The sequence below is a fragment of the Pelomonas caseinilytica genome (assembly GCF_021353235.1).
Lineage (GTDB): Bacteria > Pseudomonadota > Gammaproteobacteria > Burkholderiales > Burkholderiaceae_C > Pelomonas > Pelomonas caseinilytica.
The window spans coordinates 55,301-112,971 of sequence record NZ_JAJTWT010000013.1 but is presented as its reverse complement, the minus strand read 5'-3'; the positions used below and the strand labels follow the sequence as shown (position 1 = coordinate 112,971).

General features: G+C 71.4%; 19 protein-coding genes and 1 pseudogene (1 of these 20 cut by a window edge). 9 read left to right on the top strand and 11 right to left on the bottom strand.

Annotated features, from left to right (window positions below):
- Positions 1-157 precede the first annotated feature (157 nt).
- The 3 genes from LXT12_RS23120 to LXT12_RS23110 all read left to right on the top strand — a co-directional run bounded on the left by LXT12_RS23120 (position 158) and on the right by LXT12_RS23110 (position 3,691).
- The gene (locus LXT12_RS23120; RefSeq protein WP_233394663.1) at positions 158-1,417 is read left to right on the top strand and encodes an MFS transporter; all 1,260 of its coding nucleotides are present in this window, start codon (positions 158-160) and stop codon (positions 1,415-1,417) included.
- Entirely contained in the window at positions 1,410-2,918 is a 1,509-nt protein-coding gene (treF, locus tag LXT12_RS23115) for an alpha,alpha-trehalase TreF (protein ID WP_233394662.1), read from the top strand. The genes LXT12_RS23120 and treF overlap by 8 nt, the downstream gene beginning before the upstream one ends.
- 77 nt (positions 2,919-2,995) lie before the next feature.
- Positions 2,996-3,691, top strand: coding sequence for a CAAX prenyl protease-related protein (locus LXT12_RS23110; protein WP_233394661.1), 696 nt, complete (start codon positions 2,996-2,998; stop codon positions 3,689-3,691).
- Here LXT12_RS23110 and LXT12_RS23105 read toward each other — a convergent pair.
- Positions 3,660-4,436: a helix-turn-helix domain-containing protein gene (locus tag LXT12_RS23105; protein WP_233394660.1), complete on the bottom strand. Its 777-nt coding sequence runs from the start codon at positions 4,434-4,436 to the stop codon at positions 3,660-3,662. The two genes, LXT12_RS23110 and LXT12_RS23105, sit on opposite strands and share 32 nt — an antisense overlap.
- A 204-nt stretch (positions 4,437-4,640) precedes the next feature.
- Here LXT12_RS23105 and LXT12_RS23100 point away from each other — a divergent pair, with 204 nt between their 5' ends.
- From LXT12_RS23100 to LXT12_RS23075, 6 genes are read left to right on the top strand one after another with little or no spacing between them, the layout of a single operon-like run.
- Positions 4,641-5,081, top strand: coding sequence for a hypothetical protein (locus LXT12_RS23100; protein WP_233394659.1), 441 nt, complete (start codon positions 4,641-4,643; stop codon positions 5,079-5,081).
- Positions 5,078-5,857 (top strand): DUF2145 domain-containing protein, encoded by a 780-nt coding sequence (locus LXT12_RS23095; protein ID WP_233394658.1) that lies wholly within the window; start codon positions 5,078-5,080, stop codon positions 5,855-5,857. Before LXT12_RS23100 ends, LXT12_RS23095 begins: the two co-directional genes overlap by 4 nt.
- Positions 5,854-7,755, top strand: a complete 1,902-nt coding sequence (locus LXT12_RS23090) for an MFS transporter (protein WP_233394657.1) — start codon at positions 5,854-5,856, stop codon at positions 7,753-7,755. Before LXT12_RS23095 ends, LXT12_RS23090 begins: the two co-directional genes overlap by 4 nt.
- A complete protein-coding gene (locus LXT12_RS23085) occupies positions 7,752-8,006 on the top strand; it encodes a hypothetical protein (RefSeq protein WP_233394656.1) in 255 nt (84 codons plus the stop codon). Before LXT12_RS23090 ends, LXT12_RS23085 begins: the two co-directional genes overlap by 4 nt.
- Positions 8,003-8,743: a prolipoprotein diacylglyceryl transferase gene (locus LXT12_RS23080; RefSeq protein ID WP_233394655.1), complete on the top strand. Its 741-nt coding sequence runs from the start codon at positions 8,003-8,005 to the stop codon at positions 8,741-8,743. The genes LXT12_RS23085 and LXT12_RS23080 overlap by 4 nt, the downstream gene beginning before the upstream one ends.
- Entirely contained in the window at positions 8,740-10,203 is a 1,464-nt protein-coding gene (locus tag LXT12_RS23075) for a radical SAM protein (protein WP_233394654.1), read from the top strand. The genes LXT12_RS23080 and LXT12_RS23075 overlap by 4 nt, the downstream gene beginning before the upstream one ends.
- On the opposite strand, the gene LXT12_RS23070 is transcribed toward LXT12_RS23075, so the two are convergent.
- The 10 genes and pseudogenes from LXT12_RS23070 to LXT12_RS23030 all read right to left on the bottom strand — a co-directional run.
- Positions 10,172-10,678: a hypothetical protein gene (locus LXT12_RS23070; RefSeq protein ID WP_233394653.1), complete on the bottom strand. Its 507-nt coding sequence runs from the start codon at positions 10,676-10,678 to the stop codon at positions 10,172-10,174. The genes LXT12_RS23075 and LXT12_RS23070 overlap by 32 nt on opposite strands.
- A 7-nt stretch (positions 10,679-10,685) precedes the next feature.
- Complete coding sequence (locus tag LXT12_RS23065) at positions 10,686-12,269, bottom strand: hypothetical protein (RefSeq protein WP_233394652.1); 1,584 nt, start codon at positions 12,267-12,269, stop codon at positions 10,686-10,688.
- Positions 12,270-12,390: 121 nt separating this feature from the next.
- Complete coding sequence (locus LXT12_RS23060) at positions 12,391-13,182, bottom strand: efflux RND transporter periplasmic adaptor subunit (protein WP_233394651.1); 792 nt, start codon at positions 13,180-13,182, stop codon at positions 12,391-12,393.
- Positions 13,179-13,850, bottom strand: coding sequence for a preprotein translocase subunit SecA (locus LXT12_RS27215; protein WP_474100267.1), 672 nt, complete (start codon positions 13,848-13,850; stop codon positions 13,179-13,181). The genes LXT12_RS23060 and LXT12_RS27215 overlap by 4 nt, the downstream gene beginning before the upstream one ends.
- Before the next feature lie 54 nt (positions 13,851-13,904).
- Positions 13,905-14,930: pseudogene (locus LXT12_RS27210) on the bottom strand (preprotein translocase subunit SecA); the annotation flags it as partial.
- A gap of 372 nt (positions 14,931-15,302) precedes the next feature.
- A complete protein-coding gene (locus tag LXT12_RS23050) occupies positions 15,303-17,453 on the bottom strand; it encodes a hypothetical protein (RefSeq protein ID WP_233394649.1) in 2,151 nt (716 codons plus the stop codon).
- Between the two features lie 303 nt (positions 17,454-17,756).
- Positions 17,757-19,478 carry an efflux RND transporter periplasmic adaptor subunit gene (locus LXT12_RS23045; RefSeq protein ID WP_233394648.1) on the bottom strand — a complete coding sequence of 574 codons (1,722 nt, stop codon included), beginning with the start codon at positions 19,476-19,478 and terminating at the stop codon, positions 17,757-17,759.
- Positions 19,475-20,824, bottom strand: a complete 1,350-nt coding sequence (locus LXT12_RS23040) for a TolC family protein (protein WP_233394647.1) — start codon at positions 20,822-20,824, stop codon at positions 19,475-19,477. The genes LXT12_RS23045 and LXT12_RS23040 overlap by 4 nt, the downstream gene beginning before the upstream one ends.
- 58 nt (positions 20,825-20,882) lie before the next feature.
- Positions 20,883-21,485 carry a hypothetical protein gene (locus LXT12_RS23035; RefSeq protein ID WP_233394646.1) on the bottom strand — a complete coding sequence of 201 codons (603 nt, stop codon included), beginning with the start codon at positions 21,483-21,485 and terminating at the stop codon, positions 20,883-20,885.
- 110 nt (positions 21,486-21,595) lie between these two features.
- Positions 21,596-57,671, bottom strand: the 3' portion of a protein-coding gene (locus LXT12_RS23030; protein WP_233394645.1) for a calcium-binding protein. 50 nt of this gene lie beyond the right edge of the window; 36,076 of the gene's 36,126 nt are visible here — the last part of the coding sequence; the start codon falls outside the window, past its right edge; its stop codon occupies positions 21,596-21,598.

Here is a 57,671-nt window from a genome sequence, read left to right as displayed (position 1 = left end):
GAGTCGAAAGGCTCGATGCAAAGGCAACCCACACAAGACCGCACCGTGTCGAAATGCTCGATGCAAAAGCAGCCAACACAAAGCCGTGGCGAGTCCAAAGTCTCCTGGCAAGAACGACCCGACCCGCCAAACGCACCGCTCTAAAAGGGCATCCTTCATGACCCCTCCGACTCTGGCCCCGCCCGCCATGCCCACCACCACCGGCACCCTCCGCATCAAGCTCGCCATCATCCTCACCTACATGCTGTTCGGCGCCCTGCTCAACAGCGTCGGCGCGGTGAACCTGCTGGTCGTGCAGACACTCGGCGTGCCCCGCACGGAGGCCGCCCTGCTCGATGCGTGGAAGGACCTGCCCATCGCCGTCACGTCCTTCCTGGTGGCCTCGCTGCTGCCAAGACTCGGCCTGAAGAAATCCATGCTGCTGGCCCTCGCCGCCGTCGGTGCCGCCTGCCTGGCCATGCCGGTGCTGTCGGCCTTCTGGGCCATCAAGCTGCTCTTCTTCACCCTCGGCGCCGGCTTCGCCCTGGTCAAGGTCTCGGCCTACTCCATGATCGGCCTGGTCACCGACGGCCGCGCCGGCCACGCCCGCTTCACCAACCTGCTCGAAGGCCTCTTCATGGTCGGCGTGCTGGGCGGCTTCCTGCTGTTCAGCCGCGCCGCGCAGACCGAGGGCACGCACTGGCTCGGCGCCTACCCCGTGCTTGCCGGCACCGCCGCCGCGGCCTTCCTGCTGCTGCTGGCCAGCCCGCTGGACGAGGCGCCCATCCAGTCGCCGGGCACCACCCTGCGCCAGGATCTGCTCGCCATGGCGCCGCTGCTGCGCATGGGCCTGGTCGTCGTCTTCCTGCTGTCGGCCTTCCTCTACGTGCTCATCGAGCAGGGCATCTCCACCTGGCTGCCCAGCTTCAACAAGGAAGTGCTGCACCTGCCCACCGCCATGAGCGTGGGCCTGGCCGTCATCATGCCGGCCAGTACGGCGCTGGGCCGGCTGACGAGCGCGGCCGTCATCGGGCGGCTGGGCTGGTATGCCGTCGTCATGGCCTGCCTCGTGGGCATCACGGCCCTCATCCTCGTGGCCCTGCCGCTGGCCGGCCACGCGCCGGCGCTGGGCGAGGACGCCGGCTGGCTCCACGCGCCGGCGGCGGCCTATCTGCTGCCGGCTACCGGACTGCTGCTGGCGCCCATCTACCCGGCCATCAACTCGGCCATGCTCAGCGCCCTGCCGCAGCGCCAGCACGCCGCCATGACGGGCCTGATCGTCGTCTTCTCCGCGCTGGGCGGCACGCTCGGCAGCTTCATCACCGGCCGCCTCTTCGTCGCCTTCGACGGCACCACCGCCTTCGGCCTCCTCCTCGTTCCCACCGCTGCCCTCGCCTTCGCGCTGACCCGCCTGCGCCGCGACCTGAGCCATGCCTGATCCCACTCCCTACGAGCTCTACGGCGAGCTCTTCGTCGCCGTGCAGATGGGCCGCGTCTGCGGTGACGGCAAGAGCTTCGTCGACGCGCGCCCGCGCAGCGCCCCGGCCGCCATCCGCGAACGCTTCGAGGCCGAGCGCCACCAGCCCGGCTTCTCGCTGGCGGACTTCGTCCACGCCCATTTCGTGCTGCCGGAGCACAGCGCCCCGGCCGGCCCGCGCCTGGGCATCCGCGAGCACATCCGCGCCCTGTGGCCGCTGCTCGTGCGCCAGCCCGGCCCCGCCCGCGAGGGCGACAGCCTGCTGCCCCTGCCGCGGCCCTTCCTCGTGCCCGGCGGGCGCTTCCGCGAGCTGTACTACTGGGACAGCTACTTCACCATGCACGGCCTGCTCGCCGATGGCCGGCGCGACATCGCCGAGGACCTGCTCGCCAACCTGTCCCACCTGCTGCGCACCTATGGCTTCATCCCCAACGCGACGCGCAGCTACATGCTCAGCCGCTCGCAGCCGCCGCTGTTCTTCAGGATGGTCGAGCTCATGCATGCCAGCGACCCGGCCGGCGGCTTCGCCCTGCACCTGGACGAGCTGCGCGCCGAACACGCCTTCTGGATGGACGGCGAGGCCGCCGTCGCGCCCGGCCAGGCCCACCGGCGCGTGCTGCGCACCGGGAGCGGCGCGCTGCTCAACCGCTACTGGGACGACCGCTGCACGCCGCGCGAGGAGAGCTGGCGCGAGGACGTGCTGACCGCCGAGGCCGCAAGGACGGCGGCGAGCCGCGCGCCGGCCGAGGTCTGGCGCGACCTGCGCGCCGGCGCCGAGAGCGGCTGGGACTTCTCCGGCCGCTGGTGCGCCGACCCCGCCGACATGGCCACCATCGAGACCACCGCTCTCGCGCCCGTCGACCTCAACGCCCTTATCGCCGGCCTGGAGGAGGCCATCGCCCAGGGCGCCGCCCGCCGCGGCGACACCGCGGCGGCGCAGGCCTTCGAGGCACGCGCCGCCACGCGCCGCCAGGCCCTGCAGACCCTGTTCTGGCGTGCCGATGCGGGCCACTTCGCCGACCTGGACTGGCGCAACCCAGGCGACCCGCGTCCGCTGACCGCGGCCGGCCTCGTGCCCCTCTACCTCGGCCTGGCCACGCCGGCCCAGGCCCAGGCCATGGCCGGCCAGGTGCAGCGCCACCTGCTCGGCGCCAACGGCCTGCTGTCCACGACGCTGGCGACCGGCCAGCAGTGGGACGCCCCCAACGGCTGGGCGCCGCTGCAATGGATGGCCGCCCAGGGCCTGGCCCGTTATGGCCACGCAGCCCTGGCCCGCGACATCGCCGAGCGATGGTGCGCCAGCGTGCACCGCGTCTACCTCGAGACCGGCCGGCTGCTGGAGAAGTACGACGTCACCTGCGACCGCCCCGGCGGCGGCGGCGAGTACGAGACCCAGGACGGCTTCGGCTGGACCAACGGCGTCTACGTGGCCTTCAAGGAAAGCCTGCTCCAGGCCCCCTGAGGCTTGGGGGAGACCCCGGAGCTAGGGGCCTCGCAGCCCCCGGGCAGTCATCCCGCGCGGCTAAGCTGGCGGCCGACATGCCCGCCCTTCCGCCCGCCTCCCCGCTCGCGCTCAGCCCCGCCGCCCTCGCCCGCTGCATTCCCTTCGTGGTCTTCATGGCGCTGCTCGCGCTGCGGGGCTATCTGCCGGCGGGCCTGGGCATCGACACGCGCTGGATCTACGGGGCCCAGACCCTCATCGTCGCCGGGCTGCTGGCGTGGTACTGGCGCGGCTACGGCGAGCTGGCGCGCCAGAACCTCCCGGAGGCGCGCGAGGTGGGCCGGGCCGTCGTCGTCGGCATTGCCGTCTTCGCGGTGTGGGTGAGGCTGGACGCACCCTGGATGCAGCTCGGCAGCGCCACGGCCAGCTTCGTGCCGCTGGACGATGCCGGCCAGCCCATCTGGACGCTGATCGCCCTGCGCCTGGCCGGCGCGGCCCTGGTCGTGCCCGTCATGGAGGAGCTGTTCTGGCGCTCCTTCCTGATGCGCTGGGTCGAGCATCCCGGCTTCGAACGCGTCGACCCGCAGACGGTGGGTCTGCGTGCCGTGCTGCTGTCGACCTTCGTCTTCACGCTCGCCCACACCCTGTGGCTGGCCGCCGTCGTCGCCGGCCTGGCCTATGCCTGGCTCTACCGCCGCAGCGGCAAGCTGTGGACCGCCGTCATCGCCCACGCCGTGACCAACGCCCTGCTGGGCGTGTGGGTCATCTGGACCGGCCGTTGGGAGTTCTGGTGAGGCCGAGCCCCGGCCGCTCCAGGTCCCTGAACGCCTCGAACACCCACGACCTCAGCCCGATGACCACGCTGTAGGGCCGCTTCTCGGCGGACGGCAGCCTCTGGTCCAGCAGGTGCTGGCGGGCGAAGTCGTCGGCGGCGCGCTGCAGCCGCTCGGCCAGCTCGCGCGCATGGCCGGCGCCGAACTCGCCATGCACCAGCGTCAGCAGCTCGCCCTCGCCATCGAAGCCGCCGGCGAAGAAGTCGGCCATCACACGCTCGCGGAAGAACTGCATCACCGGCCCCTGTGGCCGCCAGCGCAGGGTCTTGGCCACCTTGAGCCGGTAGCGGTTGTGGGGCCGCAGCTCGATGACGCCCAGGCGGTCCAGCTGCACCAGCGCCGCGACGGCCTCCGCCTCGCCGACGCGGTAGCGCGCCAGCACGTCCTCCAGCGCCCAGTGGCTGAGGCAGCAGATGGCGACGAGCAGCAGCACCGGCGAGGCCACCACGGCCCGCTCCTGCTCCAGGCTCAGCTCGCGCAGCTCGGGCGCCTGGGCCGCCAGCCGGCCGGCCAGCTCGGCGAACTCCAGCTTGAGCACGCGGCAGATCTCGTCCACCCGTGACAGCGGCATCTCGCCACCCGGCGCCAGCATGCGCTTGACGCTGGACTCCGACAGGCTGAGCTCGCGGGCCAGGCCGGCATAGCTCAGGCCCTGGCTCTTGAGCTCCGCCTTGATCAGGGCGACGAGGGATTGGGTGCTCGACATGGACGCGAACGGTAGCGCATGACGGCACCATCCGGCGGACAAGAGCGGTGCGGCCCGGGTGGCCGGTGTCGTATCACGCTACCGGCCGGCGCTCGGCATGCGCCTCGGAACTATTCCCGAGGCCGCCGCCTGCCGCATCGCGCAAGATCGCGGCCGACGCCATCGCCCACCCCATCCGGCGGGCGGCCGTCCCAGGAGCCCACGATGAAACGACTGCTCGCCCTGACCGCCCTGTCCCTGGCACTGGCCGTGCCGGCCGACGCCCACGACGGCCCCTCCGAAGCCAGCGCGGCCCTGTCGCTGGCGCCCGTCGTGCTCTCGGTCGGCGCCGTCAGCGCCACCGGCGCGGCCGTCAGCGCCGTGCCGGTGGGCATCTTCTCCGCCGGCGTGACGCTGGTCGTCGTCGGTGTCGAGGTCGTCGGCGGCGTGACGGTCTGGGTGCTGGAGCGCGCCTCGGACGGCGTCCGCATCAGCCTGCGGACGGCGGGCAAGCTGGCCGAGGGCGTGGTCGTGTCCACGGGTACCGCCGTCACGGTCTCGGTCATCGGCGCCGGCACCTTGCTGTCCGCGGCCGGCCAGGCCATCGCCTTCATCCCCAACGAGGTCGGCAAGGCCCTGCTCTACAACGAGCAGGTGAGCCGTTGAAGCGGCGCCTCGTGCTGGCGGCGCTGGCCGCGGCGACCGCCGCCCACGCCGGCCGGCCCTGCGACGACAAGCCGCCCACGCCGCGCCAGGTCGAGCAGGGGCTGGCGCTGGCCGAAGCCACCGCCCGCGAGCTCGACGCCAGCGGTGCGCAGGTCGCCGTCCTGGCCCGCGCGGGACAGGACCTCTCCAAGTACGGCCTGCAGTGGTCCCACCTGGGCTTCGTCTACAAGGACGCCGCCGCAGGCGCCTGGCGCGTCATGCACAAGCTCAACGACTGCGGCAGCGACCACGCCGGCCTGTACCGCCAGGGCCTCGGGGAGTTCTTCCTCGACCGGCCCTACCGCTACGACGCCGCCTACGTGGTGCTCAAGCCCGAGCTGCAGCAGGCCCTGCTGCCCGTGCTGGCCGACAACGCCCGCGTCGCGCGCTTCCACGAACGGCGCTACAGCATGGTGGCCTATGCCTTCGGCACCACCTACCAGCAGAGCAACCAATGGGTGCTCGAGACCCTGGCCGGCGCCGCCGCGCCCGGCATCGCCAGCCGCCGCGCCGCCCAGGACTGGCTGCGCAGCCAGGGCTACCAGCCCACCGACCTGCACCTGTCGGCCTTGACCCGCCTGGGCGGGCGGCTCACGCGCGCCAACATCGCCTTCGACGATCATCCCAGCGCCCGGCGCTTCAGCGACCACATCGACACGGTCACCGTGGACTCGATGTTCGCGTGGCTGCCGCGCGCCCAACTCTCCGAACCTCCGCAACGGGTCCCACAGCCATGAGCCACGAAGGTCATCCCAACCAGTTCGCCCTGCTGGGCCAACGCCGCTTCGCGCCCTTCTTCTGGACTCAGTTCCTCGGCGCGGCGAACGACAACGTCTTCAAGTTCGCCTTCACGCTGATGATCACCTACCAGCTGCAGCTGGAATGGCTGCCGGCCAAGATGGCCGGCCTGGTCATCGGCGCCCTCTTCATCCTGCCCTACGTGCTGTTCTCGGCCACCAGCGGCCAGCTCGCCGACAAGCACGACAAGGCCCGGCTGATGCAGCTCGTGAAGAGCCTGGAGATCGCCATCATGGCCATCGCCGCCTGGGGCTTCCACACGGCGAACGTGCCGGCGCTGCTGGCCTGCGTCTTCCTGATGGGCCTGCACTCCACCCTCTTCGGCCCCGTCAAGTACGCCTACCTGCCGCAGCAACTAAGCGAACGCGAGCTGACCGGCGGCAACGGCATGGTCGAGATGGGCACCTTCGTCGCCATCCTGCTGGGCCAGCTGCTCGGCGGCATCCTCGTGGACACGCCCGTCGTCGGCCCGCAGCACGTGGCCTGGGCCTGCCTGGCCCTGGCCGTGCTCGGCCGCGTGACGGCCCAGGCGATCCCCGCCAGCCCCTCGACCGACCCGAACCTCGTCATCAACTGGAACCCCGTCACCGAGACCTGGCGCAACCTCAAGCTCGCCCACGAGGGCGTGGCCGTGTTCCGCTCCCTGCTGGGCATCTCGTGGATGTGGTTCTTCGGCGCCGTCTTCCTCAGCAACTTCCCGGCCTTCGCCAAGGAGGTGCTGCACGGCAGCCCGCAGGTGGCCTCGCTGCTGCTGGCCGTCTTCTCGGTGGGCATCGGCATCGGCTCGCTGCTGTGCGAGATGCTGTCCAAGCGCCACGTCGAGATCGGCCTCGTGCCCCTGGGCGCCATCGGCATGAGCGTGTTCGCCATCGACCTCTACTTCGCCGCCACTGGCCTGCCCGCCGCCGAGCCCTACACGGTCGGCGCCTTCCTGGCCGTGCCGGCCCACTGGCGCGTGCTGGCCGACCTGACCCTGCTGGCCCTGTTCGCCGGCGTCTACAGCGTGCCCATGTACGCCCTCATCCAGCTGCGCGCCCAGCCCACGCACCGCGCGCGCATCATCGCGGCCAACAACATCCTCAACGCCCTGTTCATGATCGCCAGCTCCGTCATCGCCGGCGCCATGCTGGGCGCGGGCCTCAGCATCCCGCAGATCTTCCTGGCCGTGGGCATCGCCAACGCGGTGGTGGCCGCCTACATCTTCCTCATCGTGCCGGAGTACCTGCTGCGCTTCGTCGCCTTCATCCTCACGCGGCTGGTCTATCGCTTTCGCATCGTCAACGACGAGCGCATCCCCACCACCGGCCCGGCCGTACTGGTGTGCAACCACGTCAGCTTCGTCGACGCCGTGCTGCTGATGGCCGCCAGCCCCCGGCCCATCCGCTTCCTGATGGACCACCAGATCTTCAAGCTGCCGGTGCTGGGCTGGATGTTCAAGCTGGCCAAGGCCATCCCCATCGCGCCGGCCAAGGCCGACCCCGCCACCTACGAGGCCGCCTTCACGGCCGCCCGCGCCGTGCTGGCCGACGGCGAGATGGTCTGCATCTTCCCCGAGGGCGGCATCACCCGCGACGGCACGCTGCAGCCCTTCAAGGGCGGCGTCATGAAGCTGGTCGAGGGCCTGCCCGACGTGCCCGTCATCCCGATGGCCCTGGGCAACCTGTGGGGCAGTTATTTCTCGCGCGTCGAAGGAGGGCATGCCATGGTGAAGCCGATGAGGCGCGGCGTCTGGAGCCGCGTGGACCTGACGGTCGGGCCGCCGGCGCCGGCCGCTGCCGTGTCGCCCGAGGCCTTGCGCACCAGCGTCCAGGGCCTGCTGGCAGGGAGCGCGGCATGAGCGACGCCGAAGCCCCCACCTCCATCGGCCGCGTGCTGCTCATCGCCGTCCTCGTCATCGCGACGCTGGGCTTCGGCGCGGCAGGCCTGTGCGGCGCGGCCTTCACCGTCATGTCGGTTCCCGCGATGTTCGCGGGCGGGCCCGAGAACTTCGCCGGCGCCGCCCTCGTCATCGCCGTGCCCAGCCTACTGTTGGGCCTGGCCTTCGTGTGCGGACGGGCGCTGAGCCGGCTGTTCCGCCGCAAGCCTTGATCGCCAACGCGGACGCCGCCGCCTGGCTGCACACCGCCTTCGCCTGGGCCGGCATGAGCCTGGGCGCGGCGATGTGGCGCGCCACGCAGAGGCGGCAGCCCACCGGCGGCGGCGTGCTTGCGCCCGGCAACTTCGCCGTGGTTGTCGGCCTGCTGCTCGGCGCGGCCCTGGGCAACAAGCTCGTCTTCCTCATCGAGCGTCCCGACGTGGCCCTGGCGATGTGGCAGGGCCGGCCGGCCTGGCCCGGCCAGAGCATCGTCGGCGGCCTGCTGGGCGGGTTGATCGGCGTCGAACTGGCCAAACGGCTGACCGGCCAGACGCGCAGCACCGGCGATGCGATGGTGCTGCCCATCGCCGTGGGCCTGGCCATCGGCCGCGTCGGCTGCTTCCTCGCCGGCCTGCATGACGACACCTACGGCCTGCCGACGTCGCTGCCCTGGGGCGTGGACTTCGGCGACGGCATCCGCCGCCACCCCACCCAGCTCTACGAGATCGCCGTCGTGCTGCCCCTCGGCTGGGCCCTGCATCGCGCCCGCTTCGCCACGCCGGGCCTGGCCTTCAAGCTCTTCCTGAGCGCCTACCTGCTGTGGCGTTTCGGCGTGGAGTTCCTCAAGCCGGTGCCGGTGGCCTGGCCGCTCGGCCTGTCGGGCATCCGGTGGACCTGCCTCGCCGCCCTGGCCGTCTACGCGCCCCTCGTCGTGCGCGCCGCGCGGTCGCCCACCCTCGCCACGCCATGACCCGCAAAGTCCGCCCCTACCTCTTCTACGACACGACGCAGTCCGTCTGCACCCGCTGCCTGCGCCCGGCCGAGGCCAAGATCCTCGTCAAGGACGGCCAGGTCTTCATGGACAAGTGGTGCCCCGCCCACGGCACCGAGCGCGTGCTCGTCAGCGACGACGCCGACTACTACCGCCTGTGCCGCGAGGTCTACGTCAAGCCGCCGGAGATGCCGCAGCGCTTCGCCACGCCCATGGCCTACGGCTGCCCCTACGACTGCGGCCTGTGCCCCGACCACATGCAGCACAGCTGCCTGTCCATCGTCGAGATCAGCGACCACTGCAACCTGCGCTGCCCCACCTGCTACGCCGCCTCCGGCCCCGAGCGCCTGACGCACCGGTCGATGGACGAGGTCGTCGCCATGCTCGACGCCATCGTCGCCAGCGAGGGCGAGGCCGACGTCGTGCAGATCTCCGGCGGCGAGCCCACCCTGCATCCGCGGTTCTTCGACATCCTCGATGCGGCACGAGCCCGTCCCATCAAGCACCTGATGGTCAACACCAACGGGTTGCGCATCGCCCAGGACGCGGCCTTCGCCGAGCGGCTGGCGGGCTATGCCCCGGGGCTGGAGGTCTACCTGCAGTTCGACTCGCTGCGGCGCGAGGCGCTGATGGACCTGCGCGGCGCCGACCTGCGCCGGCCGCACGGCGAAGCCCTCGCGCGGCTGGACGCCCTGGGCATCTCCACCACGCTGGTGATGACGGTCAAGCGCGGCGTCAACGACGACGAGATCGGCGACGTCATCCGCCACGGCCAGGCCTTCGGGTGCGTGCGCGGCGTGACGCTGCAGCCCGTCCAGAACGCCGGCCGGGTCGAGGCCTATGAAGCGGCGAAGCACCGGCTCACGGTGAGCGAGCTGCGCCGCCGCATCGCCGAGCAGAGCGGCGTCTTCACGCTGGCCGACGTGCTGCCCGTGCCCTGCAACCCCGACACCCTGGCCATGGCCTACGCGCTGCGCGGGCCCGGCGGCAGCCTCACGCCGCTGACCCGCTATCTCGACGCCACCACGCTGCTCTCCGGCGACCGCAGCACCATCGTCTTCGAGGGCGACCCGGCCTTGAAGGCGTCGGTCTTCAAGCTCTTCTCCACCAACCATTCGCCCGAGAGCCAGAGCAACTGCCTGTCCGAGCTGCTGTGCTGCCTGCCCAGGGTGGACGCGCCGCGGCTGAGCTACCGCGACGTCTTCCGCGTGCTCATCGTGCAGTTCATGGACGCGCAGTCGCTGGACATCCGGGCGCTGAAGAAGAGCTGCATCCACATCGCGCGGCCCGACGGCCGGCTCATCCCCTTCGAGTCCTACAACCTCTTCTACCGCGACGAGCGCCAGGCCGAGCTCGCGCAGATCCGCGCCGAAATCGACGCCCAGCGCGAGCAGCGGCGGCAGGCCGTCATGCCGACGGTGTCGATCGCCCGCGCCTGAACAGGCGCTTCACGCGCAGCTTGATGGCGCGCGCCGTGCGCCAGACCGCGCTGGCGCGCACCCAGGCCAGCAGCTCGGCCTTCCAGGCCGTCCAGCGCGCGTAGATGCGGGCGAACCAGGGCAGCTGCATCAGGGCCGGCTGGATGAGCTGGAACAGCCAGGCCAGCAGGGCCGTGCCACCCACCTTGGCCGCGACGATGACGCCCACGCCCAGCACGACCCGGCCCTGGGCCACCAGCCACACGGCCAGCAGCTTGATGGGCAGGATGAGCAGGCTGGGCAGCACCAGCACCAGGAAGGCCCAGCGCGGCGGCAGCCGGCGCAGCAGCGTCTCCAGGTGGCGGATGACGGGCAGCCGCGCCAGCAGCGCGAAGGCCCGCCGCAGCGGCTCCCAGCCCCATTCCTCGAAGAGGATGAGCAGCGCGAGGACGACGCGCAAGAGCCAGCGCAGCGGGGCGAGGAGGAGCTTGAGCATGGGCGTCTCAGTGTGCCGCAGAAGCGGCGCAGGCCGCCGGCTGCGGCTCGGCCGGGGCCGGCTCGCAGCAGCGGCGCACGGGCGCACAGCGGACCGGCGCCCCGGCCGCCCTGGTGTGGGCCTTGCTGCTGGCCGCGGCGCCGGACGTCGACGAGGCCGACTGCGACAGCGCATTGGACAGCGTCAGGTTCAAGACCGTCTGGTGCGAGGCGCTGCCTTTGGCGTCGATCTGGATGAGGGTCGGGCCTGAGGCCGCCGCCGACGGGCCGGAGGCGGCCTTGTCGGGCGCCGCGGCCGGCGCAGACGGGTGGCCACAGATGGCGGCCAGCGCGTCCGCCTGTGCCTTGGGCTGTGCTGCTCCGCCCATCGAGGGCGGCAACCAACTGGCCAAGGCTTCCGACGCGGGAGCCGACGTGGCGGACGAGACCTGCTGAGGCAGGCTGGACCAGGTCAACAACTGCTCCTTGGGTAGAACGACGCGGCGGAATAGCGGTTCATTCTCGGGCGCCACGATCTGTCCGGCCGGTGTCGACCAGACCAGGTGAGCGGGGTTGCCGGACGGGCCCTTGAGCTTGAGGGCCAGCCCGGCGAAATCAAGCACCACCTGCGACCCGATCCGCGAGCGAAGCAAAACCGGGCAGATTGCCGTCGGCGCATCGTCCTCGGTCGCGGCGTTGCACACCGCCTGCCCCACGGCCTGGTTGACCTGCTTGCAGGTCTTGCCGGACACGATGGCGCGCACGAAGGCATATTCGCCGAGGCCGAACCGGTTTACCGCGATCACCGAAATCGCCGAGAAGCTGCCCAGCAAGACGCTGACCCAGAACAGCAGCACCGGCGCAATGACCAGGGCCGCGCGCCAGCGCCAACGTTCCTCGATGGAGCCCAGCAGACCTGCAGCGGCCGCGATGGCGACCACCGTCATGCCGAGCGACAGCATGGTCTTGGTGTTGTCGGCGCGCGCGATGTCGCCATTCAGGCCCAGGATGGAGAGCAAGGCCAGCGGCAGCAGCATCAGGGCACCGCAGCCCAGGCTGGCAGCCAGCATCCAACGCCAAGGCGCCCGCGCCACCCCGAACAGCCCCGGCGGCGCTTCGGCCGGCCGCTCCGCCTTGCGCGCCTCCCTGGCGAGCAGGAGCGCGTAGATGACCGTGGCGCTGGCGGTCAGGAACCAGAACCATCCGTTCCAGTCATACAGGATCCCCACCATGAGAAGGCCCCAGGCTGCGGCAACGGCTCCGGCGACCAGCCAGACGTGGTGGTCCTCGATCGCTGCGTTCCCATCTCTGGACAAGCCCAGGAACATGCCCGGCATCACCAGCGTCGTCGCGGTGTAGCCGGCCAGCAGCAGGCCCAGCAGAGCCACCGCGTACAACACCGAAGCCAGTGCCTCGAGATTCACGTCGGGCAGGAAGCCGATGCGCGCGAAGTACAAGAGCAGCAGCACGCCGCCGTAGCTCAATACCGTCAGCGACAAGGTCTTGGCCGGGTTGTCCGCGGCATAGGACAGCAGCTTGCGCGCGATCGTGGCGATCAACCTCTTGTCTTCAACGGCCGCGTCGCGCGGCAGACGGCCTTTGGACGAAGCCATGCGCCCACCCTTGCGCAGGCGACCCGTCCTCACTCTTGCTTGCATCGCGCCTCCTCCCTGAATCTCGCGCCTGCCGGCGGGGTCTTGGCCCCGCCGTGCAGCGGTCGATTATTGAGGGCAATTACAGCTTCACCCGGCAGCGCAGCCCCGCCGGCAGCTCGCCGCGCGCGTTGTCGATCTCGGCCACGATGCCGAAGGTGCCGGCCGCCGCGTCGACGACGCGGTCGACGGTGCGCACGCGGGCCTTGATGACGCGGTCGGCGAAGGGTGCCTCGGGCGTCACGCTCACCACCTGCCCGGGCCTGACCTGGGTGAAGGCCTTGACCGGCAGCAGGGCCTGCACCTTCAGCGGATTCGTCTGCGCGATCTTGAGCACCGGCTTCTTGGTGTCGCTGCTGTCCATCAGCGCACCGGGGTAGAGGTACTGGTCGACGACCACGCCGCTGAAGGGCGCCAGGATCTGGCGGCGGCGCAGCTGGTCCACGGCCTGGCGGTGGTCCAGGCGGGCGATCTGGTGGTTCTCGGTGGCCGTCTGCAGCTCGGCCTCGGCCAGCTTGAGTTCGGCCTGCGCGTCCTCCACCGCCTGGGCCGAGACGAAGTCCTCGGCCAGCAGGTCCTGCAGCCGGCGCGCCTTCTCGCGCAGGGCCGCCACCTTGGCACGCGACAGTTCGGCCTGGCCCTGGGCCTCGGCGCGCGCCTTGGCCGACTCCGCCGCGCTGGCCTCCACGCTGCTCTCGATGCTCACCAGCACCTGGCCCTGGCGGATGGCCTCGCCGCGGCTGGCGTGCACGCGCTCCAGGATGCCCACGACGGGGCTGCGGATCTCCACCGTCTGGTTGGGTTCGATCATGCAGTCGTAGTCCTGCGCCAGCGCGGGCAGGGTCAGCAGGGCAAGAAGGAAGGTCGGTTTCATGTCGTGCTACCGGCGATGCCGATGATGCGGTGGAGTTCGCGGTCCTGCCTCAGGGTCTGCCTGCGAGCGGCCCAGGCGCGGCGTTCGGCGTCGCGCTGGGCCAGGCGCACGGCCAGGCCGAGGGCACGGCCCTGGGCCAGCAGGGCGCGCAGCGGAGCCGGCAGGGTCTTGAAGAGCGGGTCGTCGGCGGCCACCATCGCCCGCACCGTGCCGGGCTGGCCCTGGCGGCCCGCGCGGCCGAAGAGCTGGCGGTCCACGCGCGGCGACTCGTGGTATTCGCTCAGGATGACGTGCAGGCCGCCCGCGGCCAGGGCCTCGGCATCGGGCTTGATGTCGGTGCCGCGGCCGGCCATGTTGGTGGCGATGGTGATGCGGCCCGAGGCGCCCGCCGCCGCGACGATGGCGGCCTCCTCGGCGTCCTGGCGCGCGTTCAGCACGGTGGCCTCGACGCCGCGCGCGGCGAACACCGCCGCCACCGCTTCGCTGGCCTCGACGCTGCGCGTGCCCACCAGCACCGCCTGGCCGCGCGCGGCGGCGGCGATGGCCTCGTCGGCCACGGCCTGCCACTTGGCCGCAGCGTTCGCGAAGCAGCGCGCCGGCAGCTCGCGCCGCTGGATGGGGCGGTTGGGCGGCAGGCGCCGCACGCGCAGCCGGTAGGTGGCCCACATCTCGGTCGCGGCCTCCGCCGCGGTGCCGGTCAGCCCGGCCAGCAGGTAGTAGCGGCGGAAGAAGCGCTGGAAGGTCATGCGCGCCAGGGTGTCGCGGCCGGCCGTGAGCTTGACGCCCTCCTTGGCCTCGATGAGCTGGTGCAGGCCCTGCTCCCAGCTGCGGTCGGCCATCACACGGCCGGTGCTCTCGTCGACGATCTGCACCTTCAGCCCGTCCTCGGCCTCATCGCCCGGCGCGAGGATGTAGTGCTGGTCGCGCTCGTAGAGGTGCAGGGCCGTCAGCGCCTGGCGCAGCAGCTGCTCGCGCCAGGCCCGCGCCCGCCAGACCGGCCGCACGCCCTCGGGCAGCGGCGGGCAGGCGTCGACGGCCGCCGCGGTCAGCTCGACCTCGCGGTTCGCGAGCCGCACCGCGAAATGCGTGCCCTCGCGCAGGCCGCGCGCGGCGGCGATGGCCCAGGCCAGCAGCGCCGGCTCGTGCAGGCCCTCGGACTCCTGCGAGATGATCATCGGCGTGCGGGCCTCGTCGATGAGCACGCTGTCCGCCTCGTCGACGATGGCGAAGTGCAGGGCCGGGATGAGCGGCTCGGCCCCGGGCCCGCCCGTGCCGACGAAGCCGCGCAGCGACGCCACGCGGGCGGGCAGCAGGCCGTGGCCGGCGAGGCGGTCCTTGAGGTAGTCGAACACCAGTTCCTTGCCGCTGACGTAGCAGACGGCGTGGCGATAGGCCGTGCGGCGCTCGTCGGGCTCCATGCCGCCCTTGACGAAGCTGCCGCCGAGGCCGAAGAACTCGAACAGCGGGCGCATCTCCTCGCAGTCGCGTTCGGCCAGGTAGTCGTTGGTGCTGACGACGTGGACGCGCGCACCGCTGGCCGCCATCACCGTGGCGGCCAGGGCCGCGACCAGGGTCTTGCCCTCGCCGGTGCGCATCTCGGCCAGGCGTCCGGTGATGAGGGTGCGCGCGCCAGCGAACTGCACCGGATGCGGCCACAGGCCCAGGCGCCGCCGCGCGGCCTCGCCGACACTGCCCAGCGCCTGCGCGAGGGCGCCAGCGTCGTTGGCGTCGGCACGCAAGGTGGCCATGGCCGCGTGCAGCCGCTGGGCGATCTCTTCGTCGTCGGCCTCGCGCAGCGGCAGTGCGGCGATGGCGCCGTTCAGCGCCGCGATGCCGGCTGGCGACTCGCTGCGCACCGGCAGCCGGCCGGGCAGGTCGCGCAACCAGCGCTCGACCGGCGCGTCCGCCTCGCCGCCGCGCTCGTCGCGCAAGGTGTCGGCGCGGCGGAATTCGGGGCCGGCCAGGGCCCTGAGCCAGCGCAGGTCGGCGGCTGCCGTCATGGCGCCACCACCAAAACACAACCACAGAGACACGGAGACACAGAGAGGCCACCAGCTCGCGCAGGCTGCGCACCTTCTCTGTGCCTCCGTGTCTCTGTGGCTGCATTCATGGGCCGCGCCTCAGACACTCAATCGAGCCAGGAAGGCCTGGCGGAGCCTCAAGAACCACTGCGCCGCCAGCGGCGTGGCGCCGAGGTCGAAGCGCACCCACACCCGGTCGCCGAAGACGGCGCTGGGCGAGGGCCGGTCCAGCTGCAGCTCGAGGTCGAAGACGCGGCGCAGGCTGTGCTTGCCGCCCTCCTTGGCCGGGTCCACGCCGATCTCGCCGCCGGCCGTCGAGCCCAGGGCCGGCGACACCAGCTCGAAGCCCCCGCCGGGCACCTCGCGGCGCACGCGCGCATCGAGCATCGCGTGCGGCCATTGCGCCAGGCGGACCTGCACCGCCCGCGTCCGGTGCTTGACGAGGTCGGCGTCTTCCTGGGTGATGGCCACGCGCACGCGGTCCGCCGGCCCGGCGACCAGGTAGCCCAGCAGCTCGCCCCGCTTGACGGCGCGGCCGGTCAGCTCGGTCGGAGCGTCAGGCACCCAGCGACCCGCCGTGCCGGCGCTGACCTCCAGCGCGGCGACGCGCCCGCGCGCCTCCTCGTAGCGCGCCTGGCGCGCCTCCAGTTCGGTGCGCAGGGCGACGGCCTTGGCCGGCTCGGCCACCTCGGCGCGCCGCAGCGTCGCCCGCGTCTGCTCCAGCGCCGCCGCGGCCTGGGTCAGCTCGGCGCGCAGCGGCAGGTTGTCGATGGCCAGCAGCGGCGCCCCGTGCGCGACGACGCTGCCCGGCGCGGCCGAAACGGCGCCGATCTGGCCGGCGGCCTCGGCCCGCACCAGGGCTTCGTCGGGCAGCCAGACCACGCCCTGATGCACCGAGTGGAAGGGCATGGGCACCAGGCAGACGAGGGCCAGCGCCGCGACGACGAGCAGGGCCGCCCGCCGCTTGGCCGGGCGACGGCGGCGCGCCAGCGAGCCGCCCTGTTCGAGGTGGCGCCAGGCCTTCCAGACGGGCACGGCCAGGGCCTGCCAGGCCGCCACGACGGCCATGATGGCGCCCACCAGCAGGTATTCGCCGGCCACGAACCAGATCAGGCCGACGGTGACGAAGAAGCGGTAGACCGGCGCCGCGGCGCCGTAGAGCGTGAGGATCCAGCGCTCGCCGCGCGAGGCCAGCGGCGGCTCGGCGTCACGCGCGCCGAAGAGCCAGCGGTCGCTCAGGTAGACCCACCAGGCCTGGGCGCGCTGCGCCAGGTTGGGCAGTTCGAGCAGGTCGGTGGCGATGAAGTAGCCGTCGTAGCGCATCAGCGGGTTGCCGTTGACGAGCAGGGTCGAGACACCGGCGATGAGGATGACGTTGTAGGCCACCGCCGTCACGAGGCCGGGCTCGGCGGCCAGCCACACGAACAGCGCGACAGCGCCCAGGGCCAGCTCGGCCATGATGCCGGCCGCCGCCACCTGGGCGCGCGCCCATTTGGACGCGAAGGCGTAGGACGAGGTCGCGTCCACGTAGGGCACCGGCGTGAAGACGACGAAGAGCAGCCCGATCTCGCGCACCGTGCCGCCGCGCGCCTTGACGGCCAGGCCGTGCGCCCATTCGTGCACCGCCTTGACGACGGGGTAGACGAACCACAGCAGCACGAGGTTGCTCGCCGACAGCACGCGGTCTGACAGGTTCTCGGTCAGCGACTGCCAGTGCTGGGCGCCGAGCACGGCGGCCGGCAGCACCAAGGCCAGCCACAGCAGCGCGACCGGCGCGCTGAACATGGCCCGCGCCAGGCCGGCCTGCCGCTCGAACCAGGCGTCAGGGTGGAAAAGCGGCAGGCGCAGGCTCATCAGGTTGAGCCAGTTCTGCTTGAACCGGGCCTTGCGCTGGCGCTCGAAGCGCTCGAAGACTTCGCCGGCGTCGGGCGAGACCTGGGTCTGCAGCAGGTCGTTGGAGTGCAGGGCCGACACCAGCTGCACCAGCTCGTGCTGCGAGATGCTGGCACCATGGTCGCCGGCCTCGGCGCAGGCGGCGTCCCAGACTTCGTCGAGCGTGCGCCGGCCGTCGCACAGCGACAGCACGCGCCAGACCTCGGGCGTCATGCGGTGAAAGCGCTGGCTCACCGGGTCGGACAACAGCACCCACGGCCTGCCGCGCAGCCGACGGTGCAGGGGCTGCACGCCGTCGCGCAGGCGCGGGCGCAGATGCCTGAGGGCGTGCCAGTGTTCCGAGAGCAGGGCTTGCATGCAGCGCCCTCAAACACAGCCACAGAGACACAGAGGCACAGAGAGGCCAACGGACTGCCGCCTCTGTGCCTCTGTGCCTCTGTGGCTTTGTTTTGACTTCACTTCAGTTGTCCCATGGTGCTGCGCACCACCCGCAGCCGATGAAACGGGGTATTTGCGGGCCGAGCGCTGGGCCGCTCCCGAGCCGGCCCGCTCTGGCGATGTGCTTGCGGCTCGAAGCCGCGAGCATCGCCGCCCCCGCGGGGGGCGGACCAGACACGCGCCGCGTTCAGCGCGCGGGGTTGGGCCGGGGGCTGTTTCATCTCAAATCCAGTACTGCCACAGCTTGAGCCGCAGCCAGTCGATGGATTCGCGCGTCCAGATCGTCAGCAGGTTGGCGCTGCCCACGACGACCTTGGCCACGCCCTGCATGCCGGGGCTCAGCGGCGGCACCTCGCCCAGCCAGGCGGCCTCGGCGCGGAAGCCGTTGATGCCGTCCTGCACGCTGGCCGTCGCCGTCACCCGGCTGAGCTCGAAGTCGTGCCCCGCCTGGGGCTGGCCCGACAGGCGCAGCACGCCGCGCTGGCCGGTGCGCACCCGGGCGATGTCACGCTCGGGCACGTGCAGCACCACGCGATAGCCCTCCGAGGCGATCTCGAACATCTCCTTGCCCAGCTCGACCGGCGCGCCCAGCTGCTGCACCCAGTCGCCCGTGACGATGAGGCCGTCCATGGGCGCCACCAGCCGGGTCCGCGCGAGCTTGGCATCCACCAGCGCGAGCTGCCCTTCCACGCCCTGCAACTCGGCGCTGGCCAGGGCCACACCGGCGGCCTCGCGGTCGGCCATGGCCTGGCGCAGGCGGCCGGCGGCCTGGTCGCGCTCGCCGCGCAGCTTGGCCTGCTCGAGCTTCAGGTCGCGGTCGTCCAGGCGCAGCAGCAGCTGGCCGCGCTGCACGCGGTCGCCGGGCCGCACCGGCACCTCGGCGATGAAGCCCTCGAAGGGCGCGGTGACCAGCTGGCGGGCGCGGCCCTCGATGACGGTGTGGGCCGTGACACGGTCATCCACCGGCACCAGCAGCAGCACCGCCAGCGTGAGGACGGCCGCCACGGCGCCGCCCTTCCAGGCCCAGTGGCCGGGGCCGCGCAGCCGGCCGGCCACGCGGCGCAGCGCCCGCCAGGCCAGCACCGGCAGCGGCAGCTCGGCCGTGCGCCAGTGGCGCAGCAGGGGCTCGGCCAGCGTGGCGCTGGTGCGCAGCACCTGCTGTGCGGCGGCGTTAGCGTCGCCCTGGGCGATGAGGACGGCGACGACCTCGCCCTGGTCCAGCAGCGGCAGGGCCCAGGCGCCGCGTTCCGCCAGCTCGCGGCCTTCGACGAAGGCGCGCTGCGCGATCTCGCCCGCCGCCTGCACGCCGGCGCTCGCAGCCTCGGCATGGGCCACGTCGGCGGCCACCCACCAGTGGACGCGGTCCTGCCGCGCCTCGAAGAGGGCCAGCCGCAGCTCGGCCTCGGCCGGCAGCTCGCGCCGCGCCCAGGCGGCCGTGCGGTTGATCCAGTCCTGCGCAGCCGCCCGCGCCTCCTTCTGCGAGGCCACGTGGCCCATGAGTTCGAGCAGCTCGGCCGCGCGCTGGTTGTGGGCGAGGCTCGCGGCGCTCAGCGTCAGCTGCAGCCAGCCCAGAGACAGCAGCAGCAGTTGCAGGCTGCGGTCGTTGTGCGGCGGGCTGAGCAGGGCGCCGACGATGCCCGGCTGGCCGCTGGGCAGGGCCAGGTGGGTCGCCACCAGCAGCTCGCCGCTGGGCACGCGGCCCAGCGCGACCGGGCTGTCGCGCGTCACGCGGGCGCGCGCCTCCGCCCAGGCGTCGGCCACGTCGGCCCGCTCGAAGGGTGCCCGCCAGGCGGCGTCGGCCGCATGCAGGGCCACGCCCTGGCAGCCCAGTCCGGCGGCATGCAGACGCTGCAGCCACAGCGCCAGGGCCGGCGCCAGCTCGGCCGCCTGCGGCGTCGCCGAAGGCGGCGGCAGCACGGCCTCGTGGTCGCCGGCGCTGCTCACGAGGCGCTCCGGGCCCGCGCGCGGCCGATCTCGTCGGGCCGGTGCTCCACGAGCTGGGCGTCCAGGGCCTGCCAGTCGGCTTCGTTCAATTGGCCGGCCAGGGCGCGCAGCTTGAAGTAACTCGCCCAGGCATCGTGGCGGGCGCGGGAGAGGTCGCGGCGGGCCTCGAAGAGCTTGCCCTGGGCCTCCAGCACGTCGGCATTGGTCTTGATGCCGACCTCGTAGCCGCGCTGGTTGGCGCGCACCGACAGCGCCTGCGAGCGCTCGGCCGTGGCCAGCGCCCGGGCCTGCGACAGCGCCGACAGCGTCGCGACGAAGGCCTGGCGCACGCCGATGACCAGGGTGCGGCGGGCGAGGTCCAGCTCGCCGGCCGCCTTGTCGCGCAGGGCCATGGTCTCGACCACCTTGGACTGGGTCGCGCCGCTGGCGAAGAGCGGGATGGTGAGCGTCGCGCCGACGGCGGTGGTGTTGCCGCGCCGCGGGAAGATGCTGGTCACCGTACCGGTGTCGTTGGAGCGGGTGTAGCTGGCGTTGAGGTCCACCGTGGGCGCGTGGGCGAGCGAGGCCTTGCGGATCTCGGCCTCGGCGGCTTCGAGCGCGAGCCGGGCCTGGCGCAGCTGCGGGCTGTCGACCTCGGCGCGGGCGAGCCAGTCCAGCACGCCGTCGGCCTGCAGCGGCGGCAGGGCCTCGGGCGCGACGGCCCGCGTGAGCAGGGTGGGCGTGGGGCCGGCGGCCACCTCGGCCAGCACCTGGCGGCGCATGTCGAGGTCGGCCTCGGCGGCCAGCACCTGGGCCAGGCCGCTGTCCACGCGCGCCTCGGCCTCGCGCACCTCGGGCGCGGCGGCGCGGCCGACCTGGAAGCTGCGCCGCGCCGCCGCGAGCTGCTCGGCATAGGCCTCGCGCAGGGCCGTGGCGTGGGCCAGCACGTCGCGCGCCTTGAAGACCTCGAGCACCGCCTCGGCCAGGCGCTGCTGGGCCTCCAGGCGGGCCTGCTGCAAGGCGCTCTCGGCCTGCTCGAGCTGGCTGTTCGCCGCCTGCAGGGCCGGGTAGAGCGCACCCCGCCACAGCGGCTGGTTGACCTGCACCACGTACTGCTCGGACTTGAAGGGCCGCGGCTCGTAGGCCGGCGCCTCGCGGTAGTGGTTGTTGCTGGCCGTGGCGGTGAAGTTGGCCGTGGGGCCGTAGGCCGCGCGGGCCTGGAACAGGCGCTGCTCGGCCGCGCGCAGCGAGGCGTCACTGGCCCGCACGGCGGGGTCGGCATCGAGGGCGCGGGCGGCCAGTTCAGGCAGGGTCTGGGCCGCGGCCGGCAGGGCGAACAGCAGCAGCGGGAGGAGTCGGATGAGCACCGGAGGCAGCCATGGAAAAGCGCCGGCCGAAGGGCCGGCGCGCCGCAATTGTGCGGGGTTAGGCCTGGCGGCGGCGCCGGCTGGCCAGCCAGGCCGACACGATGGCCACGGCGGCCAGGGCCGCGCCGTCGGGCTCGGGCACGGTGTTGCCGCCGGCGTCCTGGGTCTGCAGCGTGAGCTTGAAGAAGCCGAGGCTGCCGCCGTCGTCAGGGTTCACGGCGCGGATCTCGACGGTGTTGTCGATGCCGATGAGGCCGAGGAAGGCGCCGAGGTCGAAGCTGTCGAGATAGGCGCGGCTGAGGGGGTCGCTGCCACTGTCGCCGTTGGTCAGCTCGCCGATGAACTGGTTGTTGAGGTAGACGCCGGCATTGCCGTCCAGGCCCCAACCGCCCGCGAAGACCTGCAGCGTCGCGCCGGTCAGCGGGCCGCTCCAGCTTGCGGGCAGCTGGGCGCTGAAGCCGCCGAACACCCAGTCGTCGGTGCCGTCGGCCTGCGGGTTGACGAGGTCGCCGTACTCGAAGCTGTCGCCGCTGGCCAGGCCGATGCCCAGGCCGTCCAGCGCGCCGAAACGGGCTTCGACGGTGGCGGCGGAGGCCGGCGCAGCGGCGAGGGCCAGAGCCAGCCCGAGGGCGGACAAGCAGGAGCGGGTGAGGTGCAGCATGAAGGTGCCTGTGAACTTTGACGCAATTCCTGCCATCGTAGGCAGAGGCCGGGAGCCCGCCCATCCCCGGAGCGTGGGGCGGGCGGGACGTGGGCTGGCGAGCGCGGGCCTCATTTGCCGCCCACCAGCTGCTGCCACTGCTGCTTGGCCCGCTCCTCGAGCTCCTTGAGCCAGGCGTCGCCGAGGGCGCGGGCGCGGTCGGCCTCGGCCTGGGCGATCTCGGCCGCCGTCTTGGGCAGGGGCATGGGCTCGGCGATGCTGCCGAGCTGGCCGCGGTCGCCCGCCAGCAGGGCCAGGGCGGCGGCCGAGGCCGGCGCCACGGCCTGGCTGCCGGCCAGGAACTGCGAGGTCTGCACCGCCGCCGTGGTGACGACGAAGGGGTTGAGGCCAGGCGGCGTCGCCACCGGCTTGCCGGGCAGAACCCGAACGACAAAGCCCTGGCTTACGCTCGCGCGGGCGCCGTTGCTGGTCTCGGTGCTGGCCGCCGTCACCGTGAGGGCGAGGTCGCCCGTGAAGCCGGCCGGCGGCGTGGCGCTCAGGTGGGCGAGGTCCCAGCCGGCGAGGTCGATGGCCCCGCCGCCTGCGGCGCTGCGCACGCCGTCGCTCAGCACGGCACCGGCCGGCAGGCCGGTGAGGCTCAGCGTCAACGTCTCACCGCCGAAACCATCGGTCAGCGCAGCAGCGACGGCCGGCAGGGCGACGGCCGTGTCCACCAGGCCATAGACGAGCCCGGCGCTGACGGGCAGGGTCTCGACGATGCGGATGTCGTCGATGTTGGCGCTGCGCTGGGGCACGGCGCCCCCGGCCACGGCATCGCCGCCTTCCAGCACGATGGCGACGCGGCGCGCCTGGCCGTTGCCGGCGAACTGGAAGCTCAGCGACGACCAGTTCAGCGCCGTCGTCGAGCTGGTGCCGGCATAGCCGCCCACCTTGACGCCGTCGACATAGATGCCGATGGCGGTGTTGGCCGCCGCGAAGCCCAGCCCGCCGGCGTAGTCCAGGCTGAGGGTGTAGACCGCGCCGTCGACGGTGTCGAGGCTGCGCTCAATGCCCAGGGTCTGGTAGGCCAGCGTCGCGCGGCCGTTGCGCAGCGTCAGCCACTGGCTGCCGTTGCCCGCCATGGCCTGCACCGTCGCCAGGTTGCCGCCGATGTTGGTGACGCGGTCACCCGCCGCCTGGATCTCGAAGGCCGCCGTCTTGCCCGAGGTGGTCGGGCGCACCGTCCAACCCTCCAGCACCGGCCCGGCCACCACGGTCACCGCGGTGTTCGGGTTGGCCGGTGTCTCCCAGCTCGTCGCCAGCACCTCGCGGCTGACGGCGACGTCGCGCGGGCTCAGCACCAGCGTCGGCGCGTCGGCGACGGCCACGAACTGGGCCGTCAGCAGCTGCGTGGTCGTGGCGTAGCTGCCGGTCGCGCCTTCGATGGCGGTGGCCTGCAGCTGCAGCGCCACCGTGCCGTTGAAGTCGCGCGGCGGCGTCAGCGTCAGGGCGTCGAGCTGCCAGCCGCCGAGGTTGGCCACGCGCTGCGCGGCCGTGGGCGTGAAGACGTGCGTGCCGTCGGACAGCGTGAAGCCGTCCGGCAGGCCCGTCAGCGTCAGCACCAGGGTCTCGGAACCGTCGTCGTCGACCAGGCCGGCGACGATGGCGTGCAGGGCCAGGGCCACGTCCTCCAGGCCGGTGACGGTGCCGCCGCCGGTGATGGTGAGCGCCGGCGCGTCGGCCACGGCGGCGATGTCGACGACCAGGCTGGCGGCCGGGCTGTAGAGCTCGCCGTCGAAGGCCCGGAAGCCGATGCGGGCGTAGTGCTCGTGGCGGTTGCCCTCGCCCGCGGCGAAGTCGCCGGCACCGCCGGAGGCGTTGGCGGCCGGCACGAAGCGCAGGCCACGCACGGCGAGGTCAGCCTGGCTGAAGCGTTCGCCCACCGCGACCGCCGCCCAGCTGCCGTCGGCCTGCTGGCGCTGCAGCGTGCCGTCGGCCGGCAGGGCCGTGATCTCGACCTGGAGCAGGTCGGGCCGGCTGTCGGGGTCGGCGACGGCGAAGCGATCCCAGCCCAGCGCCAGGGCGGTGTCCTCGACGCCCGCGGCCAGGCCGTCGGCCGCCGTCGGCGCCTGGTTGGGCGTGTCGTCGGCGGTGACGGTGATGGCCACGGTGACGACGGCGGAGTTCGCCTGCCCGTCGCTGACGAGGTAGCTGAAGCTGTCGGCGCCAGCGAAGCCGCTGGCGGCCTTGTAGCTGAAGCTGCCGTCGGCCAGCACGCTGAGCACGCCGTGGGCCGGCGCGTCGACGATGGCCGCGGTGAGGGTGTCGCCGTCCACGTCGAAGGCGGTGGCCAGCGGGTCGATGGCGAGGGTCTGGCCGGCACGGGCCGAGAGGCTGCGGCCGGCGAGCGTCGGCGCGTCGTTGACGGGCCTGACCGTGAGGCTCACGGTGGCGGTGTTGCTGGCCTGGCCGTCGATGACGAAGCGGTAGCTGAAGCTGTCGCCGCCGTGGAAGTCGGCCGCCGGCTGGTAGCTGAACTGGCCGTTCGCAAGCAGCACCAGAGTGCCGTGGGCCGGGCCGTCGACCTGCTCGATGGTGACGCTGGTGGCGCCGAGCAGCAGGTCGTTGGCCAGCACGTCGATGGCCGCCGTGCCGTCCTCGTCGAGCGTGACGGCGTCGCCCACGGCCAGGGCCTGGCCGACGAGCTTCACGTCGCGCACGGCCATGGTGCTGGCCTGGGCGGCGAAGCCCAGCAGGTCGAAGCTGAGCAGCAGCGCCTTGCCCGCCAGCTCCGGCGCCAGGGCGACGAAGTAGGTGGCGCTGCCGTCGGCATTGAGCTGCTTGCGCACCGAGGCGGCCAGGCGCTCGCGGCCGTTGGTCTGCAGGTTGAGCAGGGCATCGGAGCCGGCGAGGGCCACGGTGCCGGCCACGGGCAGGCCGGTCACGACGTCGAGCAGGGCCACCTCGAAGGCGTCGGCCGGGCCGGCGGCGTTGGCCAGCAGGTGCGGCGACTCGATCGTGAAGGCGAGCAGCTGGTCGCCCGCGCCGACGGTGAAGACCTGCGACAGCTGCGCCTGGCGGGTGGCCGACTCACCCAGCACGGCGTGCCCGTCCTGGATGACGACGTTGCCGCGCGTGCTCCAGCCGCTGGCGTCGAGCATGTCGCCGCCGGCGAGGGTGGCGTGCACGGGCAGGCCGGAGGCGAAGGCCAGCGTGGGCGCGGGCGTTGCGGCGGCGGCCGGCGCGGCGGCGGACGAGCCGCCGAGGGCGAAGGCGTCGCCCGCGGTATCGCTGCCGTCCACCGGCGGCGCGCCGGAGAAGACCTTGTCGGCCGACAGGTCGCGCATGTAGCGGATGAGCTTGTCCAACCGCTCCGCGTCCAGGCGCACGTCGCCACTGCGCAGGGCGAGCAGCAGCGCGTTGGTTTCCTGCAGGCTGCGGGCCTGGCTGCCGGGCACGCCCATGAAGGTCGCGTCGGCGGTCAGCGGCACGCGGTTGCCGAGGGCATCGAGCTTGTACTCGTCGGGCAGGCCGAGGTTGTGGGCCAGTTCGTGGCCGACCAGCCAGCCGAGATAGCGGCCGATCATGGTCATGCGGGCGGCCCGGTCGGCGATGGTGCCGGCCCAGGCGACGGCCTGGCGCAGCGCCGCCGGCACCGAGACCGCCGCCGCCGACCCGAAGGCCGAGCCCGTCATGTCGGTGTTGATCAGGCGCGAGAAGGCGTACTCCTTGGCGCGACTGCCGATGTCGGTGCGCACGCTGCCATCGGCCTGGGTCAGCAGTTGCAGCAGCTTGTCGGCATTGAAGTCGACACCGGCGCGCCCGGCCTCAGTGCCGTTGCCGAAGATCTCCAGTCCGAAGTCGATGCTGGTCGTGCGTTCCGCCGTCTTGTCGTCCAGGCCTGCGGCGCTGCCATAGCGGATGTCGACGAAGCCCGGTGTCTTGAAGGCGTCGAAGAGTCCGGTGCCGTCACCGCCGCCGAGGGCCGACTTGAGGCCGGCGGTGATCGACGCGAGGTCGCCACCGTCCAGGTCGGCAGGCAGGGCCGCCTGCACGCCGCCGCCGACGAGCAGCGCATACAGGGCGGCCTGCTCGGCGCTGAACCCGGCACGGGTGTCGTCGTCGGCATGGGCGATGGCTGCGGCCTGGGCGATCAGCGAGGCGAGCTGGTCGGTATCGACGTTGAGCTGCTGGGTCGCCAGGACGGTGCACTGGACGGCGGCGCGGGCGTAGACCTGGCCGTTGAGCTTGAAGACCAGGTCGCCGCGGAACGCGCCCCGGTCCTGGGCCGTGGTGAGCAGGGTCAGCGTCGTCGTCGCGCCGACGGTGCTGACCGTCCAGCGGCTGTCGCCGTCGATCTCCACGGTGACGCCATCGGGGTTGTAGATCTTGACGTTGCGCCAGCCGCCTGCCTGCAGGGCTTCGGCGTTGAGCACGCCGTCGACCGCGTTGAGGTCTCCGAGTTCGGCGAAGAAGACCGTCTTGACGGTCGTCGACCCGGCATCCACGGCGCCGGCGGCGGTCACCTGCTTGGCGTCGAATCGCAGACCACCGGTGAGGATGGCCGCGTCATAGGCGTCGGCGTATTTCTTGCGCGCCGCCTCCGTCAGCTTGGCGCCGATCTCGAGCTTGGTGCTGCCGCCCCTGGCGAGCGTCTGGTCGCTGAGCAGCAGCTTCTCGCCGCTGGCCACGTCGGCGGGCGTGCCGCTGCCATTCGAGCCCAGGTACAGGAACTCGTTGGCCATGGCGAACACGTCGTAGCGGATGTCCCCGTCGCTGGAGTTCGTCAGCGTCAGCTCGTGCTCGTTGGCATGGTAGAAGGCCTGCGGGCCCACCCAGGACAGGGCCTCGTCGTTGCTGCTGGGCATCAGGGCCGGGTTGTCGCGGAAGAAGACGGTCTGGTCGTCGCCCGCACCGCTGCTGTCGCCCAAGGTGAGCGTGCCGCCGACCTTGATGTTGTCGACGGTCACCACGTCCTTGGCGTCGAGCGCGCCGTTGCGGTTGTAGAGCTCGATGCGGATCTCCACCGACTGCGCCGCCAGCGCGTGGGCACCGGCGGGAATGCCGAAGGTCTGCATCGAGGCCGCCGGCAGGTCGCGCAGCCGGAGTTCCCGGCTGGCCGCGAATTCGCTGGTCGAGCCGTCCGCGTTCTGCACGATGAACTTGACGCGCAGGTAGGGGTCGCTGCCATCGGCGAACCCAGCATTGCTGACGTTCATGCTCAGCTGCTGGGCCGACTGCGCCAGCGCCATGCGGTTGTGCGTCAGCTGCGGCAGGTCCTTGTCGAGGCGCAGCCCCCAGTCGGCCACCTTTTCGAGGTCGGTACCGAAGGCGCCGACGTCCTCCTTGAAGCCGAGGATCTGGTCGTAGACGATGGCGTCGAACAGCTTGCCGAGGTAGGTCTCCACCGTCTTGGCGACGAAGGGCACCTTGAGCGCGACCAGCGGCGGGTAGTTGGAGATCATCTTCACGGCGTACTTGATCAGCAGGTCGCGGAGGTAGTCCGCCATGTTGCTGATCCAGACGGACTGCGACAGATCCGCCAAGGTCATGTTGGGCCCGTAGAAGCCCTCATAGTTGGCAAACGTCGACTTGAACTTGGCCACGTCCACGCCGCGCGCGGCCATCTCCGCATCGCTGACCGTGCCCAGCAGCATCAGGTGGGTGGCCTGCGATGCATCCGCGCCGGTCAGGGCGCCCCCGTTGTGCAGGGACCAGCCGGGCAGCTGGTAGGTCGTCAGGAAGCGGCCGAAGTAGGGCCGGATGCTGGCCTGGAAGTCGCCGTTGAACACCGTGGGCACCGCGGTGGTCGATGCGCCCCATTCGGTGTTGTCCTGCTCGATGCTGACGCGCGCCGAACTGCCGGCGACGATGCGGTCCGTGGCGCCGCCGCCGAGCTTGGTGAAGAAGAAGCCGGCGCCCACGCCTTCCCAGGTATCCGCCGGAGTCTCGCCCGAACGCGACGCGACGAGGGGGTCCAGCGCCGACTGGCCCGCAGCCACCGAGCCTTGCGCGACCCGGCCGAGCAGTTTGTCGATGCGCTCGAGGTACCAGGGCGCCTGGTTGCTGCCGTAGGGCGCCGGCTTGGCGATGGCACTGCTGGCCTTCTCGAACGCCCCGTCGGCCCGGCGCCGGATGATCCAGTCGCGGTCCTTGACGGGATCATCCTTCGTGGTCATCGCCGCGCTGAAATAGCTCAGGCTGCTGTCCAGCGTGCCGGCATACCAGGTGTGCGGACGCGAGTGCGTCTGCGCCGTGGAGCCCACGCGGATGAGGTAGTCGTCCTTGGTGAAGCCCTTGAGGCCGGTGAGGTTGAAGTCGAAGTCGAAGCCGGCATCCGCGTAGATGCCCGCGCCCGCCAGGCTGCGGCCGTTGGGCGTCACCGTCGTGTTCGGCGCGGCGTTCTCGTCGGCCACCACCTGGTAGTAGTTGTCGGCGTAGCTGATGCCCTTCCATGCGGCCACGTTGGGGTCGTAGAAGTCGGCGAAGTTGATCTGCTTGAGGCCCAGCTTCTTGGGGTTGATCTCGAAGATCTCGGCGCCCTTGAGCAGGCCCTTGAGCGCATCGGCGGCGCCGTTGGTGATCACGCCCTTGAGGATCTTGGTCAGGTCGGCGGTGAAGTCGATGCCGACGTTGGACGCGCCGAGCATTCCCATCAGGTCGTCGATGTTGAGGGCCTGCACCAGGCCGTCGAGCGGCAGCTGCAGCAGGCCCGTCGTCAGCAGGGAACCGATCGCCCCCTGGTCGAGGTTCACGAGCAGCTTCGAGATGGTCTCGTCCTGCATCAGCGACGGCTGGTTGAAGTCGTGCGGGTCCAGCGTCGTCATCTGCAGATCGGACGGCGGCGCGAGCTTGTACTTGTCGACTCCCCAGAGGATGCGCTGGGCGAGCTCCGAGTTCACGACCGTGCCGCGGCTGTGGCCGATCAGGTGGATGTTGCCGGACAGGATCTTGCCGCCCGCGCTCTGGTCGGCCTGCAGCAGCGACGCGTAGATGGCGTCCGCCGTGGCTTCGGCAAAGCCCGAGTCGCTGAAGCCCGACTCGATGACCCAGTCGGGCACGAGCACGACCGGCTTGCCCTGGGCCACCGCATCCTTGAGCGACGGTTGGGCGCTGCCGTAGTCCAGCGGCAGCCACTGGCCGGTGTCGCGCGAATACCTGTAGGCATACCCGCCCTGGGTCTTGACGATGTCGCGTGCAAGTTCTGCCGCGGCGGTGGACGAGGCGTCGGTCTTGCCGGCGAAGGCGTTGACGTAGATGGAACTGAGTCCATCGGTGCCCGAGGCGATGGGCGGCTGGTAGCCGTGGGTCAGGATGGTGACCGAGGCCCCACCGAAGCCGGCCTGTTCGTAGGCCTTCTGCACGGTGAAGGGCTGCGAGGCGGTCAGCACCGTGCCGTCGGCCAGCTTGGCTTCGGCAGCCCACCAGTAGCGCTGCCCCGCGGTGAGCTTGAAGTTGGCGAACTTGGGATCGTTGGCGAAATCCTCGAAGCGGATGAGCTCGCCAGCCTTGTAGGCAACCCCGTTGCCCACGTCCAGCGCGGTCAGGATGCGCTCGTTGTGCACGGGGCCGCTGGCGCTGGTGTCGCCGGCATGCCAGGTCGGCAGGCTGGGCATGTCGTTCGGGTACAGGCCCTCGCCCGGTCCGAAGGTGCTGACGTAGATGTTCAGCTCGACGATGGTGTGGTTGGCCTTGAGCTCGAACACCGGGCGCTGCTCGGCGTCGACCTTGGGGCTGATCAATTCCAGATCGCCATTGGCGGCGAGGGTGGTGACGACCCAGGACTTGGGCAGGTCGTCATAGCGGCGCGGCAGCAGGTTGGCGTTGCCGAGGTCGATCGGCTTGCGCAGGTCGCCGCCCTTCTCTGCCGCCTGGATGAGCCCCGCGGGGTTGAATTGGAAGACGGTCGAGAAGAAGCGGCTGTAGAAGGCGTCCCCCGGGCCGCCGTACTCCTCGACCATGGCGGTCGCCAGCAGCGTGCTGCCGTCGGCCGACAAGGACAGGGAGTCCAGGCTCGCGCCCTCGATCGGCGTGGTGGCGCCAAGGAAGACGGGATTGGTGAACGGGTCCTTGATGATGCCGATCTTGCCGCCGACCTGCTTGGTCGCCAGCGCCCCGTCCATGAAGCCCGGCTCGTCGAAGATGAGTTCGTAGTCGGCCACGAAGGCGTACTTGCCGTCGGCCGAGACCGCCACGCCCGAAGCGTGCTCGATGTTCTGGCGGAACTTGGTGCCGTTCCACCAGTCCCCGGGATTGGGCCGGAGCCAGGGCGCGTTCACCTTGGCGTCGGTCCAGTTGCCGCTCTCGGCGTCGCGCTTGGCCGTGAAGGCCGCGAAACCCTGGTTGTAGGCGCCGGAGGTGCTGACCACGAACTGGCCCGCCTCCGGGCCGGCGCTGACGTAGTAAGGCACCTGGCCCGTGCGCGGCATGCCGGAGGTGGCGAAGTCGATCAGCTTGACGTCGGCATCCTGGACCCGGAGCGTCCGGTCGGCGCCCTGGCTGTCCTTGACCTGCTTCTCCCAGGCCTTGTCCATGGCTTCGAGGTCGATGACGAAGACGTCGCCCTTCTCGGTGGCACGGAAGCCGATGCGGGTGGCGCGTTCCTTGGGCGCGGTCACGGCGAGATAGCGGCCGGCGCTGACGGCGAGGTCGACGAAGCCGCTCGGGCCGGCCACGATGCTGCCCGGCAGGTTGAGCTGCTGCACCTCCGTGAGGAATTGCGGATCCTTGCTGTTGATGTTGACGCGCATCAGCCGCGCGCCGGAGCCATCGCCATAGCTGGCGCCTTCGGCCACGTACATCCAGTCGCCCGCCACGGCGAGGGCGGAGATGTTGGCGGTCGAGCCCGGCAGCTGCAGCGTGTAGACCAGCTTGTGGCTGAGCATGTCGATCATGTAGATCTTGCCCGCGCCGGCCACGAACACCACGCGGTCGTTGGTGCCGTAGGCCAGGGCGTCCGTCTTCAGACCGGTCAGGTAGCCCGGCAGGTCGACGACGTCCTGCAGCACGCGCAGCAGCCCGTCGCCGCCCGCCCCCTGGGCGTTGACGCCGTCGGTGAATTGCACATGCAGGCGGTCGAGCACGACGCCCGTGCCGTTCTGGGGCTTGAGCTCGATCGGATAGCTGGGGTTGCCCGACATGAAGCCGTAGCCGTCGCCCGCGCTGCCATCCGGATTGACCGCATCGATCACCCGCTCCACCCAGATTTCGTGCAACCCCAGAGCCACGCCTGCAGGCACCTTGACGGTGGCGGAGGTGGCGGTCACGTCGCTGACGTCCAGCGTCGTCCACAGCAGGCCGCGGTCGGGCGTCGAATTGCGGTCGGTCAACCCGCTGCCCACCGGCTTGATCCACACGCGCAGCCGCGTCGCGCCGCTGTCCAGCTTGAAGTGCGTGCCGGTCAGCTTGAAGGTCGTGGCATCCACCTGCGTGATGCCGGTCAGCGTCGGGTCGCCCAGTGCCACCGGGGTCGGAGGCGTCACGCTGATGTCCAGGTCCTCGCCCTTCACCGTGGCGGTGCCGGTCTGGCTGTACTGGGCCGTGGTCGTGAAGGTGTAGAGGCCGAAGACGGCCGTCGGCAGCATCGCCATCAGGGCGATGGCGGTCCCGGAGGCCACGAGGTTGCCGCCGGCAGCCACCATCATCGCCGTGTTGATGGCGTTGAAGTAGATGTACTGGTAGTTGGCGTCGAGCGAGACGAACTTGGTGGTGGACGCACCGGTCTTGGGGTCCTTGCTCGTGCGGCGTGCGGACACCAGATAGTCGCCTGACGACGTGACGCCCGGGTAGGGCGGGCTGGCCGTCCTGGCCTTGCCGTCTGCGCCCACGTGGCCGTTGTCGACCACCCACCAGGTGTCCTTGACGGTGCCGTCGTCCAGGGTGATGGTGCCCCGCCTGAGGATCAGCACTTCGTATTCGTCGGGGTTCAGGCCCATGGCCGAAGTGGCCAGCTGGATCGGGTAGGCGCTCTTCGCGCCGCCCATGTCGAGGTGGAAGCCGGACAGCACCTGGAAGCCATCGAAGCTCGGCGCTGCGAGCGGCAGGTTCGCCAGATCGAGGTCCGTCAGCGTGACCTGGCGCGGCCCGTCGAAAGCGCCGGCCGCGATGGCGACCTGCACGCCGTTCTGGGTCTGCAGCACGGCGCCGGCCGCGTCCACCTGGATGCTGGGCGCCTGCGGCGTGACGATGGCCGGCGCGACCACATGCACGGTCAGCTCGACTTGCCCCGACTTGTAGATCGCGTAGACCTTGGTTGTGCCGACCGCCTTGGCCTTGATGACGCCGTTCGCATCCACCTCGGCGATGCGCGCATCACCCACGAAGTAGCTGGTGTAGTACGAGTCCGCGACATCGGCGCCGAACAGGACGTCGGTCAGCTTGATCTGGCGCTGGCCCGCGCCGGTGCCATCGGCCTGGGGAGTCACGAGCGACACCGAGCCCGGGTAGACGTCAAGCCCGCCCAGGGCCAGGCTGAGCGTCTCGTCGCTCGGGCCGTCGACCTCGAAGCTGCGAACACCCTGCAAGGCGCCGCGGCGCGCCTGCACATAGCCCCAGCCGGAGACCTGGCCCTTCAGCAGGGTGTCGCCCGGCGTCGTGACGACCGCGGCGACGCCGTCCTGCCAGTTCTCCACCGACCACTGCAGATAGCTCCCCGTCAGCGCCACGCCCTGCTCGTCCGCGAAGTCGCCGTAGGCCTGCAGCACGCGGCTCTCGCCCGAGCGCAGCGGGCCCACGTCCTGCACATTGATGGCCAGCAGCGCGGCCGAGCTGACGTTGAACTGCAGCACGATGGGGCCGCTGCTGCCCCAGCCGTCGTCGGCTTCCACCGTGACCGACGCCGCGCCGGCGTAGCCGGGCTCGGGCTGGAAGAGCAGGGTCAGGCCGTCGGCGGCCAGCTTGGCCGTGCCGTGCGTGGAACCGGTGACGCGCCAGAAGACGCTGTCGCCCTCGCGGTCGAGGGCCACGTGGTCCAGGGCCAGCCACTTGTTCAGGTCGGTGTGGGCCAGCACCGGCGTTTCCTTGGCCACGCTGACCGGCGCGAGGTTGGCGCGCCAGCCGTAGTTGGCGTAGAGGATCTGGCGGTCGGTGTCGTTGGCCGTGCCGTCACCGTTCAGGTCCACGCCGGCGGCGGCGAAGGCCGCGGCGTCGGCGCCGTCGATGCGGCCGTCGCGGTCGAGGTCACCCGCGATGCTGACCTTGAGGCTGGCCGCGCCGCTGCCCGTCAGGGTCAGCAGCTTGAGGCCGGACTCGGTCACGCGGATCAGCGTGACGGTCTTGCCGCCGTTGTTCACCTGGCCGAGCACGACCGCGCCTTCGACGGCCAGGCCGGTGCCGGCCGTCGTCTCGACGGCGTAGACGATGGCGCCGGCGGCACCCGGCGTCTTCACCGTGCTGGCCAGCTCGCTGTCGCGCACGACGAAGCTGAAGCGCGCCGGCGTGGCGGCGTCGAGGTTGCCGCTCCAGCTGTTGGCGGGGTTGGCGACGCCGGCCAGCCAGCCGGCGGCCGTGCCGAACTGCGCCGTGACCGGCTCGCTGATGAGGCTGCCGTCGGCGTGGTAGCCGATGCTCTCGTTGAGCTGGCCGTCGCCGTAGAGGCTGCGCGCCAGGGCGAGGCGGCCGGTGGCGTCATAACGGTAGACGATGGCGGCGTCGGCGCTGGCCGTCTGGCGGCCGACAACGCGCTCGATGCGGCCCTGGGTGTCACGCTCGAAGGCGACGCGGGCGTTCGGGTCGCTGCTGCCGACGAGGGACACGCCCGCGTCGGACACCAGCCACTGCTGGCCGTCGGCAAAGCGCACCGATTGCACCTGGCCGCGCGCGTCGAGGCGGTAGCGCGTGCCGTCGGGGCCGGTCAGCTCGTAGCCCGTGGGCTGCCACGGCAGGCCGGTGACGCGGTCGAGCAGGCGCTGGCCCTGGGGCAGCAGGGCGACCGGCATGCCGGGGTCGGCGTCGACGGCGGCCAGCGTCCAGCCCGGCACGCTGCCGGTGAAGACGGGGCGCTGCACCAGCGGCGAGGTCGGGTCGCTGGACAGCGGCGTGCCCTGGGTGGCCAGGGTGAAGCTCAGGTACTGCGTCGAGGCGTTGGCCGCCGAGAGGCTGGCCGGCACCTGCAGCCAGACGCGCGCACCCAGCAGCCAGGCCGCGGAGGCCCCGAGGGCGTCGCGGCCGGCCTGGTCGTGGGTCAGGCGCGTGTCCAGCAGCGGCAGGGTCCAGTTGCCGAAGTCGCCCGAGCCGTGGACGTCGAGGCTGCGGGTCAGGGCCAGGTCGTGGTCGCCGAGGCGGAAGACGGCATCGGTGGTCTGCGCCTGGACGAGCTGCTTGCTCGCCGAGTCGACGAGGACGCGGGTCGTGACCTCGGTGGTGCGGCCGGCGAGGTCCCAGCCGCGCAGGCGCAGCACGTAGACGCCGTTGGCCCAGCGCGAGGGGTCGAAGCTGGCCAGGGCCAGCTCGCCGTTGACCGCTTCGGCCGCATAGCTGGCCTGGCCCAGCGTGCGCCAGGCGGACTCGTCCACCCGGTCACCGTTGGAGGGCGCCGCTTCGAGCACATAACCCATCAGCTGAAGGTCGGCGACGCGGGCCGTCAGCGGCGTGGCGGCCGACAGCAGGGCCGGTGCCAGGCTGCCGGTGTCGAGGGCGCCGCTGAAGGCGAGCTGGGGCGCCGTGTTGTCGAGCGGGTCGCGGACGCGGACGGTCTGGGTGGTCGTGGCCGAGAAGCCGTCGGCGTCGACGGCCGTCACGCGCAACTCGACGAGGCCGGGTTGGCTGGGCGTGATGCGCACGCGGCCCAGGCCGTCCAGCGTCACGGGCACCCAGTCGGCCTGGCCGATGCCGGCGCCGCGCGCCTGCACCGTGATGCCGGCGATGGGGCTGAAGGACTCGGCCCGCACCGTGGCGAGCACCACCTGCCCCGGCAGCACCGGCGTGCTGGGCGTGAGGTTGACGAGCAGCTTGGGCGCGTTGGCCTCGGCCGCTGCGACGACGCGCAGCACGAAGCTGTTGGTCGTGGTGTTGCGGCCGTCGCTGACGGTGGCCAGCACCGTGAAGTCGCCGACCTGGCCGGGGCCGGGCGTCCAGTTCAGCCGGCCTTGTGCCGCGTCGTAGACGGCGCCTTCGGGCAGGCCCTGGAAGCTGACGGCCAGCGCGGCCGTCTGGGCCGCGCCGTCGGCGTCGGAGACGCGCAGGGCGCCGACCGGCGCCGTCGCGCCCTTGACGACGGGCAGCGAGAAGCTCTGGCCCACCAGCAGCGCGTGGCTGGCGGTGGCGATCTCGGGCGCCTGGTTCACGTCGAAGACGCGCACCTGCACCGTCCGCGTGACCGTGGCCTGGCCGTCGGTCGCGCTGAAGTTGAAGGTGAAGGCGCGCGTGTCGCCCTGGGCGTTGTCGACCACGTCGGCGCCCGGCGTCCACTCGAAATAGCCGGTGGCCGCGTCGAAGACGACGCCGCTGGGCGTGTCGGCGTCGTGGATGAGGGCGAGCTGCACGGCGTCGTTGTCGCCGTCGGTGGTGCGCATCGTGAAGCCCAGGGTCTGGCCCTCGGGCACGAGCTGCAGCGGCATGGGCAGCAGCACCGGTGCCTGGTTGACGTTGGCGACGACGATCTCCAGCTCGCGGGTGAAGCTGGCGCTGCCATCGCTGGCCGTCAGCTTGAGCAGGTAGTGGCCCGGGGCCGTGCCGTTGAGGTTGTCGCCCTGGGCGGCGAAGAGGCCCGGCGTCCAGCGCAGCTGCAGCCGGGTCTGGCCGCCGCTGCCGGCGCTGGGGGTGAGCTGCATGCCGGTGGGCAGGCCTTCGACGGTCCAGTTCAGCAGGTCGAGGTCGTTGTCCAGGCCGGAGAGGTCGATGGCCAGGGGCGAGCCCTCGTCGACCTTGACGACGGTGCGCGCGCCGGCCAGCGGGTCGCCCTGCACCGCGCCGCCGGTGGCGGCGATGGCGAAGAGCGTGGGCGCGGCATTGCTGGCGCGCACGACGATGCGCAGGTCCTTGACCGAGACGTTGGGCACCGGCGGGTGCAGCGGGTCGACGACGTAGCCCGAGTCGGCCGGCGGCAGGCCGGAGTCGGTGACGGCCAGGCTGATGTCGAAGTTGCCGCTGCTGCCGGCCGGCGGCGTCCACACCAGGGTGGCGTGGCCGTAGCGCGGGTCGGTCTCGATGCGGGCGCCGGCCGGCAGGTTGGTGGCGGCGTAGCTCAGCGCGTCCTGGTCGAGGTCGGAGACGAGGATGGGCACGCGCAGCTCGGTGCCGGCCACGGCGACGACCTGGCTGGGCATGCTGATGACGGGCGCCTCGCTCGGGCTGCGCACGCTGACGACGAAGCTCTTGGCCGTGGCCTGCGCCTGGTTGACGTCGCCGTCGCCGTCGTCCTGGGCGACGACGGTGAGGGTGTAGTCGCCGCGCTGGTTGGCGCCGGGCGCGAAGCGGATGACGCCGGTCAGCTTGCCGGCCTGGTTCAACGTCTGCGTGTAGGTCGCGAAGGGCGGCAGGCCCTGCACGGTCAGGGTCAGCGGGTTGCCGTCGGCGTCGGTCGCCTCGACGGGGATCTCCAGCACCGCGCCGCGGTCGACGAAGGCGTTGGTCAGGTCCTTGACCTCGGGCGCGCGGTTGGCGTTGGCGACGACGATGGGCAGGGTGATCTGGCTGGACAGGCGCGTGCCGGTGCCGTTGCCGTCGTCGGTGGCCGTGACGGTGACGTGGTAGGTGCCGGCCTGGGCATAGCCCGGCGTCCAGACCAGCTCCAGCGTCTCGGCGTCGAAGCTGGCGCCCGGCGGCAGGCCGGTGACCTCGTAGCTCACGCTGGCCGGCGTGCCGCTCGGGCCGCTGGCTTCGCCGCCCGGGGTGAGGCGGACCTTGGGCTCGAAGCCGGGGTTGTCGGGGTCGAAGGCGAAGACGCTGATGCGCAGCGGCTGGCCTTCCAGCACGCTCCAGGTCTGCACCGGGTCGAAGACGGGCGCGCCGTTGGCGTTCCTGACGTCGAACTTGAGCTCGCGCTTCACGGCCGTGACGGCGGTGCTGCCGTCGGGCATGGTGAAGGTGGCGATCAGCGTGACCGGCAGGCTCAGCTGGCCGGCCTGGGCATAACCCGGCGTCCAGGCGAACCAGCCGCTGTCGGCGTCGAGGGTGGCGCCCGAGGGCAGCCACTCGGCGCTCCACTTCAGCGTGACGCGGCTGCCATCGGCCTGGACGAGGCCGCCCGGCACGGCGCCGGGCAGCTGCAGGCCGAAGCGGTCGCCCTCGCGCAGCACCTGGGTGTCCAGCGCCGGGAAGACGGGCGAGGGCCAGCCCTGTTTGACGGTCAGGTTGAAGCGGCGCTGCACCTCCTGCTTGCCGTCGCTGGCGACGATGGTGATGTCCTTGTACGTGCCGGCCTGGTCGTAGCCGGGCGTCCAGCTGAGGATGCCGGTGGCGGCGTCGAAATAGGCGCCCGCCGGCAGGTTGCGCACCAGCAGCGTGAGGGTGTCGCCGTCGGCGTCGCTGGCCAGCAGGGGTAGCTGCAGGCTGTCGCCTTCGTCGAGCGTCAGGTCCTGCACGGCGTCGATGACGGGCACGTGGTTGGCCCCGGCCACGTCCAGCGTGAAGCGGCGCAGGGCCACGCCGCCGCGGCTGTCGATGACGCGCAGCAGGACCTGGTTGTCCGTGCGGTCGGTGGGTTTGGGCAGCCAGTGCAGCGTGGCATGGTTGCCGTAGCCGCTGGCGCTGCTTTCCACGCGCGGGTCCTGGGTGAGGGTCATGCCGGCGGGCGCGCCGACCAGCTCCCAGTAGAAGAGCCGGCCGTCGCTGTCCTGGGCGCCGAGGTCCGCGCTCCAGGCCTGGCCGGCGGTGGCGGCGGGCAGGGCCGCCGTCGTCAGGTCGAGGCTGCCGTCGGCCTTGAGCTGGCCGAGCACCGGCGGCGTGTTGTCGTAGGGCACGGCGTAGATGCCGTGGCCAAGGTCGGCCTTGACGATCTGGCCCGAGCCCGGCGTGGTGCCGAAGCTGGAGGCCGGGCGCACGCTGACCGTGCGGTTGGAGAGGGTCTCGCCGGTCTTGAGCGGATGGCCCTGCAGCGCGGCCGTCAGGTCCAGCACCCACAGGTCGGCCTGGGCGCCGTCGCCGCGCGAGGCGCCGACGATGGCGTCGCCGAAGTAGCGGCCGGGGTCGAGCAGCAGCATCAGCGGGCCGCGGAGGTCGTCCACGCCGATGTTGGTGATGTTGACGTCGTAGCTGATGGCGCCGGTGAGACGGTCCGCGCGCGTGTCGGCGAAGTCCAGCCGCACGAGGTTGGAGATGTCCGTCACGGCCGTGAAGATCAGGCCCCAGGCCTCGCCCAGCGTGACCTGGGCCGAGCTGCGCACGGTGTTGACGATCTCCACCCGCCAGCCGCCCGCCGGCAGGTTGGGCAGGGTCAGGATGACGCTCTTGCTCGCCGCATCCCAGCGCACGCTTTCGGGCGTGAGGATGAGATGGCTGTTGGCGCCGGTGGCGATGAGGCTGTAGTTCTTCGGGTTGAGCACGGACGAGGCGCTGGTGGTGTCGGCGCCGTCGGCCCCGGTCCACATGGCCTGGTCGAAGCTGATGGCCAGCTGGGTCAGCGGCAGCGGCACGAGGGCGCCGTCGGCCACGCTGGCGGAGACGACCTTGGGCGCCTTGACGGGCGCCAGCTCGTCGATGCGATGGGTCTGGGCCACGAGGACGCGGCCGTCGCGCGTCGCGACCAGGCTTTCGCCGCGGGTGCCGCCCTCGGCCAGCTTGAGGCTGCGCCGGCTCTTGAGCTCGATGGCCCAGACGGTGGCGGTGTGCACGTCGGGTGCGCTGCCGTCGGCGGCGACGGGGCGCTGCGCCGTGTTGCTGCTGGCCAGCAGCAGGCCGGCCAGAGCGGTGCCGGCCTGGCCGAAGGCGATGCTGTCGACGAGACCCGCGACACGGTACTCCAGCTCGGCGCGGCCCTGGGTGGCGCCACTCATCGGGAAACTGATGATGTCGGTGGTCGCCTCGGGCAGGGCGCCCCGCACGTCGCTGCCCGTCCAGCGCACGGCCCACAGGCGGCCGTCCGGCCCGAAGGCCAGGTCGCCGACGCGGGTGTTGCTGAAGTGGCGCCAGGCGCGCGCGGCCTCGGCCTTGGGATCGAAGACCTCCACGCCGTTGCCGCTGGCCACGAAGATGAGGCCGGTGCCCGGCTGGATGGCCAGGGCATGGGTCAGGGGCTCGCCCGCCGGGGCGCGGCTGCGGCTGATGACGGCGCCCGTGCCGGCGTCCATCATCATCAGCTCCGAGCCGGTCATGACCCAGAGGTTGCCGGTGGCGTCCAGCGCCATGTCGAGGATGGCGGCGTCCGTCGTGAAGAGGGGCTGCACCGAGCGGCCGCCGTCCTTGCCGAAACGGAAGACCTCGTTGCGCGACGCGCCGGCGCTGGCCAGCACGGAGCCATCGGCCAGCTCGACCATGGCCAGGGCGCCGATGTCGCCCTCGCTGGCCGCGAAGCCGCTGGCGAAGCCGCGCAGCTGCAGCGGCGCGAGCACCGACTGCAGGTCGCTGCCGAGGCCGCCCAGGGCGGGCGTGACGACGAAGCCGGGCAGCTTCTGCGCGGCCTGGGCGAAGAGGTCGCTGGCGGTGTAGCTGCGGTCGGGCGTGGCGGCGGGCAGTTCGGCCGTCGTGTCCAGGGTGTCGGTGACGCCGAGGGCCTGCTGGGCCGCGCTGCGGCTGCCGTCGTCGGGCAGCACGGCGTTGGAGACGCTGGCGGCCTCGCGGTTGCCGGCGTTGTCGGTCGCCACGGCGAGGAATTCGTAGTGGTGGCCGGCCTGGCCGGTGAACAGCGCCGTGCTCTCGGCGCCGGCCACCTGCTTCTGCCAGATGCGGAAGTCGCCGCCGTCTGTGGCGACGTAGACGGTGACGTGCTTGACGCCCGAGGCGTCGTCGGCGGCCTTCCAGCTGACGCGGTAGGTGGGCTGGCCGCCAGCGTCGTTGCCGCTGCTGGCGACGGTCAGCGTGGTCACGGGCGCCTCGGCGTCCAGCGTGTGGCTGACGCTGTTGCTGACGATGGGCGGGGTGGCGTCGAAGAAGACGCGGGCCGAGGCCGTGATGTTGGCGCCGGTGGGCGCCGTGTCAGCGGCACGGATGGTGTAGGAGACGAAGCCTCCGGTGGGCTTGCCGTTGGCGTCGGCCGGCAGCAGGCCGCGGGCCGGGTCGTGCAGCACCTCGCCGGTGTCGGGGTCGATGGCCTGGATCAGCCAGGTCGCCACGCGCGCCTCGGCGTCGATGCCGGCGCTGACGCGCAGCACATAGCCCTTGCCGGCCGCGCCGCTGAAGTCGAAGTCGCCCTGGAAGACGGCCTGGCCGTCCGGCACGTGGACGTTGATGTCGCCGATCTTGAGGTCCCCGAGGCGCAGGCTGCGCGGGTCGAGGTCGGGGTCGATGGCCGTCACCAGACGGACTTCTCCCACGGGGGCGTTGGTCGGGTTGTTGAAAGTGAGCGTGTAGGGCAGCGCGTAGTCGGTCGGCACGTAGGTCGAGCCATTGGCCGCGGGCAGGGCCTGCGGGCCGCGCACGCTGAGGGTGGCGCCGGCATTGGCCTGGGCCTGGGCGGCCTGCTGCAGGTATTGCGTGAGGTTGAGGGCCTGCGGGCCGACGGGGCGGAACTCGGCGTCGAGCACGCCGATGTGGCGCAGGTACTCCAGCTCGGCCCGGTTGCCGGCGAAGACGTCGAAGCTGATGAAGTGCGTGGCCTGGCCGGCGTGCTGGTCGTAGTCGGCCGCATTGGGCGCGACGGGCACGGGCACCTCGACGTAGGTGCCGTCGTCGAGGTAGCGGATCTCCTTGTACTCGATGGGTGCGTGCGCCGCGGCGGCGTCGCCGGCGAACCTGGCGGTGTCGCCGTACCACTGCTGCACCTTGGCGAAGAAGCCCAGCAGGTCGGCCTGGGTGCGGTAGCTCTCGCCGCCCTTGGCCATCAGGATGCCGGTGGCCAGCGTCGCGTTCAGGCTGAGTACCAGCTCGTCGTTGCGGATGGCCGGGGCCGTGCCCTCGGCGCGCAGCAGGCCGGCGGTCTCCAGCGCGCCCAGCCAGCCCTTGACCCACTGGGCCTCGTCGGCCGCCAGCACCGCCAGGGTGCCGGGCGCCGTCGCATCCGCCAGGATGGCGGTGCGCAGGGCCTTGGCATGGGCCGTCTGCTCGGCGATGAACTCGTCGCGCGTCAGCGTCGTCACCGCGGCCAGGGTGTCGAAGCGGAAGGGCATGGCCAGCGCCTCTTCCTTGGTGATGTGGACCTCGGGATCGGTGGACAGGAACTTGGCGGTCAGTCCGGGCGAGATCTTGTCCAGGCCGGTGACGCCTTGGTCGAGGATGCCGGCGGCCTTCCAGTCGGGGCGGATGGCGTAGAGCTTGTCGCGCAGGCCCTCGAAGTCGTAGTTGATCCACTCGGCCAGGCCGGGGTAGGTCTGGACCTTGAAGGTCGCGCCGGCGAAGCCGTTGGCGGCCAGGTCGAAGGCATAGCCCGGGGCGAGGTTCCAGCCCTGGGTGTTGTCCATGCCGTCCAGCGCGGCCCAGGGCACGTCGGCGCGCAGCGCCGTGGTGGGCGTGGTGCCGTACTGCTGGGTGTTGCCGTTGCCGGCTGCGATGGCGCCGTCCGGGCGGCCGCCGACGTTGCTGCCGAAGACGACGTAGGGCAGGCTCAGGCCCTCCAGCACGTCGGCGCTGTTGCCCATGTCGGTGGCGCCGACGTCGAAGCGCACGTAGGGCGTGTCGACGTTGGTCAGGCTTTGCAGGCTGACGCTGTAGGTCGAGGAATCGCCCGGCTCGATGTTGCGGGCGCCGCCGATGCCGATGGCGGCGTCGACCTCGATCATGCGTTCGACGAGGTAGCGGTAGGGCTCGACGACGCGCTGGCCGTCGGGGTTGGTGACGATGACGTCGTACAGGCCCAGCGGCACGTGGCGCAGGTCGAAGACGGCGCGGATGTGCGTGGCGTCCAGCACCTGCCAGCGTTCGGGCTCGATCTCGAACTCGCCCGGGCGGGCCAGCTTGACGAGGGCGCCGGCCGCGAAGCGGGCGCCTTCGATGTCCATGGTGACCCAGCGGTGGTCGTCGTCGCCGACGCCACCCTGGTCGGGCGTGACCTTGGTGATGGACAGCGGCAGCAGGTCGGCGCGCAGCGTGACCGGGGTGCTGGCCGCGCCCTGGCGCGAGCGCACGAGGATGTAGTAGTCGCCCGCCTTGGTGGTGGGCACGAGCAGGGTCTGGTCGGGCGAGACGGGGTTGCTGTAGGCGACGTCGAAGGCGCTGCCGGTGGGCACGTCGTTCCAGCGGATGTAGACCTCGTTGGCGCCCGTGGCCGCCGTCGAGTCGAGCAGGACGCGCAGGGTCTCGCCGGCGCCGACCGTGACCTTGTAGACCTGGGTCTGGTCGGTGGACAGCGTCGTGGCCAGGGCCTGGCCGACGGTGAGCACGGGCACGTCCACGCGCAGCGTGGCGCCCGAGGCCGTGCGGTTGTTGGCCTCGCCCGGCGGCAGGTTCAGGCCGGTCTCGGTGTAGGTGATGCGGCCCTCGAAGACCTCGTTGTAGAGGTCGGGGCGCACGATGACGCGCCAGCTGCCGTCCTTGAGCGGCGGCAGCTTGGCCTTCAGCGTCGCGGTGTAGGTACCGTTGGCGCCGAGGTCGCCGACGTGGGCCACCTTGCCGATGGCAATGTCGTTCAGGTCCCAGGCGTTGTCGGCGGACAGGTAGAGGGCGTCGGTCCAGCGGCCGTAGGCGGGGTTGATGGACGAGTTCTGGATCGTGAACGTGATCTCGACCTCGTCGCCCACCTTGGCGCTGGCGGGCACGACGACGTTGGTGACGACGAGGTCGGCCGGCGGCGGCGTCTCGATGCGCATGGGCTGGATGGCCGCGGCGTTGTTGTTGTCGTCCTTGCCGAACTCCAGCACCTGGCCGGTGTCGCCGCTGCCCCAGATGCGGGCCGGATCGGTCACCACGAAGACGTAGTAAGGCCCCTCGAGGTCGCGCGGCGCGGTGAAGTTCAGCGAGCCGGAGTAGCCTGCGCCGGCGGCCAGGCCGCCGCCGTGCTGGACGTAGCCGAGGTAGCGGTCCTTGTTAAGGTCGAGGAAGCGGTCCTTGGACAGGTAGACCATGTCGTACCAGTTGCCCTGGTCGACCGGCGTCTTGCCGCCGAGGTTCTGCACCGTGTAGTCGACCTTGAAGCTCTGGCCGGCGATGACGGCCTCGGGCGCGCTGACGGCCGTGACCTGCAGGTCGGGCGGCGTGGCCAGCGTGATGGGCAGGGCGATCTGCGCGGTGTTGTTGGCCTCGTCCTTGAACTCCAGCACGCCGTTGGTGCCGCTCTCGGCGATGACGGGCAGCCCGGTGCGCACGGTGCTGGGCACCGAGGCGTAGGGGTCGCGGAAGACGCCGGTGTCGGCCTTGACGATGAGCTTGAAGGCGCCGCTGATGGACGTCGGGATGGCGAAGGTGGCCGTCTGCGTGTAGCTCTCGCCGGGCTTGAGGAAGCGCGGCAAGCCCCGCGCATCGGTCAGGTAGACCTGGCGGGCGCGCAGCAGCACCTCGATGTCGCCGCCGCGGTCGACGAGGGGGTAGTCGCTCGGGTCCAGCGTCGCGTCGCGCGACAGGTAGACGCCGTCCATCCAGCCCGGCACGCGGGTCTCGCGGGTGCCGCGGTTGGTGACCGTCCAGGTCGCGGTGATGGTGTCGCCCGAGCTCGGGTTGGGGTTGTCGACCGTGATCGAGTCGATCTGCAGGTCGGGCTCGCGGTAGATGACGTCGAGCTGGCCCTGGCCGAGGTTGTTGTCGCGGTGCGTGCCCTCGAAGGCGGAGGTCGTGTAGTAGGTGTCGCGGGTGTAGGCGTTGTAGTCGGCGTAGGCCGGCGGCTGCAGCACCTCGTCCTGCGACTGCTGCACGGGGTTGGTGCTCTCGCCGCGACCGAAGTCGGGGGCGAGCGAATCGGGATAGTGCTTGCCATCCGTCATCACGTAGATGTAGTACTTGCCGTCGGTGCCCGGCGGCAGCTTGACGACGGCACTGGCGGTGTAGCTCTCGCCCGCGCCCAGCGTCGTCGCGTTGCTGTGCACGACCGAGCCGATCTGCGTGGCGCGCTGCGGGATGAAGGTCGGGTCGGGGCTGATCCAGATGTGGTCCAGCCAGCCCTTGGTGCCGCTCCAGACGGCGGCGCCGAAGTTCTGCACCGTCCAGGTGACGGTGGTGTCTTCGCCGGAGTAGTTGGTCGGCAGCGTGGTGACGTTGGTGACGCGCAGGTCGGCCGGCGCGTTGCTCACGTTGGAGACGGCGCGGGCGACGTTGTTGTCCTCGGCCGTCTCGGCCACGTCGTTGCGGCCGAGGAAGCTGTAGCCGGCGTCGGTCTGCACGACGAGCCAGCCGCCGCTGACGGCGGGGCTGAGGTTGACCGTCTGGCTGACGCTGTAGGTCTCGCCGTTGCCCAGGCTGCGCTGCTGCTTGAACTCGCCCAGCAGCCAGCTGACCTTGGCCTGCGTCGGGTCGGGGTTGTCCATCAGCCAGACCTTGTCGGTCCAGGCGCCGTCGAAGGCGTCGCCGCGGTTCTTGACCGTGTAGCTGAAGCTGTAGCCGCCGGCCGCCGCGGCAGTGGGCGGCGCGACGACGCTGGTGACGACGAGGTCGGGCGGCGTGATGCCCAGCACCTTCATCGGGCCGATGCCGTCGGCGTCCCGCGACTTGTAGTTGTTGTTGTCGATCTGGGTCGGGTCGTCGGGGTTGATGTTGCTGGAGAGGGTGTCCTCGAGGATGGCGTCGTAGGTGTCGCTCCAGACGGTCACGTAGTAGCGCGCCGTGGCGATGCCGTCGGGGATCTGCACGTTGACCGTGGCGAGGTAGTCCTCGCCCACGGCGAGGTTGCCGGTGTGGGTGAACTGGCCGATCTTGATGTCGCCCTTGGCCGGGTTGGGCCGCGTCTTGTCGACGGTGAGCCAGACGGTATCGGTCCAGCTGTTGGTGGTGGCGGCGTCGCCGCGCGTCGTGGCCGAGCCCTTGTTGGTGACCTTGTAGCGCACCTCGACCGTGGAGCCATGCACGGCCTGGTCGGGCGCGACGACGTCGCTGGTCACCAGGTCGGCGAAGGGCACGGGGCTGATGTGGATGCGCTGGGCGCGCGCGTTGTTGGCCTCGTTGGGGTACTCGTCGATGCGGTTGCCGCCATCGGCGACGACGATGATGTAGGCGTCGCCGCGGTAGCGGATGGGGATGTCGATGCCGTTGACCGTCGTCGTGTACGGGTCGCCGCCGGGGCTCAGGGCCGAGCCGCTGTCCACGCGCGCCAGCAGCACGTCGTCGGCGCTGACGATGCCGTCGAGCGACAGGTAGACGTAGTCCTGCCACTGGCCCGAGGTGGCCTCCTTGCCGGTGTTGGCGACGGTGAACTTGATGCCGGCGCTGGTGCCGGCGGTCACGTCGGCGGGGGCCTGGATGTCGGTGACGCGCAGGTCGGGCCGGTCGTTGAGGCTGACGATGATGGCGTCGGTGTCGGTCGCCGTGTTGTTGTTGCGGGCGTCGCCGTACTCGTAGACCTGCGGGCTGCCGCCGCTGCCGAGCAGGCTGTTGGTGACCACGCGCAGGCGGTAGCCGCCCTCGATCTTGGCCGGCAGGCGGACCTGCTCCGTGCGCGTGTAGCGCAGGCCGGCGTCCAGGCCGCGGTCGTAGGTGTAGTTGCCGAGCACGACGGTGGAGCCGTTGGGCGCGAGCAGCAGCACCGTGTCCTGCCACTGGCCGGCCGCGCGGGCCAGGCCCTGGTTGAGCACCGTCCAGCTCACGTCGACGAGGGCGCCTTCCTTGGCGGTGGCCGGGGCGTCCAGGCTCTCGACGACGAGGTCGGGCGAATCGCTCAGCGTGACCGGCACGGCCACCGAGTGGCCGACGTTGTTGTCACCGTAGATGAACTCGTAGGGGCCGCTGGTGGCGACGTTGAGGAACCAGTCGCCGGAGATGCCGTCGGGCAGGCGCACGACGATGCTGCGGTTGTAGCTGTCGCCCACGGCCATCTGGCCGAGGTGGCCGGCGTTGCCGAGGTCGAAGCGCTGGCCGCTGCCGTCGGCGTTGCGGCTGAGCCAGACGCTGTCGGTCCAGCCCGTCGTGTTGGTGATGCCGATGCCGCGGTTGGCCACCGTCCATTGCACGGTCAGCTCGCGGCCGCTGTAGGCCTGGGTCGGCGTGCTGACGGACTCGACGCGCAGGTCGGCGTAGGGGATGGGCATGACGTCGGTCGCGTGGCCGGCGTCCTTGACGTTGTTGGCCTCGCTGCCGTTCTCCCAGACGGCGCCCGTCGCGTCGCTCTTCACGAAGATGGTGCCGTGGCGGCTGAAGGCCGGGCCGAACTGGACGTCCAGGTGGCCGGTGTAGCTCGCGCCGCTGGCCAGCGCGCCGTCGTGCGCGACGTTGCCGAGCACGATGTCGTCGCTGTCGCCCAGCACGGCATTGGTGCTGTAGATAACGCGGTCGGTCCAGCTCGACGTGCGGCCGGCGCCGGGGCCGAGGTTCTGGACGGTCCACTCCACCGTGATGCTGGCCGGGTCGTCGATGACCTGGGTGGGCGCGGCGACGCTGATGACGGCCAGGTCCGCATAGGCGTCCTGGGCAACGTTGATGGCCAGGGAATCGAGGTTGTTGTTCTCGCGGGTCGACTCGTTGTTGGCGTTGGCGGTGTCGGTGACGACGATGAGGCGCCAGGCGCCGGAAAGGTCCACCGGCAGCGTGAAGGCCAGCGAGCCGCTGCTGGACGCGCCGGCGGCCAGGGCGTCGACGAGGCGCTCGCCGAGCAGGGTGTCGGCGGCATCGACGAGGCCGTCGCGCGACAGGTAGACCTTCTCGCGGATGGCCGCCGCCGGGGCGCTGCCGATGTTGCGCGTCGTCCAGTTCAGCGTGATGGCTTCGCCGCCCTGCAGCAGGCCGGTCGTGGCGAGGTTGCCCACGACGAGGTCGGGCGCGACCACGGCCACGTCAGCCGTGGCGACGTTGTCGGCCTCGTTGGACTCGGCGACGTAGTTGCCCTTGTCGGCCGCGACCTCCAGGCGCCAGTTGCCCGGCGGCAGGGCCGGGACGGCCAGGCTCAGGGTCTGCGTCATCGTGGCGCCGGCCGCGAGGGTCTGGAAGGCCCAGGTGCTGGAGAGCACCTGCGTGGGCGCGAGGCCCGTGGTGTCGACGAGGCGGATCTCCTCGCCGAAAAAGCCGCTGACGGCGTCGTTGCCGGCATTGCGCACCGTGTAGGCGAGCTGCACGGTCTGGCCGACGCGCCAGCTGGCGGGCGCGTTCAGGGCCTCGATCTGCAGGTTGGGCTTGGGCTCGGCCTTGACGGTGGTGGCCTCGGCGGCGACGACGACGTTGTTCTCGGTGCGGCCGAGTTCGTAGACCGCCGTGAAGGCGTCGGTCCTGACGATGAAGTAGCGGGCGCCGGCCGCGTCGCGCGGCACGGTGAAGTCCAGGCCCGCGGCATAGCTCTCGCCCACGGCCAGGGTGCCGACGCGGGTGACGGAGCCGAGCAGCACGGACTGGGCCGTCAGGCTGGCGGTGCTGCTGAGGTAGACCTGGTCGACCCAGCGGTTCACGTCGGTGGCGACGGTGCCCGAATTGCGGACGGACCACTCCACGCGGGCGCTGCGGCCGGCGAAGACTTCGGCCGGCACGGCGGTCAGGGCCGGCACGAGGTCGGCATAGGTCTGGCTGATGGCGATGGCGGCCGACAGGCGGGCGTTGTCGGCGCGGGTGTCGGGCTCGGTGACCTTGGCCGTGGCGTCGCTGATGACGGCGATACGGTAGCTGCCGTCCAGGCGCGTGGGGATGCGCACGGTGGCCGTCTGGCCATAGCTGGCGCCCGCGGCGAGGGCGGTGCCGCGCGGCACTTCGGCCAGCACGATGTCGTCGCCATTGCCGGCGATGTCGTCGCGGCTGAGCACGATGCGGTCCACCCAGCCGCCCGTGGCGCTGGCCGTGGCGGCGCCGTTGTTGCGCACGGTCCAGGAGACGCTGATGTCGCTGCCGGAGTTGGCGCTGGCCGGCACGTCCACCGCCGTGACGGCGAGGTCGGCATAGGTGCGCAGGGCGGCGGTGAAGCTCCAGCTCGCGTCGTTGTTGCTCTCGGCGGTGCCGTCGGCATTGGTCTCGTAGACGATGCCGGCGCCGGTGCTGCTGCGGTCGACGCTGACGGTGACGTCGAAGGTGCCAGCGCCCTTGAGGCCCTCGGGCAGAGCGAAGCTGTAGCTGCGCTGGCGCGCCTCGCCGGCGGCCAGCGGCAGGGCGGCATTGCCGGTGAAGCTGACCAGGGTGTCGACCAGCACCGGGCCGGCGCTGCCGTCGGCGTTGCGCTGGCGGATGACGACGCGGTCCTGGTAGGTCAGGTTGGTGGCGACGCGGCCCTGGTTGACGTCCTCCCAGCTCAGGGTCAGCACGTCGCCCGAGGTGGGCGTGGCGGAGTCGAGAGCGAGGTTGCGGGCGATGAGGTCGCTGCCGACCTTGACGTTGGCTTCGAGCTGGTTGTCGTTCTCCAGCGAGCCGGTGCTGTTGAACTCGGCGATCTCGTTGCCCGCGTCGACCGTGACGCGCAGCCGGATGGCGCCGGCCGCGTTGGCGCCGCCGGGCCAGCTGAAGCTGGCCGTGCGGTCGACGCTGGCGCCGGGCTGGGCCTCGGCCGGCGTGCCGGTGCGGGTGAGGCTGGCGATGACGATGCCGGTCGTCTGGTTGAGCACCTCGACGCGCTCGGTCCAGTTGCGGCCCGGCGGGATGGTGCCGGCGTTGGTCGTCGTCCAGCCGACGGTGACGGTGTCGCCGTTCTGCCAGTCTCCTGGCGGGGTGATGCTGAGGTTGCTGGCGACGAGGTTGACGTAGTTGACGTACTCGGCCAGCGTGCTCGTGAAGCCGGCCTGGCCGCGGTTGTTGGTCTCGCGGTTGCCGCCTTCCTTCTGCGTGTTGCCGAAGTCGCTCTCGATGACGGCGAGCAGGCTGCCGGCGCCGGTCGGGCCGTCGGGCAGCTTGAGGGTGGCCGTGCGCGTGATGCTGGCACCACCCGCGAGCGGGCCGGACGTGGCCTCGACATAGGGCAGCAGCAGCTCGGCCAGCACGTCGCCGCTGGCGCTGCGCAGGGTGACGCGGTCGGCGAAATCGCCGATGGTGGGCGTGGTGCCCTGGTTGACCGTCGTCCACGTCACGGTGACCTGGCCGCCGGAGAGGATCTGGCCGGCGCCGTCGGCGGGCGACACGGCCACGTCCTTGACGACGAGGTCCATGCCGACGGCCTTGTCGACTTCGGCGACCAGGGCGTTGAGGTCCCAGGTCGTGCCGTCGGCGAACTTGACCTGCTGCAGCGGGTTGTAGCCGTTGCGCGGGTCGTTGTTGTAGAAGAAGTAGCTGACCGTGAGCTTGTCGTCGCTGTTGGCCAGGCCGACGCTGATGGCCGTGTACTGGGCGGTGCGGTAGTCGAAGACGCGGCGCACCACCACGTCGGCGGGCGTGATGCCGGCCTTGAACTGCAGCGTGTTGGTCTTGCCGGTGTCGTAGGGGCTTTCGAGCAGGGTGTCCTGGCCGTCACCGCGACCGAAGAGGTAGGTGTTGCTGCCGTAGCCGGGGTTGAGGGTGTCGTTGCCGGCGCCGCCGTCGAAGACGTCGTTGCCGTCGCTGCCGGCCAGGCTGTCGTCGCCGTCGCCGCCGCGCAGGGTGTCGTTGCCCGCGCCGGCCAGCACGCTGTCGTTGCCGGCGCCGGCGTCGATGGTTTCACCCCAGGCGCTGCCCAGGATGCTGTCGTTGCCGGGCGTGCCGGTGGCCACGCGGGCCACCATGTCGGCAATCGTCCAGATCGTGCCGTCGTTGAAGACGATGCGCTGCAGCGGGTTGTAGCCGCGGTTGGGGTCGTCGCCCTCGAAGAAGGCGTTGACGGTGAGCTTGTCGCCGCCGTTGCCGTAGGCGATCTCCAGCGCGGTGTAGTTGTGGGCACCCTGGTCGAGCACGCGGCGCAGCGTCACGTCGGCCGGGTTGACGCCGGCCTTGAACTGCAGGGTGTTGGTCTTGCCGGTGTCCCAGGCGGTGTTGACCAGCAGGTCCTGCCCGTCGCCCAGGCCCAGCACCACGGTGTTGTTGCCGGTGCCGACGTTGAGGTAGTCGTTGCCGGCGCCGCCGTCCAGGGTGTCGTTGCCGTCCTCGCCGTAGAGCACGTCGTCGCCGGCACCGCCGGTGAGCGAGTCGTTGCCGGCCCGCCCGGCCAGCGTGTCGTTGCCGGCGTCGCCGTCCAGCGTGTCGGCCCAGGCCGTGCCGGTCAGCACGTCGTTGCCGGTGCCGACGCTCTGCAGTCGGGCCAGCATGTCGGCAATCGTCCAGGTGGTGCCGTCGGCGAAGACGATGCGCTGGAGCGGGTTGTAGCCGCGGTTGGGGTCGTCGCCCTCGAAGAAGGCGTTGACGGTGAGCTTGTCGCCGCCATTGCCGTAGGCGATCTCCAGCGCCGTGTAGTTGTGGGCGCCCTGGTCGAGCACGCGGCGCAGCGTCACGTCGGCCGGGTTGACGCCGGCCTTGAACTGCAGGGTGTTGGTCTTGCCGGTGTCCCAGGCGGTGCCCACGAGCAGGTCCTGCCCGTCGCCCAGGCCCAGCACCAGGGTGTTGTTGCCGGTGCCGACGTTGAGGTAGTCGTTGCCGGCGCCGCCATCCAGGCTGTCGTTGCCGTCCTCGCCGTAGAGCACGTCGTCGCCGGCGCCACCCTTGAGCACGTCGTTGCCGGCACGGCCCGCGAGGGTGTCATTGCCGTTGCTGCCGTTCAGCGTGTCGGCCCAGGCCGTACCGGTCAGCACGTCGTTGCCTGGCGTGCCGCTGGCCAGTCGGGCCAGCATGTCGGCGATCGTCCAGATGGTGCCGTCGGCGAAGGCGATGCGCTGCAGCGGGTTGTAGCCGCGGTTGGGGTCGTCGCCCTCGAAGAAGGCGTTGACGGTGAGCTTGTCGCCGCCGTTGCCGTAGGCGATCTCCAGCGCGGTGTAGTTGTGGGCGCCCTGGTCGAGCACGCGGCGCAGCGTCACGTCGGCCGGGGTGATGCCGGCCTTGAACTGCAGGGTGTTGGTCTTGCCGGTGTCCCAGGCGGTGTTGACCAGCAGGTCCTGCCCGTCGCCCAGGCCCAGCACCACGGTGTTGTTGCCGGTGCCGACGTTGAAGTAGTCGTTGCCCGTGCCGCCATCCAGGGTGTCGTTGCCGTCCTCGCCGAAGAGCACGTCGTCGCCCTGGCCGCCGGTGAGCACGTCGTTGCCGGCGCGGCCCGACATCGTGTCGTTGCCGGCGCCGCCGTCCAGGCTGTCGGCACCGGTGGAGCCGATGAGGGTGTCGTCACCCGCGGTGGCGAGCTGCAGGCGGTTGAAGAGTTCGGCCGCCGTCCAGATCGTCCCGTCGTCGAAGCGCAGCTGCTGGACGGGGTTGTAGGCGTTGGCGGGGTTGTCGCTCTCCAGGAAGTAGTTGATGACCAGGCGGTCGGCCGAGCCGGCGATGCCGATCTCCAGCGCCGTGTAGCGCGCGGTCTGGCTGTCGAAGGCGCGGCGCAGCTTCAGGTCGGCCACGCCGATGCCGGCGCCGAACTGCACGGTGTTGAGCCGCGTGCCGGAGGTGTCGCCGCTGTAGAGGATGGTGTCGGCGCCGTCACCGCGACCGAAGAGGTAGGTGTTGTTGCCGGTGCCGCCGGAGAGGAAGTCCGTGCCGCCCTTGCCGGCCAGGGTGTCGTTGCCGCCCAGGCCGTTGATGGTCTCGTCGGCGTCGGTGCCGGTCAGGGTCTCGGCGAGGTTGGTGCCGTTGATGGTCGTCGTCGCGGGCGGCGTGTCCAGCCGCGCCACGATGGCGGCGATGTCCCAGGCCGTGCCGTCGTCGAAGCGGATCTGCTGCACCGGGTTGTAGGCGCTGGCGGGGTTGCCGCCGGGGAAGAACCAGTTGACCAGCAGGCGGTCGTCGGTGCCCTTGATGGCGATTTCCAGCGACTCGTTGACATTGCCCTGGCTGCCGGTCAGGCGGCGCAGGACGACGTCGCCCACGGCCACGCCGGCCTTGAGCTGCACGGTGTTGAGCTTGCCGGCCGCCGTGTCGTAGACGTAGGCGATGCTGTCCTGGCCGTCACCGCGGCCGAAGAGGTAGGTGTTGTTGCCGGTGCCGCCGTCCAGCCAGTCGTTGCCGGCGCCGCCGTCGAGCGTGTCGCTGCCGTTGCCGCCGTAGAGGGCATCGCTGCCGTCGCCGCCGCTCAGCGTGTCGTTGCCGTCTGCGCCGTCGAGCGAGTCGTTGCCGCGCCCGCCGGACAGGCTGTCGCCGGCCGTCGTGCCGCGCAGCACGTCGTCGGCCGCCGTGCCCTGGCCCAGGGCGGCGAGGATGGCGCCGATGTTCCAGGTGGTGCCATCGTCGAAGCGGATCTGCTGCACCGGGTTGTAGGCGCTGCCCGGGTTGTCGCCCTGGAAGAACCAGTTGATGAGCAGCCGGTCCTCGGTGCCGGCGATGCTCAGCTCCAGGGACTCGTTGGCATTGCCCTGGCTGCCGGTGACGCGCCGGAGCATCACGTCGCCCACGGCCACGCCGGCCTTGAGCTGCACGGTGTTGAGCTTGCCCGCCGCCGTGTCGTAGACGTAGGCCACCGTGTCCTGGCCGTCACCGCGGCCGAAGAGGTAGGTGTTGTTGCCGGTACCGCCGTCCAGCCAGTCGTTGCCGGCGCCGCCGTCCAGGCTGTCGCTGCCATTGCCGCCGTAGAGCGCGTCGCTGCCGTCGCCGCCGGAGAGGGTGTCGTTGCCGTCTGCGCCGTCGAGCGTGTCGTTGCCGCGCCCGCCGGAGAGGCTGTCGGCGCCGGTGGTGCCGCGCAGCGAGTCGTCGCCGGCCGTACCCTGGCCCAGGGCGGCGAGGATGCCGGCCACGTCCCAGGTCGTGCCGTCGTCGAAGCGGATCTGCTGGACGGGGTTGTAGGGGCTGCCGGACGGGTTGTCGCCCTGGAAGAACCAGTTGATGAGCAGGCGGTCCTCGGTGCCGGCGATGGCGATTTCCAGCGACTCGTTGGCATTGCCCTGGCTGCCGGTCAGGCGGCGCAGCTGCACGTCGCCCACGGCCACGCCGGGCTTGAGCTGCACGGTGTTGAGCTTGCCCGCCGCCGTGTCGTAGACGTAGGCCACCGTGTCCTGGCCGTCGCCGCGGCCGAAGAGGTAGGTGTTGTTGCCGCTGCCGCCGTCCAGCCAGTCGTTGCCGGCGCCGCCGTCGAGCGTGTCGCTGCCGTTGCCGCCGTAGAGGGCGTCGCCGCCGTCGCCGCCGGAGAGCGTGTCGTTGCCGTCGGCGCCGTCGAGCGTGTCGTTGCCGCGCCCGCCGGAGAGGCTGTCGGCGCCGGTGGTGCCGCGCAGCACGTCGTCGCCGGCCGTGCCCTGGCCGAGCTGGGCCATGATGGCCGCGACGCTCCAGGTGGTGCCGTCGTCGAAGCGGATCTGCTGCACCGGGTTGTAGGCGCTGCCGGCCGGGTTGTCGCCCTGGAAGAACCAGTTGACGTAGATGCGGTCGTGGGTGCCGGCGATGCTCAGCTCCAGGGACTCGTTGGCATTGCCCTGGTCGGCCGTCAGGCGGCGCAGCGCCACGTCGCCGGGCGCCACGCCGGCCTTGAACTGCAGGGTGTTGAGCTTGCCGCCGCTCGGGTCGTAGACGTAGGCGATGCTGTCGACCCCGTCACCGCGACCGAAGAGGTAGGTGTTGTTGCCGGTGCCGCCGTCCAGCCAGTCGTTGCCCGTGCCGCCGTCCAGGGTGTCGTTGCCGTTGCCGCCGTAGAGGGCGTCGTTGCCATCGCCGCCGAGCAGGCGGTCGTTGCCGTCGTTGCCGCTGAGGATGTCGTCGCCGCGGCCACCGGAGAGGGTGTCGGCGCCGGTCGTGCCGCGCAGGTTGTCGTTGGCCTCGCTGCCGGCGCTCATCAGCTCCACGAGGCGGGCGATGTTCCACACCGTGCCGTCGGCGAACTTCACCTGCTGCAGCGGGTTGTAGTAGTTGCCGGGGTCGTCGCCGTAGAAGAAGAAGTTGGCGGTGATGCGGTCGTTGGTGCCGGCGATGGCCAGCTCCAGGCCGTTGATGCCGCCGCTCTGGCTTTCGTAGACGCGGCGCACGGTCACGTCGCCGGGCAGCACGTCGGCGCGGAACTCGACGGTGTTGAGCTTGCCCGCCGTCGTGTCGTAGCGGTAGGCGATGGTGTCCTGGCCGTCGCCGCGGCCGAAGACGTAGGTGTTGTTGCCGGTGCCGCCGTCCAGCCAGTCGTTGCCCGCGCCGCCCACCAGGCGGTCGTTGCCATCCTCGCCGTAGAGGGCGTCGTTGCCCTCCTCGCCGTAGAGCACGTCGTTGCCGCCGCGGCCGGCCAGGGTGTCGTTGCCCGAGCCGCCGTGGATCTCGTTGTCGGCGTAGGTGCCGGCCACGTTGTCGTCGCCCGGCGTGCCGGCCAGCAGCTTGGCGACGAGGTCGGCCACGCTCCATTCGGTGCCGTCGTCGAAGCGCACCTTCTGCAGGCCGTTGTAGGCGTTGGCGGGGTTGTCGCCGTAGAAGAAGCCGTTGACGGTGACCTTGTCGGTCGTGCCGGCGATGGACAGCTCCAGCGCGGTGTTGTTGCCGCCGAAGTAGTTGTCGTAGGCCTGGCGCACGACGATGTCGGCCGGCACCACGCCGGCCTTGAACTGCAGGGTGTTGACGCGCGCCGCGTTGCCGCCGTTGTGGTTGTAGTAGAGCCGGTCCTGGCCGTCGCCGCGGCCGAACAGCATGGTGTTGCTGCCGTAGCCGGCGTTGATGGTGTCGTTGCCGGCGCCGCCGTCGATGAGGTCGTCGCCGTCGCCGCCGTCGATGCTGTCGTCGCCTGTGCCGCCGTAGAGCTGGTCGTTGCCGGCGCCGCCGCTGAGCGAGTCGTTGCCGTCGCCGCCCTGCAGCAGGTCGACGCCGTTGCCGCCGCTCAGGCTGTCGTTGCCGCTGCCGCCGGTGACGGTGTCGTCGCCGTCGTCGCCCGAGAGGCTGTCGTTGCCAGGGCCGCCGTCGATGACGTCGTTGCCGGCCGCGCCGGCGATGGTGTCGTTGCCCAGGCCGCCGCTCAGGACCTCGTCGGCGATGGTGCCGCGCACGTTGTCGTCGCCGTCGGTGAAGGTCTGCACCTTGGCCACGAGGTCGGCGATGGTCCATTCGGTGCCGTCGTCGAAGCGCACCTTCTGCAGGCCGTTGTAGGCATTGGCCGGGTTGTCGGCGTAGAAGAAGCCGTTGACGGTGACCTTGTCGGTCGTGCCGGCGATGGACAGCTCCAGCGCAGCGTTGTTGCCGCCGAAGTAGTTGTCGTAGGCCTGCCTGACGACGACGTCGGACGGCAGCACGCCGGCCTTGAACTGCAGGGTGTTGACGCGCGCCGCGTTGCCGCCGTTGTGGTTGTAGTAGAGCCGGTCCTGGCCGTCGCCGCGGCCGAACAGGAAGGTGTTGTTGCCGTAGCCGGCGTTCAGCGTGTCGTTGCCCGCGCCGCCGTCGAGGGTGTCGTCGCCATCGCCGCCGTCCAGGCTGTCGTCTCCGGCGCCGCCCTGCAGCAGGTCCTTGCCCGCGCCGCCGCTCAGGCTGTCGTTGCCGGTGCCGCCGACGAGGGTGTCGTCGCCGTCCTCGCCGGCGAGGCTGTCGTTGCCCGCGCCGCCGTCGATGAGGTCGTTGCCGCCGGCGCCGGCGATGCTGTCGTTGCCGCCCAGGCCGTAGAAGGTCTCGTCGGCGACGGTGCCGCGGAAGACGTCGTCGCCTTCGGTGCCGGTGTAGACGCGCGCCAGGATGGCGGCGATGTTCCACTCGGTGCCGTCGTCGAAGCGGATCTTCTGGATGCCGTTGTAGGCGTTGGCGGGATCGTCGGCGTAGAAGAAGGCGTTGACGGTGATCTTGTCCGTCGTGCCGGCGATGGAAACCTCCAGCGCGCGGTTGCCGCCGAAGTAGTTGTCGTAGGCCTGCCTGACGACGACGTCGGACGGCAGCACGCCGGCCTTGAGCTGCAGGACGTTGGTGCGGGCCTGGCCGCCGTTGTAGTTGTAGTAGAGCCGGTCCTGGCCGTCGCCGCGGCCGAACAGGAAGGTGTTGCTGCCGTAGCCGGCGTTCAGCGTGTCATTGCCCGCGCCGCCGTCGAGGGTGTCGTCGCCGTCGCCGCCGTCCAGGCTGTCGTCGCCCTCGTTGCCGAAGAGCTGGTCGGCCCCGGCCTCGCCGTACAGGGTGTCGTTGCCCAGCCCGCCGGAGACGATGTCGTCGCCGCCCGCGCCGTTGAGGGTGTCGTTGCCACCCAGGCCGTTGATGACGTCGGCCGCGGCCGTGCCGCGCAGGTTGTCGTCGCCCGGCGTGCCGGCCAGCAGCAGGCCCATGAGGGTGGCGGCGTCCCACTCGGTGCCGTCGGCGAAGCGCACGCGCTGGATGCCGGCATAGCCATTGGCCGGGTCGTCGGCGTAGAAGAAGCCGTTGACGGTGACCTTGTCGGCCGTGCCGGCGATGGACAGCTCCAGGGCCCGGTTGCCGCCGAAGTAGTTGTCGTAGGCCTGGCGCACGACGATGTCGCCGGGGGCGATGCCGTCCTTGAAGACCAGCACGTTGGTGCGGGCCTGGCCGCCGTTGTAGTTGTAGTAGAGGCGGTCCTGCCCGTCGCCGCGGCCGAAGACGAAGCTGTTGCTGCCGTAGCCGGCGTTCAGCGTGTCGTTGCCGGCCCCGCCTTCGAGCGTGTCGTTGCCGTCGCCGCCATCGAGGCTGTCGTCGCCCTCGTTGCCGAAGAGCTGGTCGGCGCCCGCCTCGCCGTAGAGGGTGTCGTTGCCCAGACCGCCGGAGACGACGTCGTCGCCGCCCGCGCCGTTGAGCGTGTCGTTGCCGGCCTGGCCGGTGATGGTGTCGGCCGCGGCGGTGCCGCGCAGGTTGTCGTCGCCGGCCGTGCCGGCCAGCAGCATGGTGACGATCTGGTTGGCCGTCCATTCCGTGCCGTCGGCGAAGCGCACGCGCTGGATGCCGGCATAGGCGTTGGCCGGGTCGTCGTTCAGGAAGAAGGCGTTGACGGTGATCTTGTCCGCCGTGCCGGCGATAGACAGCTCCAGGGCGCGGTTGCCGCCGAAGTAGTTGTCGTAGGCCTGGCGGATGACGACGTCGGCCGGCGCGATGCCGGCCTTGAACTGCAGCGTGTTGACGCGCGCCTGGCCGCCGCTGTAGTTGTAGTAGAGGCGGTCGGCGCCGTCGCCGCGCCCGAAGACGAAGGTGTTGCTACCGTAGCCGGCGTTGAGGGTGTCGTCGCCACTGCCGCCTTCGAGCATGTCGTCGCCGTCGCCGCCGTCCAGGCTGTCGTTGCCCGCGCCGCCGTAGAGCGAGTCGTTGCCGCCGACGCCGCTGAGGCTGTCGTTGCCGGCCGCGCCGTTGAGCAGGTCGGCGCCGCTGCCGCCGGTGAGGCTGTCGTTGCCGGCCGTGCCCATGCCGAGCAGGAAGAGCAGCTGCGACACGTCCCAGACCGTGCCGTCCGCGAAGGTCACCTTCTGCAGGCCGTTGAACTCGTTGGCCGGCGTGCCGCCATAGAGGAAGCCGTTGAAGGTGATGACGTCGGCCGTCCCGACGATGGACAGGGCCAGGGCCACGTTGCCGCCGGCCTGGCTGTCCGCCGCCCGCGCCACGGCCACGTCGGCCGGCAGCACGCCGGCCTTGAACTGCAGGGTGTTGACCTTGCCGAGGTTGGGGTCGGAGTAGGAGGGGACGGTCGTCGCACCGTCACCGCGACCGAAAAGGTAGAGGTTGTTGCCGGGGCCGTTCGTGAGGGTGTTGGTGACGGCAGGCGCCTGGGCCGACAGCGCCGCCGCAGGGGCGGCATCGGCCAGCCCGGCCAGGGTCTTGGCGCTCCAGCTCGTGCCGTCGGCGAAGGCGAGGGACTGAATCGGGTTGGCGTCGGTGAAGAAGCCGCGGACCTGCACGCGGTCGGCCGTGCCCGTCAGCGCGACCTCCAGCGCCGTGGCCTCGCCGCTGGCGTCATCCACCACGCGGCGCACCGCCAAGTCGGCTGGGGCGATGCCGGCGCCGAGCTGCAGCAGCCCGCTGGCCGTGTCGCCAGGCAGGCGCGCGTCGATCCAGGCCGCGCCCTCGCCGCGCTCGAAGCCGTAGACCTTGGGCGCCGCCGCGTCGCTCTGCGTGGCCAGCAGGTGCACGGCCGGCAGGGCATCGGCCGACAGCAGCAGCTTGGGTTCGAGGGTCTCGATCTTCCAGCTCTGTCGCTCGGAGGCCGGGACGCGCGTGGACGCGTTCTTGGAG

Coding starts and splice junctions, on each gene's coding strand:
- LXT12_RS23085 (WP_233394656.1), top strand. CDS start 7,752: ATGAGCGACGCCGAAGCCCCCACCTCCATCGGCCGCGTGCTGCTCATC.
- LXT12_RS23100 (WP_233394659.1), top strand. CDS start 4,641: ATGAAACGACTGCTCGCCCTGACCGCCCTGTCCCTGGCACTGGCCGTG.
- LXT12_RS27215 (WP_474100267.1), bottom strand. CDS start 13,850: ATGTGGGCCACCTACCGGCTGCGCGTGCGGCGCCTGCCGCCCAACCGC.
- LXT12_RS23035 (WP_233394646.1), bottom strand. CDS start 21,485: ATGCTGCACCTCACCCGCTCCTGCTTGTCCGCCCTCGGGCTGGCTCTG.
- LXT12_RS23060 (WP_233394651.1), bottom strand. CDS start 13,182: ATGAAACCGACCTTCCTTCTTGCCCTGCTGACCCTGCCCGCGCTGGCG.
- LXT12_RS23065 (WP_233394652.1), bottom strand. CDS start 12,269: ATGGCTTCGTCCAAAGGCCGTCTGCCGCGCGACGCGGCCGTTGAAGAC.
- LXT12_RS23050 (WP_233394649.1), bottom strand. CDS start 17,453: ATGCAAGCCCTGCTCTCGGAACACTGGCACGCCCTCAGGCATCTGCGC.
- LXT12_RS23105 (WP_233394660.1), bottom strand. CDS start 4,436: ATGTCGAGCACCCAATCCCTCGTCGCCCTGATCAAGGCGGAGCTCAAG.
- LXT12_RS23070 (WP_233394653.1), bottom strand. CDS start 10,678: ATGCTCAAGCTCCTCCTCGCCCCGCTGCGCTGGCTCTTGCGCGTCGTC.
- LXT12_RS23075 (WP_233394654.1), top strand. CDS start 8,740: ATGACCCGCAAAGTCCGCCCCTACCTCTTCTACGACACGACGCAGTCC.
- LXT12_RS23110 (WP_233394661.1), top strand. CDS start 2,996: ATGCCCGCCCTTCCGCCCGCCTCCCCGCTCGCGCTCAGCCCCGCCGCC.
- LXT12_RS23090 (WP_233394657.1), top strand. CDS start 5,854: ATGAGCCACGAAGGTCATCCCAACCAGTTCGCCCTGCTGGGCCAACGC.
- treF (WP_233394662.1), top strand. CDS start 1,410: ATGCCTGATCCCACTCCCTACGAGCTCTACGGCGAGCTCTTCGTCGCC.
- LXT12_RS23120 (WP_233394663.1), top strand. CDS start 158: ATGACCCCTCCGACTCTGGCCCCGCCCGCCATGCCCACCACCACCGGC.